This is a genomic window from Streptomyces sp. NPDC006261 (assembly GCF_040613515.1).
In the GTDB taxonomy this organism is placed as follows: Bacteria; Actinomycetota; Actinomycetes; order Streptomycetales; family Streptomycetaceae; genus Streptomyces.
Genome location: NZ_JBEXSI010000023.1, coordinates 1 through 53681 on the forward strand (window position 1 = coordinate 1; position 53681 = coordinate 53681).

Here is a 53681-nt window from a genome sequence, read left to right on the forward strand (position 1 = left end):
CCGATCTGCAGCGGCATGATCCAGTTCGCGAATCCGGCGAACAGCGGCGTCGCGAACATCAGCAGCATGATCGTGCCGTGCATCGTGAACGCCTGATTAAATTGTTCGTTCGAAATCAGCTGGGTTCCGGGGCGGGCGAGTTCGGCGCGCATCACCAGGGCAAGGAGTCCTCCGACGCAGAAGAAGGCGAAGGAGGTGACGAGATAGAGCGTCCCGATCGTCTTGTGGTCCGTGGTGGTCATCCACTTGATGACGACGTTGCCCGGCTCCTTGAGCCGTACCGGCAGTTCGTCCCCCTCTGCGGCATCGGTCTCCACCGGTTGCGAGATGCCCCTCGTCGTCACTGCGACGCTCCTTCGGTCAACGGCCCGTATGGACTAGGCGACCAGGATGGACCCGCGCCGATCGGTCCGGTGGGACATCCTTCCCCGTCCCGCGCGAGCGCCCGGCAAGGACACTCAAATGGCCCACACGGCGGTCCGGAATAGCTCGCCGGGCAGCGGAGTTGGTGAAGCGGCAGAACCACTTCTCCCCACTCAGCAAGTTATGGGAAGGTCGGATCCATGAAGATCGGCATTATCGGAGCGGGCAACATCGGCGGCAATCTCACCAGGCGGCTGACCGCACTCGGACATGAGGTGTCGGTCGCCAACTCCCGCGGCCCCGAGACCCTGACCGCCCTGGCCGAGGAGACGGGAGCCACCCCGGTGGCCGCGTCGGAGGCGGCACGGGGTGCCCGCATCGTCGTCGTGACCGTCCCGTTGAGGGCGGTCCCCGACCTGCCCGCGGGATTCCTGGGCGGGGCGGCGGAGGACGTCGTGGTCATCGACACCGGGAACTACTACCCGCAGCAGCGCGACGGGCGGATCGCCGCCATCGAGGACGGGCTGCCGGAGAGCCGGTGGACCGAGCAGCGGATCGGCCACCCGGTGATCAAGGCGTTCAACGGGACGTACGCGCAGGACCTTTTGAACCGAGGCCGTCCCCAGGGAAGCCCCGGCCGGCAGGCGCTGCCGGTGGCCGGGGACGACCCGGTGGCCAAGCAGGCCGTCCGCGACCTCATCGACGAGCTCGGCTTCGACACGGTCGACGCCGGTGGCCTGGACGAGTCGTGGCGTCAGCAGCCGGGGACGCCGGTGTACGGCAACCAGGGCGACGCCGACGCCATCGTGAAGGCACTGGCGGAGGCGTCGCCGGAACGCACGGCGGAGTGGCGCGCCTGATCCGCACGGTGGAGGAGGCCGGGCCGCCCGGGGCGTGGTCCCGGGCGGCCCGGTCGCCGTCTCCCCCTCCGGTCCCGCGGCCGCGGGGGCCCAACCGCTCAGACCACCCCCGTCACCGTCACCGTCACCCGCACCGAGACCGACGGCTCGGCGCGGACCGCGGCCAACGTCGCGGTGTGCACGGCCCGGGTGACGTCGAGGGCACGGTGGCCGCGGCGCAGGACGATGCGGATGTCGATGTGCCACGCACCGGTGGCCTCGTCCCGCCTCACCCGCACCCCCTGCGCCGGCGCACCGGGCCCCGCCGCGAGACGCGGGGCCCGGTCGGCGACCCGCGTCCGCAGCAGGTCCACGACGCCGGGACGCAGGAAGGCGACGCCGGGGACGTCCTGAGCGGCCCCGGCCGCTGCTTCGGCGAGCCGGTCCCGGTGTGTGTCGGCGGTCATCGCGCTGCTCCTCCCGTGCCGTGGCGATCGTCCTCGGCGTCATCGTCCTCGGCGTCGCCGTCCAGGATGTCCACGACCAGGACGTCGGCCGCGCCGAGGCGCATGCCGATGTCCTGGTCGGCGACCGCGGCGATCCGTGCGCGTACGGCGTCGGCCAGATCCGGCAGTGACCGGTCCAGGCTTGCCGCGACCTCGACGCGTACGTGGACCGGGCTCATCGGGTCGGCCGGGTCGAGCGGCGCGATACGGCAGCTCCCGGCCCGTACCCCGGGCAGCGCGTCGACCGCCGCCCGCAGCAGCCGCGCGGCCGCCGCCTCGACGATCCAGTGGTCCTCCTCCGGTTCCCCCAGGGGAAGCGGACGCCCGGGGCGCAGTTCGAGCCGGACGAGGTCCATCACGCGGTCCGTGACCGCGGCCGTGACCGCGGCCGGCAGTCCGGGCTCCTCGGCGCAGGTACGACGTACGGCTTCGCCCAGGCCGGTGAGTTCGGCCAGGGCCGCCGAGCAGTGCGGGCAGGCGAGGAGGTGGGGGTCGTCGGCTGTCCGGCCGGCGTCCCAGGCATCCCAGACGTCGCTCAGCGGGCGCCCGCAGGCGAGCCGCTCCTCCTCCTCGTACCGGCTCTCTTGCAGCCGACTCTCTTCCGGCCGGTCGGGGTTGGCCCTCATCGCCATGCGCTCATCGCCTCCGTCAGGTAGCGGCGGGCCCGGAAGACCCGGCCGCGGACCGCCTGCAGACTGATTCCGACCGTGTCCGCGATGATCTCGTACGACAGCCCCTGCATCTCGCGGAGCACCCAGCAGACACGTTGTTCGGGCGACAGGCCCTCCATCGCCGCGGCCAGTGCGTCGGCCGCGGCCCGCGACTCGACGGCGCGGGCGGGGGACGCCTGATACTCCGGGGCGGCCTGTTCGGGCACCGAGTCGAGGTCCGCCGCCGGTCTGCGGGACCGGAGCCGGTTGAAGCAGCCGTTGGTGACGATGCGGTGGAGCCACGTGTGGAAGGAGGCGTCCCGGCGGAACTCGGGAAGTTTGCGCCAGGCGCTGACGAAGGCGTCCTGAACGGCGTCCTCCGCGTCCGCCCGGTCCCCAAGGAACCGCGCCGCGAGTTGCAGCATGGCGGGGCTGTGCCGCCGCACGAGCGCCTCGAACGCCTCCTCGTCGCCCTCTCCGGCCCGTACGACCAGCAGCGCCTCGTCGGCCCGGACGCCGTCCGGCGCCCGTTCCGTCATCTGGTTCCCGTCGCCGGGCACGGACCAGCCCCTCCCTCAGTCGGTTGCACGACACCCTCTCGGTCTGCTCGCTTCTGTCGGTCGGACACCCGGGACGGCGGAACGTCACGCACCGGTGTACTCCGACCGCGACGCCTGATCGGGGACCGGGGATCCGGGATCCGGGATCGGAAAGTTTCCGGGAACTCGCGTGACGAATCGTCGGACAGTGTGTCCAACGAGATGTCAGACGAATACGAGCCGAGCGATACGCGAGGAGTTTCCATGACCACCACCGAGACAGCCGCAGCCGTTCCCGTCGCGGGCACGGGACCGGGGTCGGGCGGACAGAAGCGGAGCGGCGGAGTCGGCGGTACGACGACCGTGGGGCGCGGAGCCACCGGCCCGTCCGAGCCCGCCGCGACGCGGGGCCGTACCTCGATCGCGGACACCGTCGTCGTGAAGATCGCGGGCATGGCGGCCCGGGAGATCCCGGGCGTGTACGACATGGGCGGTGGTCTCTCCCGCACGCTCGGCGCGGTGCGTGACCGCGTGCCGGGCGGCCGGCCGAACGTCGGACGGGGCGTCAAGGTCGAGGTGGGCGAGCGCCAGACGGCCATCGACCTGGACCTCGTCGTCGAGTACGGCGTCGCGATCACCGATATGGCGCGCGACGTGCGCGAGAACGTCATCGCGGCGGTGGAGCGGACGACGGGCCTGGAGGTCGTCGAGGTCAACGTGACCGTGAACGACGTCCACCTGCCCGAGGACGATGACGAGGCCGCCGCGGCCGAGACCCGCGTGGCGTGACGGCGTGACGCGGAGGGTGGACGGACCCGGCCCGGTGGACGGTGTGCCGGGGCGGGGCGTGGCCGGGGCGTCCGCGGGCATGGCGCTGGGGTTCGCTGGCTGGTTCGGCGGGTTCGGGGCGTTCCTCGTGGTGGCCGCGCTCGGCGCGCTGGGCTGGTTCGCCGGTCACCTCGTGGACCGGGGGACCGGTCTGCGGGAGTTCCTCGACTCGCTGGTGGGGAGGCGGTCGTGACCGTTCCCGCCGGTGGGCGTGGTTCGACGACGGTGGCGTCGCGGGCGGTCCGGCGGATCGCCGAGCGGGCCGCCGCCGAGGCGCTGCCCGACGGCGGGTCGGTACTCCGGGGTTCGGCCGACGTGCGCGGGACCTCCGCGCGGATCTCGGTCGGCGTACGGCTGCCCTATCCGGTGCGGGCCGACGAGGCCGCGCAGCGGATCCGGGATCGGGCTGTGGCCCGGACGTCGGCCCTGACGGGTCTGTCCGTACCCCGCGCCGAGGTCCGCGTCGACGCGCTGTCCGCCGACGCTCCCGCGCCCGCCCCGGAGGCCGATGAGGTGCAGCCCGCACCGGACGCTGCCCAGGGTCGCCCCGGCCCCCGGATCAGGTCGGAGCGGCGTGTTCCCGCAGCGTTCCTGGCGGCCGTGGGAGCTGTGGTGTGCGGGATGGTGCTGGCCGATGTGGTCGCGGTCCGGTTCGGCGGCGGCCCGGATCCTGCGGGAGCGGGCCCTCGGCGTCCCCGGGGTCGCCCGAGCGCAGGTGACCGTGCGTCGTCGGCGGGCGAAGGTCCGCGCCGTTGTGGGGTACGGCGACCCGGACGAGGTACGCGCCGAGGTGGTCCGGGCGCTGGGCGTGGGCCTGCTGGAGCTGGGCCTGACCCGCCCGCCCGCTCCGCGGGTCCTGGTCCGGGTACGGCGCGAGGCGGGCCTGCTGCCACCGGAACCGGAAACGCTGGTGGACCCGGCAGCGGTGGAGCGGCCGGACGCGGCGGAGCAGCCGAACGCGGGGGGACGGCCGGACTCGGCGGGACGGCCGGACTCGGCGGGACGGCCGGACGCGGCGGGACGGCCGGACGCGGCCGTGGACGGCGCTCCGGGCGGTCCTTGGTACGGCGGAGAGGCATGAGCGGCGTGTGGGGACGCGGCGTGAGGGAAAGCGGCGTGAGGATGTGGCGAGCGTGGCGGTGATCAAGCGTGGCGCGGTGAACCGGGTGCTGCTCGGGACGGTCGGCCTGGCCCTGCTGGGCGGCGGGGCTCTCCTGGCCGTCGGGGACGGTTCGGGGCTGGGCCAGGCGGGGCACGAGGTGCCGGACTGGTGGGCCGGACGCGCGGCCTACGGGGTGCTGCTGGACCGCGACGGACTGGCCCGGGCCCGGGAGACCGGCTGGTGGACCCCTGTCGTGATCGCGGCGCTCGTCCTCGTACTGGCGCTGTTCGTCCGGTGGTTCACCGGGCAGATGTCGGCGCCCCGGCCCCGGTGGGTGGGCCTGCGGAGCGACGGTCTGGCGCTGCGGCGGCGGGCATTGGAGCGGGCGATGACCGCGCAGGCGGCCGCGGTCGACGGGGTGGCGGACGCCCGGGTACGCGTGGCGGGCCGCCCGCTGCGGGCGGCGGTGACGTTGGTCGTCGAGCCGGAGGCCCGGCCCGCGGAAGTGGTGCGCCGGGTCGCCGCCGGGATGGTGGCGGACGCGCGTCGCTGCGCGGGCATACGCGGCCTGCCGACCGACGTACGGGTGAAGGTGGCGAACCGGCGGGAGCGGCGCACGCGCTGAACCGGGCGGTCCACGGGGGCGGCGGGGGCCTGGATCCCGGTCGCCGGACCGCTCCCGCACTCAACGGACGGGCTACTCGTGAGTAAGGTGTGAGCCCGGGATGCGGCACCACGGTCCGTCCGCTCCCGGGATCCGGCCGACGACGACCGTGGACGAGGAGTTGCGCCGTGCCCCGCACCATGTCCGTGGCGGACAGCATCGTCATCGATGCCCCTCCGGCATACGTGTACGAACAGCTCAGCGACCCGACCACGATGGGCCGTTGGAGCCCCGAGAACCGCGGGGCGACCGTGATGGGTGAGCGGCGCGGCGCGTACGTCGGCATGGTCTTCGAGGGCCGGAACAAGCGCGGTGCCCTGAGCTGGACGACCCGGTGCACCGTGACGGCGGCCGATCCGGCCGAGCGCTTCGCCTTCCGGGTCCACGCCATCGGCGTCCGGCGCCCTCGCCTTCCAGGGCCCATCGCGACCTGGGATTACCGCTTCGAAGCGGTGGGCGGCGGGACCCGGGTGACCGAGACCTGGACCGACGACCGGCGCTCATGGCCGGATTTCCTGGCCAACGGTTTCGACCGTGTCGCGACAGGGGGGAAGACCTTCGGGCAGTTCCAGCGCGGCAACATCCGGAGCACCCTCGAGCGCCTCAAGGCCGCCGTGGAGGAGGACCTCCGAGAAGCCGCCTGAGCCGCGCCGCCGGACTCCGTACGGCCGGGCCGAGGGGAGTGTCACTGCTTCCGTGCACACTGGGGCACGTACGCGTGGTCCAAGCGCAGGGGGACGTATGGGTGGCGAGGAGGATGCCGGCTTCGAGCCCGCGACCGGGGACGGGCCGCCGCTCACCGAGGCCGCCGAGGTGCGCGCCGCCTCGGTGCGGACCGCCTTCGAGGGGCTGCTGCAGATCCGCCGTCTGACCGGTGACGGACGGGCCGGTCCTCCGGAAGCCGCGCCGGCGCCGTGGGAGCTTCACCGGCCGGTACGGGCCGTCGCGTTGGCCCTGGAGAGCTCCGGGGCCACTCCGTCCGCAGTCGACGCGTCGGGGCACCGGCTGTCGGCCGGGTACCGGGTGCGTACGGGTGAGCCGGCCGGGTCGGTGCGGGTCGACTGGGCCGGGCCGCCGGGCAGCGGCGCCGCGCACCACGAGGGGGAGGCGCTGGCCGAGTGCGCCGAGGTGCTGCGGCGGCTCGGCTGGACCGTACTGCTCTACCGGGGTCCTCGCAGGCGGCGGTATCTGGAGGTGGAGCCGCCGGCGGATGTTGCCGGGGTGCGGTAGCGGCTCGGAGGGGTGTTGTCAGACCCATGGGGGATGCTTGACGGTCCGACACCTTCGACCAGGAGACGCCGAGATGGACAAAGACGAGCTCGCCGCGGCGCAGGCGTATGTCCGCCTGCTGGAGGCCACCCGGGCCGCGCTCTCGGACCCGGAGGACGCGCCCCTGTACCTGCCGCTGCTCACATCACCGATGCGGGAGGCCGACCGTGCCCTGCGCGGCGCGGGGCTGACGGGGAACGAGGACCGGCTGTTCGCTCTGGTGCGGGAGTTGCAGCCGAGCCTGTCCGGCAGCGACAGGTAGGCAGGGAGACAGGGAGGCCGGCAGAGGGAGCACCGGCCGGGGCTCGGTCTCAGGTCGTACCGTCGGCGGTGACGCCGGGGGCGAGGCCGAGCTCCTGCTCATCCGGTCCGAGGGGGGCGAAGAAGCGGGCGACCGTGCTGTCGTCCACCTCGGCGAGGGTGGCCGGTTTCCACTGCGGGTTGCCGTCCTTGTCGATGATCCGGGCGCGTACGCCCTCCACGAAATCCGGTTCCTCACTGATCCGGCCGGAGACGCGGAACTCCTGGTCGAGGACGGCTTCCAGGCTGCCGAGCCGGCCGGCCCTGCGTACGGCGGCGAGCGTGACCTTGAGCGCCAGGGGCGACCTTCCCGCGAGTTCCGCCGCCACATCGGCCGCCGCGGGGGCGGAGTCCGCCTGGAGCCGTCGGACGATCTCCTCGACGGTGTCCGCGGCGTAGCAGGCGTCGATCCAGTCGCGCTGCGCGGCGAGCTCGCCGGCGGGCGGCTCCTCGGCGAACCCCTGCACCGTCCGCACCACGTCGTCCGCGCTCGCCGCCCCGGCCAGGGCCTCGGTGAGCTCAGGCAGTCGCCGCGTGGGCACGTAGTGGTCGGCGAGGCCGCACAGCAGGGCGTCGGCCGCCCCGACTGAACGGCCGGTGAGCGCCAGGTGGGTGCCCAGCTCGCCCGGGGCGGCGGCCAGCAGGCGGGTGCCTCCGACGTCGGGCACGAACCCGATGCCGGTCTCGGGCATCGCCGAACGTGAGCGTTCCGTGACGATCCGGAGTGAGCCGTGGGCCGACACCCCGACTCCCCCGCCCATCACGATGCCGTCCATCAGAGCGACGTACGGCTTGGGAAACCGGGCGATGCGGGCGTTCAGGCGGTACTCGTCACGCCAGAAGTCCAGCGACGCACGGCCTCCGGCCCGGGTGTCGTCGTGGAGCGCCCGGATGTCACCGCCCGCGCACAGGCCGCGGTCGCCCGCTCCTGCCAGGACGACCGAGGTGACCGCCTCGTCCCGCTCGGCACCGGCGAGCGCCTCGACGAGAAGCCGCACCATGGTGTGGGTGAGGGCGTTGATGGCGCGGGGCCGGTTCAGGGTGATGTGCAGGGAGCGCCCTCGGGTCTCCAGCAGAACGGGCCGGTCGTCGATCATGTGTGCACTCCGCTCACTGGGCACGGTGGAGTCCTGTGGGCCGTCCGTCGCCACCGGACGGTTCGTTCCCGCCATTCTGCGACTCCCCCGCACGCCCGCCGGACACGGGGGCCGCCAAGGGTCCCGACGCGTGGTCCGGGAGGGGACTTCGGTGGTGCGCCGCTGTGGCACTCCGGTGGAAGCGGCTCGACAATTGAGGCTCACAGGGCGCGTCGCCGCGCGCCCCGCCGGACGACCTCCGGAGCATGCATGACCGACCACGAACGGCGGCAGGACACCGAAGCCGCTCCGCTCCGCCGGATCGACCGCAGCACCAACGGTGAGATCGGGCCGACGGAACGCCTCGCCATGAACCGGACGGGCAGCTTCGACTGGGACCTCGATGCGCGGACCCTGGACATCGACGACGCGGGGCTCGCGGTCTTCGGCGTGGACCCGGCGACGTACGACTCGCGTCCCGGCGCACTGGTGGAGCGGCTGGAGCCGGCGGAGCGAGCTCGGCTGGACGTGACGATCGACGAGGCCATCACGGGCGGCAGCAACTCCTGCAACGTCCACTTCCGGGTTCCGCTGGACGACGGGACGACCCAGTGGACCCATGTCCAGGCCCGCATCCTGCGGTCGAAGGACGGGAAGGCCCACCGGATCGTGGGGGTCGTCCGCGACGCGACGGCGGAAGTCACCCATTCGGCCTTCGTCCTCGATCTGGAAAAGCGCAGGCAGCGTCAGACCAACATCGTCGAGCGCACGACCAGCGCCATGTCACGCGCGGTGACCGTGGACGATGTGACGGCCGCGCTCACCGGTCCGGGCGGGCTGGCGAGGCTGGGGGCGGACGGGCTGGCCCTGGGGCTGGTGGAGAGCTCCGCCCTGAACATCGTGGCGCTGAGCGGCGAGTCCCTGGAGGCGCTCGACGGGCTCGGCTCGGGGGACCTGGAGCGCAACCTTCCGCTGGCCGACGCCATCCGCAGCGGGCGGCCCCGGTTCATCACGTCGCTGTCGGCACTGGCCCGGCGGTACCCGGTGCTGGAGCCGCATCTGGGCAAGCTCCGATTCCGGGCCGCCGCCTATCTGCCCCTGGTCGCCCAGGCCAGGTCGCTCGGCGGCCTCGCCCTGTTCTACCGGGAGCGCACGGTCTTCAACGCCGACGAGCGGATCCTGTGCCTGGGTCTTGCGGCCATCGTGGCGCAGTCCCTCCAGCGGGCCATGCTCTTCGACGAGGAGCGGGAGTTCGCCACCCAGCTCCAGTCCGCGATGCTCCCGCCCCGCATACAGGACATCGAGGGCGGCGAGATCGCGGTGCGCTACCACGCTGCGTGGAGCGGGCGGCAGGTCGGCGGCGACTGGTACGACGTGATCGCTCTGCCCAAGAACCGTTACGGCCTCGTCGTCGGGGATGTGCAGGGGCACGACACCCACGCGGCAGCGATCATGGGCCAGTTGCGCATCGCCCTGCGTGCCTACGCTGCCGAGGGCCACCCGCCGGCGACCGTGCTGGCCCGGGCGTCGCGGTTTCTCGCCGAACTGGACACGGACCGCTTCGCGACCTGCACCTACGCCCAGGTCGACCTGGCCACAGGGGCGGCACGGGTGGTCCGGGCCGGACACCTCGGACCGCTGATCCGGCATTCCGACGGGCGGGTGGGCAGTCCGCAGGTGCGCGGCGGTCTGCCGCTGGGCATCTCCACGGAGTTCCACGACGAGGAGTACCCGGAGACCCGGCTCGATCTGGTACCCGGAGAGACGTTCGTGCTGTACACGGACGGCCTGGTGGAGGAGCCGGGCGCCGACCTGGACACCGGGGTGGAAGCGCTGCGGAACGAGGTGAGCGCGGGACCCGCCGGGGCCGAGGCGCTGGCCGACCATCTCTCGGACCGGCTCTGGGAACGGTGGGGGTCGGGGGACGACGTGGCGCTCCTGGTCCTGCGGCGCAGCCCCGATGTGGGGTCCTCGCACGCGCCCCGGCTGCACCAGTACATCCATCAAGCTGACCCGGAGGGGCTGTCGGACGCCCGTGCGATCGTGCGCCAGGCACTCGCCGACTGGGACATGGCCGAGTTCGCCGACGACGCGGAACTGGTCACCGGTGAGCTGCTGGTGAACGTCCTGCTGCACACAGAGGGCGGGGCGGTCCTGACCGTGGAGGTACTGCCCGAGCCGGTGCGGCGTATCCGGCTCTCGGTGCAGGACCGGTCGAGTGCCTGGCCCCGGCGGCGTACCCCGGGCGAGACCTCGACGTCGGGCCGGGGGCTGCTCCTGCTCGACGCTGTCGCCACCCGCTGGGGGATCGAGCCCCGCGGCGAGGGCAAGGCCGTCTGGTGCGAGATCGGTCCCGCTCCCCCGCCGGCCACCGCTTCCCCCCGGGGCGCGGCGGAGCAGGCCCCGCCCTCCGGGCAGCGATGACCGGGCAGCGACGAGGGGGGCGCCGCACCACCTTCTGCGATGCGGCACGCCCCTCGGTCGGCGGCGCCGACACCTCAGGCGACCCGGCGCCGCTCACCGCCTCATGGGGGGGAGCGACGCCGGACGCACGGGCGTCAGGCCTGGGTGGGACGCCGCTTACGGACGGCCCACAGGATCCCGCCACCGGCGAGCAGCACCGCGAGCGCGGCGCCACCGATGAATGGCGTGGCGGACGACGAACCGGTCTCGGCCAGGGGCGGCGAGCTCTCGCTCGGAGCCGGCACCGCGGGCGCGGACTCCGAAGGCTCACCGCTGGGGGTCTCGCTCGGCTCGGGCGTCTGAGTGCCCGGGGTCTCCGACGGCGTCGGCTCGGTCGGCGGCGGCTCGGTCGGAGTCGGCTCGGTCGGAGTCGGCTCGGTCGGAGTCGGCTCGGTCGGCGGCGGCGTGGGGGGCTCCCCCTCGCACACCTTGGCCATCTTCTCGCCTTCGTACGAGTACGTGCCGCCCTTGCTGCCGTCCTTGACGACCAGCCGCACGGTCAGCTGCTCGGAGTGCTCGGGAAGCGTGAGCTTCTTGTTGAACTCCCTGCCGAACGTCTCGGTCGGCAGCAGGTCCTTGCCGTCCACCGTGACGGTCACCGTGTTGGGGACGTTCGCCGTGTAGTACTTGAGGTCAACAGTCACCTCGGAGCAGGTCACATCCCAGGTGGGGGTGTGAGCCGCGGCCGGACCGGCGGAGATCATGCTTCCGGTCAGACCGACGACCGCAGCGGCCACGAGTTTTCCAGCGGCGCGCCACGATCTCCTGGGTATGGTCATGGGTACTTCCTCCAGCTGCATCTCATCGCCCGGATGGCGATGGGGCGCACAGTACTGCCATGACCCCGTCAGGGCGCACCCGCCCCACACACCTCCTCCCGACCCAACTCCCCTGGATATCTCTGCCTCCTGACACAAGGTGGACATCTGCTTCAAGCCACCGTTCGTCGGTAACGAACCGGCCGGTGGCCGAAGCCGCGGCCCGGGATCTCAGAGGGCCTTGTGCATGATGTGCAGGCCCACATAGCCCTCGGTCGGATGGTTGAATCCCTCGGGAAGGGTGCCGATCACCTCGAAGCCGATGGACTCGTACAGCTTGACCGCGCGGGTGTTCGTCTCGACCACCGCGTTGAACTGCATCGCCCGGAAACCCGACGTGCGGGCCCACTCGACCGAGTACTCGCACAAGGCGCGCCCCACCCCCTTGCCGGAGCGGGCGGGGTCGACCATGTACGTCGCGCTGGCCACGTGGGAGCCGTTGCCCATGTGGTTCCGGTTCATCTTCGCGGTGCCGAGGACCTCTCCTGCCTCGTCGACGGCGACGACCACGCGGTTCGGCGCGGCGACGAACCACCATCCCCGTGCGTCCTCCTTCGCGAGGTCCAGCGGGTAGGTGAGGGTCTCGCCCGCGGCGATGATCCTGTGGAAGAACGGCCAGATGGCGGGCCAGTCCTCGGTGGTTGCTTCCCTGATCAACATACGGACATGATGCAGGATTCGAACGCCCGCCCGTGAACCGCGCTACCCGTCACTCCGCCGGCGCCACCCCAGCCGGGCCAGCAGCCGTTTTCCGCCATGCTCCCCTACGTCGGAGAGTGCGTCCCCGGCGCAGGACGACGGGGGCGGCGCCGTCTCCGCGACCGGCAGGGCCTGTGGTGCAGGGACGCGAGAGGTGGAGCCCGGGGTGGGGGTCATCCGCGCTCCGGGGTCGTCACCCGGCCGTGGGGCCGGCCGTGCCTCGCGGGCCAGGTCCAGACCGAGCGTCAGGTTCACCCGCCGCCACAGGATCTCGTCGGGGTCGTCCGCCAGCATCAGCTCCCCCATGGTCTCCCTGGCCGCCACGGATCCCGGCCGCCCGAAGACGGGCTCCGGCCTGACCCGGGCGAGATAGGCGCGCTCATAAGGATCCTCCACCACCTCCGCCAGGTGCGCGGAGTCCAGTGCGGACGCCTCGACCGCCGCCCGCGCCCAGGGGTCGGCGGTGCGCTTCAGCAGTCGGTCGATGCGCTGATTCCGCCAGTTCCGCGCACGCCAGTCGCCGCCCGCCTCCAGCAGCGTGCGCATCCCGAGGGGCGTGCGGCCGGCGAGCAGCTCGGGTTCCCGCACCGCGAACGAGGCCAGCTCGTCCGCGAGATAGAGCCACACCACCGCTCGGTACCGGTTCAGATAGAACGTGACGGGCGAGACGCAGCCCGCACGGGCCAGCCGGGTGAGGCGCGCGGGGACGATACCGAGCAGAGCGGCACCCTCCGCGGTGCCGACGGTGCGTACGCGCTCGGCCAACCCGTCGGGAAAGCCCGGGTCTTCGCGCAGCCGCGCGAGCTCCCGCTCGTGCACCCGCGGCCGCCCGCCGCCGGGCCCGGCAGTGACGGCAATCAGTCCCAGGTGCACAGCCAGCTCGAATTCACTGCGCCTGAGCCCCAGTTCCTGCGCCGCACGGCCGGCGGCCACCGTGGCCGCCGATGTGCCGGACGAGGTGTGCGCGCCATCATTGCGGCCTTCGTCGGCATCCCGGACTTCGCCGGTGTCCTCGGTCCGCGCGCGGACCGCTTCCTTGACCGTCATGGCCGTCCTCCCCGTGAGCGTCGAATACTCTCCGTGATCACGGTAGCCCGGCGGAGTCACTCTCGGTCCGGCCTGTGGATAACTCTGCTCGGCCGGAGAAAAGGACGAGGTCAGAAGCTGTCAGAAGCCTCAGAAGGGGTGCGCGTCCTCCGGGCCGCTCTGGCGGACGGATACGCCGAGGTGCTCGCCGACCCGGTTGACGAGCAGAGTCATCTCGTAAGCCACCTGCCCCACGTCGGCTTCGGCGGCGGTCAGCACGCACAGACAGCTGCCGTCGCCCGCGGCGGTCACGAAGAGCAACGCCTCGTCGAACTCGACCATGGTCTGGCGGGCCCGCCCCGCCCGGAAGTGCCGTCCCGAACCGCGCGCCAGGCTGTGCAGTCCGGAGGAAACTGCGGCCAGGTGTTCCGCGTCCTCGCGGGCCAGTCCGGTGCTGGCCCCGGTGACCAGGCCGTCGTTCGACAGAACCAGCGCGTGGCGTATGTACTGCACCCTGCTGGTGAGATCGTCAAGGAGCCAGTCAAGTCCCCGGTCAAGCGCCATCTGCTCGTCCTCCCCGTGCCTTCGTTCCCCGTGCCCCGCTACGCGCGTAAGCCTTGCGCACCGCCCCCGTACGGGCAAGCGCCCCCCTCCTCCCGGGGCGCCGCTTCGCGCCACGCGAGCAGCGGGCCCAGGATGGGTCCATGGCACATCACATGACCGATGGAGAATGGCGGGCCTTCCTGTCCGAGGGCACCCGCACCGCAAAGGTCTCGACCGTGCGGGCCGACGGCAGTCCACACGTCGCGCCCGTCTGGTTCCTGCTCGACGGCGATTCGCTGGTCTTCAACACCGGCAAGAAGAGTGTGAAAGGCCGTAATCTGGAGCGCGACGGACGGGTCTCCCTGTGTGTGGACGACGACCGGCGGCCGTACGCGTTCGCCGTGGTGCAGGGGCATGCGGAGCTGAGCGAGGAACCCGAGGAACTGTTGCGGTGGGCGACGCGGATCGCCGGGCGCTACGTCGGACCGGAGGCCGCCGAGGAGTTCGGCCGACGCAACGGTGTGGCCGGTGAGCTGGTGGTGCGCGTACGGATCGACAAGGTGACCGCCCTGGCCGGCATGGCCGACTGAACGGCCGCTCGCCGTCGGTGGGCGGTCAGCCCACGGAGTCGAGGAGCCGGGCGGTGTGCACACGCCCGGCGTACTCGACCGTACGGATCAGGACGTCTTTCCCGGAGTCCCGGTCGCGCGCGTCGCACAGCACCACGGGCGTGCCCCGGTCCAGGTCGAGAGCGTGCGACACGTCGTGCGCCGCGTAGGCGCGCGCCCCGGGGAAGCAGTTGACGGCGACGACGAACGGTATGCGCCGACGCTCGAAGTAGTCGACGGCCGCGAAGCAGTCCTCAAGGCGCCGGGTGTCGGCGAGGACGACCGCCGCCAGCGCGCCTTCGGACAACTCGTCCCAAAGAAACCGGAAACGGTTCTGCCCCGGTGTGCCGAACAGGTACAGAGACAGACCGGCGTAGATGGTAATACGGCCGAAATCCATCGCTACGGTCGAGGCGGTCTTCCGCACCACCTCTCCGCGCCCGGCGCAACTGCGCGGTTCCTCGGTCCGCAGCGGCCGGATGTCGCTGACCGCGCCGACCAAGGTCGTCTTCCCGGCTCCCGAGCCGCCCGCAACCAGGATCTTCAGGGCCATCGCGGTGTCGTCGTCCTGGTGGGTGGTCGGAGCGCTGTGCGTGCTGTGCGCGTTTTCGACGTGCTCGGAGGACATCGACCACTTCTCCCGCGAGTGAGCCGCACACCTCTGGCGAAGCTCGGTTCAGCCGTTCGGACATCGCTACCGGGACAGCATGGCGCCCAGCCGCGTGGGGCGAGCTGGTTGATCGTTCTTGATCGATGTGGATCCGGCCCGCCCACTCCTGCCGCATCTCACCCCTGTTACCTCCCGCTTCTGGCGTCTTGTCAACTCATGCGCGTTCACCACGGCTCCGAGAGCGTTCGACGTGGCCCCTACACTGGTTCTTTTCGGTCGCGGCGACGGATGCGGTGACCGGTCCGGGCGGGTGGCCCAGGGACGGGAGAGCAAGAGTGTCGACAGGTACCGGCGGCGGTTTCCAGGATCCGCCCGCCGAGGTGCTCGCCGAGGCCGCGGCCGCGTTCGGGCTCCTGGCGACACCGGCGAGGCTGCACATCGTATGGGCTCTCGCCCAGGGCGAGAGCGATGTGACGGGCCTCGCCGAGCGGGTGGGCGGCACCCTCCCCTCGGTCAGCCAGCACCTGACCAAGCTCAAGCTGGCCGGTCTCGTGCGTTCGCGCCGCGAGGGCCGTCGGCAGGTCTACCTGGTCGACGACCCCGACGTGGTGACGGTCGTCCGGCTCATGGTCGGCCAGCTCGCCGAGCGCGCCGGCCACCCGGCCCAGGAGCCCGTCCGCCTGCGTGAGCTCGGTGCCTGAGGGCAGCGCAGCCGCGGGATCCGGCCGGACCGCCCCCGGCACGCCGGCCTCGGTGACACCGTTCCCGGCCATCGACGCGTCCGGGAAGGGGGCCCCGCCGGCGATCGTCGGCACGGATCCCGCCACCGCCGACGCGCCTCCCGGCGCCGGACCGGGCTCCCCGCAGATGAAGACCTCCCTGCAGATACTGCGCTCGCTGGACACCGGACCGCGTGGCCTGGTGGAGGCACGGGCCGAGGAGCGGCTCGCGCACTTCGGTGAGAACGTGCTGCCCGCCTGGCGGCCGGTTCCCTGGCCCCAGCGCTTCATCCGCAGCCTCAGGGACCCCTTCACCTCGGTTCTCCTCTGCCTGGGACTGGTCTCCGCCGTCGTCTCCGCCTGGGGCACCGCCTGCGTGATCCTGGCCCTGGTCGCGGTCAGCTGCCTCCTGCGCTCGACCGAGGAGCACCGTGCCGACCGCTCGACGGCGGCGCTCAGGGAGCTGGTGGCGACCACGGCGACCGCCGTACGCCGGACCTCGTCGGACGCAGCGTCCCGGGAGCGGGAGATTCCGGTGGCCGACCTCGTGCCCGGCGATGTGATCCGGCTGGGTCCGGGTGATCTCGTACCGGCGGATGTGCAGGTACTGCGCGCCGGCGGGCTCACAGTGCACCAGTCGGCCCTGACCGGCGAGTCGGCGCCGGTGGCGAAACATCCCCTGGACGCATCGGACCCCGTGCTCGCCAGGGCCGGGCCCTTCGCGCAGCCGCAGCTGTGCTTCCAGGGCAGCAGCGTGACGTCCGGCAGCGGTACGGCGGTGATCGTGGCCACCGGAGGGGCGACCCGGTTCGCCGCCGCGCACGACGGCCGGGCCAGGCAGCGGGGTGTCAGCGCCTTCGACCGGTCGGTGCAGGGCATCTCCTGGACGCTGATCCGGTTCATGCTGCTGACCCCGCCGCTGGTGCTGATGGCCAATGCGGCGCTGCGGGGCCGGGGCCTGGAGACGCTGCCCTTCGCTGTCGCCGTGGCGGTGGGGCTCACGCCCGAGATGCTGCCCGTCATCGTCACGACGGCGCTCGCACGTGGTGCGGCCCGGCTCGCCCGAACCAGCGGGGTCATCGTCAAGCGGCTGCCCGCCCTGCACGACCTGGGCGCCGTCGATGTGCTGTGCCTGGACAAGACGGGAACGCTGACCGAGGACCGGCCCGTAGTCGAAGCGGCGGTCGACGGCTCGGACCTGCCCGATCCCGGCGTACTGCGGTGGGCGGCGCTCAGCGCTCTGTGGACGCTCAAGCTGGCGGAGCTGCCGGCGCCGGACGCCCTCGACGAGGCGGTGCTGGACGCCGCGGAGGAGGCCGAGGAGTGGGGGTCGGCCGCCGCGTACGAGGGGGTGGCCGCGCTGCCCTTCGATCCGGTGCGGCGGGTCGCGACCGCGGTGCTCCGGCGGCCGGGCCGGCCCGGCGTCCACACGCTGGTGACCAAGGGGGCCGTCGAGGCGGTTCTCGAACGGTGCGCGCTGGACGAGGGCGAGCGGAAGCGACTCCTCGCCCTCGCCGCCCGCAAGGCGGAGTCGGGGCTGCGCCTGCTGGCCGTGGCCCGCGCCGATCGGCCCGCCCGGCCGGGCACGTACACCCCGGCGGACGAACGCGGCCTGACCTTCGTCGGCCTGGTCGCCCTGCGGGACGTTCCCGCGCCGAGCGCCGCCGACGCCCTCGACGTGCTGGCCCGGCGGGGAGTGACCGTCAAGGTGCTGACCGGCGACCACCCGGGCACGGCGGCCCGCGCGTGCGAGGACCTGGGACTGCGCACGGAAGCGGCGGGCGGATACGGCGCCGTGGTGACGGCCGAGCTGGTGGACACCCTGTCGGACGCGGAGCTGGCGCGGGTCGCGGACCGGGCGACCGTCTTCGCGCGCTGCACCCCTGAGCACAAGGCCCGGATCGTCTCGGCGCTGCGGGCCGCCGGGCACACCACCGGGTTCCTCGGCGACGGCGTCAACGATCTGCCCGCCCTGCACGCGGCCGATGTCGGCATCTGTCCGCGCAACGCGGTCGATGTGGCGCGCGAGGCGGCCGACGTCGTGCTGGCGGAGAAGGACCTCACCGCGATCGACCGGGCGGTGCTGGCGGGGCGGCACAGCAACGGGAACATCGCCACCTATCTGCGCATCACCCTCTCCTCCAACCTGGGCAACGTCATCGCGATGCTGACGGCCGGGCTGATGCTGCCCTTCCTCCCCATGCTCCCGGCGCAGGTGCTGGTGCAGAACCTCTGCTTCGACGCGGCGCAGCTCGCCTTCGCGTTCGACCGCCCGGCGGCGTCCGCCCTGCACCGGCCCACGGTCCTGCGCTCGCGTGACTTCCTGCGCTTCATCACCGGCTTCGGACTGCTCAACGCCGCCGCCGACCTCGCCACCTTCGGCGTGCTGGCCCTCGCTCTCCACAATCCGGCCGGAACCGGCGGCGAGGCGGCCTTCCATGCCGGGTGGTTCACCGAGAACCTGCTGACCCAGGCTCTCGTGATGGTCCTGCTCCGGACCGGTCGCAGCGCCGCCGAACGGCGGGCCGGAGGACCTCTGCGGGCAGCGGCGGCCGGGCTCGCGGTGGTCGGCGTCCTGCTCCCCCTGACCCCGCTGGGACCGTTGCTCGGGATGAGCGCCCTGCCGCCTCTCTACTACCTGCTGCTCGGCTCGGTGCTGGGCCTGTACGCGGTGGGGCTCACGGCGGCACGGAGGCGCTACGAGCGGCGCCGTACGGCCGGCGCGGAATCGAAGCGGGCGTAGGCAAGGCCGGCGCGGAGCGCGGAGGGGGTGGCCGCCCGGCCCGCGAGCCACAGTTGTACAGTTGCGCAATGCGGCAACTGTTGCCGCATGGACGGAGAGAAGGGCGGGACCAGAATGTTGCGCAACGGCCTGGAACCCTGGCACCTGTTGATCCTGGCCGTCGTGGTGATCGTGCTCTTCGGCTCGAAGAAGCTGCCCGACACGGCCCGCTCCCTGGGGAAGTCGATGCGCATCCTCAAGAGCGAGGCGAAGGCCATGAAGGACGAGGAAGCCCGCTGATCCCGCCCCGGGGCCCGGCGACCCGGACCGGGCACTCGGCGACCGCTCATTTCACGGCCGCCGTTCATTTCAGGACTTGCGCAGTCCGGGAACGTTGAAGGCCGCGTGGGGCGTTCGTACCAGTAGCGGCCACATGTAGTGACAGCGACACAGCACGGACCGCAGGATCAAGAGATCGACCGATCAGACGTGCGGACCGACGGAACACTGGAGGACATTCATGGGTGTGAGCCTGGCGAAGGGCGGCAACGTCTCCCTGTCGAAGGAGGCCCCCGGCCTGACGGCCGTGACGGTCGGCCTCGGCTGGGACGTACGGACCACGACCGGGGCCGATCACGATCTGGATGCCAGTGCGCTGCTGTGCTCCGCCGCGGGCAAGGTCCTTACCGACGCCCACTTCGTCTTCTACAACAACCTCAACAGCCCCGACGGTTCCGTCCGCCACACCGGTGACAACCTGACGGGCGAGGGCGAGGGCGACGACGAGTCGGTCGAGGTGGACCTGGCCGCGGTCCCCGCCGAGATAGCTAAGATCGTGTTTCCGGTCTCCATCCATGACGCCCAGAGCCGGGGTCAGAGTTTCGGCCAGGTGCGCAACGCGTTCATCCGCGTGGTGAACCGGGCGAACGGAGTCGAGCTGGCCCGCTACGACCTGAGCGAGGACGCCTCCACCGAGACCGCGATGGTCTTCGGTGAGCTGTACCGGCACGGCGCGGAGTGGAAGTTCCGCGCCGTCGGCCAGGGGTACGCCTCGGGGCTCGCCGGCATCGCGTCCGACTACGGCGTCAACGTCTGAGCAGCGCGTACTGTCGACCGCGGACGGACACGGAATCACGGCCCGGGCACCCGGCGCCCAGCCCGCAGGCACGGAGCACCGCCAGCCCGGGCCGTCGCAGCGTGACGTTCCGTCCGGGCGCCGACTGCGCGATCATGTCCGCATGGCCGATGACCACACCCATGTCCTGGACTTCTTCACCCCGCGAGCAGCCGGCTGGGACAGCCGGTTTCCCGACGACGGCCCGGCCTACGCCGCCGCGGCCGGTCTGCTGGGCCTGCGGCCGGGGGACGCCGTGCTCGACGCGGGCTGCGGTACGGGGCGGGCGCTCCCGGCCCTGCGCGCGGTGGTCGGTCCGCACGGCACCGTGCTGGGCGCCGACCTGACGCCCGCCATGCTGGAGGCGGCCGTGCGGGCGGGGCGAGCGGAGAGCGGCACGCTGATCCGGGCCGATGTCACACGGCTGCCCCTGCGTGACGGCCGGTTGGACGCGGTGTTCGGGGCCGGGCTGATCTCGCATCTGGCCCGGCCCGAGGCCGATACGGCGGAGCTCGCCCGGGTGGTCCGGCCCGGCGGGCTGCTGGCCCTGTTCCACCCGATCGGCCGTGCCGCCCTGGCCGCGCGGCACGGGCGCACCGTCACCGACGACGACCTGCGGGCCGAGCCCAGGCTGCGGGCTCTGCTGGCCGTCTCCGGATGGCGGCTGGACTCCTACACCGACGAGGACCACCGCTTCCTCGCCCTCGCCGTACGCCAGACCTGACCGACCGAACCCGGGCACGCGGCGGTACGGCCCAGCGCCCCGCAGCCTCACACGGTGCGGCCCGCGACGGCGGCCGCCAGCACATCAGGGCGGTCGAACATGACGTTGTGCCCGGCACCGGGCGCCTGGATGACGCGTACTCCCGAGGCCACCTGCCCGGCGGCGCCGGGCAGTGCGCCGCTCAGCGTCCCCTGGAGGAAGTCACCGACGAGTAACGGCGGTTCGTCCTGCCGGTTCCTCCGGCATCTTCCGGAGCCCTCGGCGCAGACGGAGGTGCTGCGGCGGCGACTGGTGTTCCTGGAGGAACCCATGAGCTCCTTCTACGAGGGCGACCGGCCGCCGCGCGCCGAGGAACTGGAGGACCCCTTCCGCGGAGGCGTCCTCACCATCGCGCAGGCGACCGGCGAAGCGGAACTCGGATGGCTGCGGACCACCCTGGAGTCACTCGACGGGCACGTCCGACGGTCGCCGATGGCTGGGAACCGGGCAGCCACGGACGCCCGGTGTGGGGAACGTACCGAGCCCGGCGACCTCGTAGCCGTCCGGGTAGCCCTTGATCTCGGGATTCTGGCGCGCGTAGTGCGGTGTGCGCCGGGGCGGCAGGAGGCGGACGGCACGGGCCCGCAGACGCAGGGCGCCCCGGGTCAGCCCACGGGCCACGGCTCCCGGGCGCTCGTAACGGAACGCCCGCAGCAATGAGTCGTCGAGGAGCGCGAGGCTGGCGCCCCGGACCAGCGGTGCGAGCGGCGCCGGGTACCAGGAGCCCATGAGCGCCAGGGTCGCGTCGGAGACCCGGCGGGCTCCTGCGTCCCACCCGAAGTGCTCGTGCTCGTAGGTATCGAGGGTGCGCTCGAAGTCCTCGTAGCTCTGCGGGAGGTCCTTGATCCCCATGCGGGCGCCCAGGGTGCGGTAGTAGGCGGCGAAGGCCCGCAGTTCGTGGTCGGAGAGCCGGCGCCAGCCGTAGTCGTCCAGCCAGCGCTTCGGAGTGACGACGAAGGTGCACAGGACGTACCGCATGTCGTCGTTGCTGATGTCGTAGCTGCGGTGCATCTGGTTGATACGGCGGACGGCCGTGCGGCCTTCCTCGGTGTCGAATCCGTGCTCCACCACGGTGTCGAGGAGCAGGGCGGTGTCGTCATACCGCTTCTGCGAACGCTCCGTCAACTCGGCCGTTTCAGCGAGGAGTCGGCCGATGCTGGGCACGGCATAGGTGCGGTAGAGGGCCAGTTCGAGGGCGCGGGTGATGTCCCAGGGGAACTCGTAGGTGACGGTGAGGCGGTAGATCTCCAGGAAATCCCGCTCCGGATCGAGTCGGAGGATCTCCTTCAGCCGGTCGTACCGCTGAACCATGGTGTTCCCCTCGTTCGTCCGGAGCTCCGATGCTACGCGGATCGTCCCGTACGCCCCGGCGTTTCCCGGCCACGACAACCCGGTCGAGCGATCGGCGGGTCGAGGCCCCGGCAGTGCCTGTCGGGGCCTCGACGGCGGGGTTACCGACTAGTTAAGGTGCGCCGACGGATGACGCGAGGCGGACCCGGGCGACGGGTGGCCGAGCGAGAGACCGGGGACGAGGAGGACACTGTGGCCGGTGCGGACGCCGACGACGACGCGCTACTGGTGCTGACCGCGGCGCTGCTCACTCCCGCCCGGTTCCCGAGCGTGCTGGGCGACGACTACGTGGCGGCGTGCGGCTCGCTCGCCCTCGAACCGTACGAGGAGGGCTACGGTCTCGTCCTCGGGCAGGACGGCGACGGGGCCCGGTGGACCGTGGTCGTCGAGGACGTCTCCCTGGTGGCCGTGGCCATCGCCGCGTGGGACTGCGGCATGGAATACGACCTCTCCCCCGACGACCGCTCCGTGGTGTGCGCGCTGCCCGGCTGGCCGCTGGCCGTGGCTGCCGCCGCTCCCGGTGTGCCCGCCCCGCACGACCCGGAGACGGGCGGGGTGGGCCCCGCGCCGCTGACTCCACCGGACACGGCATCCTGGGGTCCCGCGCAGCGGCGGCTCGGAGCCGACGAGGTCGCGGAGCGGTGGGCGCTGTGGCGGGAGCGGATCGACGACTCGCAGTTCGTCCGGCCCTGCGGCGAGTCGGCCGGAGGAGCCGACAACGGTGAGCCGGGGGACGAGGACACCAGCGTCGGTGGGGACACGGAACCCGGTGCCGCTGCGACGGGTCAGCACCCCGGCGTGCGACGGGCCCTGTCGGAGGCCCTCGCCTACACGAAGACCCCGCCCCCTCCCGGCCGGATCCGCTCCGGCTTCGCCTCGGCCGACGCACGCACTCTGCGGGTCGACGGCCCGGGTTGGTCGATGGTCGCCAGGACCGACGACATAGCGCTGATCCTGCTGGACGAGGAGCCGGGCGAGGTGCTGCCGGTCGGCCGCGGGCCCGCGCTGCCCGGTCTGCTGAAGGCCTTGGACGCACTGGCTGCGCATCCGGCGTGACCGTGATGCGGAGCCGGGCTTCCGCTGCTGGTGGATCCGGGGCTCAGCAGCCCCGGCCACCGATCGAACCGGGGTTCAGCCGGCTCGGCTGCCGGTCGGTCCCGTGCTCAGCGGCCGATTTCCTTGCGGTTGATCCTGCGGAGCCTGCGTCGCTGGGACGGGTCCAGCAGCAGATAGCCCGCGACGGGGACACCGATCACCACCAGCAGTGCCCACCAGAAACCGATCAGGGGCCACAGGACAACCGCGGCCACCACCCCCGCGACAGCGACCTTCGCACCGTTCGACATGGTCCACGCCTCCTTCGCGGCCGGCGCCGCTCCTGTCCTGTCAACGCGTCCGTGCGTCCTTACGTTCCCCCACCGCCCCCGTGACCGCCTGCCCGGTCCCCCTGTGGCGCTCGTCATCGCAGCGGCTCACCGACCTCGTGCATATGGGTCAGCGCCTGCCGGTAGGACTCGACGAGCCCGGTTTCCGCGTACGGCATGCCGACGCTCCTGCAGTGCTCCTTGACCAGGGGCTGGGCCAGCCGCAGGTGGGGCCGGGGCATGCTGGGGAACAAGTGGTGCTCGATCTGGTAGTTCAGGCCGCCGAGGAACCAGTCGGTGAGGATCGCGCCGCGCACATTGCGTGAGGTCAGGACCTGACGCTGCAGGTGGCTCCAGCGGTCCCCGTCCGGGTCGGGCATCTCCATGCCCTTGTGGTTCGGGGCGAAGGCCATCCCCAGGTGGAGACCGAACAGCGCGTGCAGCAGCAGGGCGAAGACGACGGCCTTGCCCGGCGACAGGGTGGTGAGCAGCAGGGTCGTGTGGAGCGCGAGGTGCGCGGTCATCAGCAGGGCTGACACCGCACGCTCCCGGGCCGGCTGGCGGCGCAGGAACTGGAACCCGTAGATCTTCAGGGCTATGCCCTCGAGCAGCAGCATCGGGAAGAACAGCCGGGCCTGGTTGCGGGTCAGCCAACGGGCGAATCCCTCGCGCTGCGCCGCCTGCTTCTGGGTCCAGACCAGGGCGCCGACGCCGACATCGGGGTCCTTGTCGACGTGGTTGGGGTTGGCGTGGTGGCGTACGTGCTTGTCGTTCCACCACGCCTCGTTCATACCGAGGAGCAGGTTGGCGTGGACCAGGCCGATCAGCCTGCTCGTCCTGCGGTCACCGGATATCTGGGAATGGCCCGCGTCATGGGCGACGAAGGCCGTCCGGGTCCACAGGACCGCCAGCGGAAGGGTGAGGAACAGGCTCCACCAGGTGTCGCCCAGCAGAACGAAGACGGCGATCACCCCGCCCAGAGCCACCAGGTTGGCCGCGATGCTGATTGCGTACCGCCCGGTGCGTCGTTCGAGAAGACCCTGCCCCTTCACAGCACGCAGCAGAGGGGTGAAATCGCTGCCGGCAGCCGGGGGGCCGGATCGTTCCGAACTGCTGTCACCGGCGGGATCCGCAACGGTGGCTGTTGCCTGGGACATGAGGTCTCCGGTCTCTCAAACATAGGCGCTGACCTCGTTAAACGTACGGATCGAAGGCTCACGGCAGCCATGGCGCCACCACCCCGAGGTTCCTGGGGCAGACCCCCGCGCTGCGGGGTGGTGCCAGCTGCACCACCCGCACGGGAAAGGCGAATGAGTGCTGTGGATCACAGTCGAGAGCCGCACGTCGCGCCTTCGCGTGGAGTACCCTCGGCGACCCCGACCACTAGTCAAATTTGAGGAATCTGACATCGCTGTGCACCGGCACCCTGCGGCAACGCCTTCCGAGATTTCCGAGCTGTCCCGCTCCTCCGCGGTATTCATCCCCGCGGATCCGTCCCGTACCGGCCTGATCGCCTTCTGGAACCCGGACGGTAGCACCCCTCCCACCGCGCCCGGATTCTTGTCGGAGCTCACCGTCGCCGGGGCCGGCCGACGGCACCGTGCCGTACCTGCTCTGCACCTTCCCGTAGGGGAAGCCCTGCCGGTGCTGACACGGGCGCGGGCCGCCGGACAGGCCTCCCCGGCGACCGCCTTCTGGGGCGCCGCCGCGCTGCTCGGCCTGCAGTTCGTCGCCCGCGGCCTCCTGCTGCCCGGGCTGAGCCCCACCGACCAGGACGCCTGGCGCGTCGGGCCGTTGGGCACCGGAGACCTGGAGCGGATCCGGGAGCTCGCGGCGTCGATGCCTCCCACCGCCCACGCGAACCCGCTGGAGACCGGCGCCACGGCGGACGGGCCGCTGCTGCTGCCCGAACCGGAGCCGCTGCTGCGGGCGTTCCTGGACGCGGTGGCGGACGGGCTGCCGCGGACACCCGCCGCAGGACTCGCGGCGGCGGGCCCCGCATTCGCCTCCCGGGAACCGCAGCACCTGCCCCAGGGACGGGCGTGGGCGGCCGGCGTGGCGGCCGGCCACGACGCGGGGGTACGGCTCTCGTTGCGTATCGAGATCACGGGAGCGACCTCTCCGGCCACCGAGGGCCCTGTTGATGATGACGCGGCGCCTGCGTTCCGCGCCGTACTGCAGATCCACAGCGTCAGCGACCCCTCCCTGGTCGCCGACGCGGCCGAGGTCTGGGCGGGCGGTACCCGGAGCGCCGCCGCGTTCGGGCCACGGGCCCGGATGGACGCCCTCCTGGCCCTGCGCCGCGCCGCCCGTGCCTGGCCGCCCCTGGCGCCGCTGCTGTCCGCCGCCGTACCGGACTCGGTGGAGCCGGCCGACGAGGAGATCGCCGAGCTGCTGGGGCCCGCCTCGCGCGCCCTGGCCGCCACGGGTGTGCGGGTGCACTGGCCCAAGGAGCTGGCGAGGAAGCTGACCGCACGAGCCGTCATCGGCCCGGCGGACCAGGACGGCGACGGAGGAGAGGGGGATGGAGGCGCGGGTGACGGACGGCGGGGCCGGGCCGTCTCGGACACGCCCTCGTTCCTGTCCGCCGACGCCCTGCTCGCGTTCGACTGGCGGTTCGCCCTGGGTGACCAGCAGCTGAGCCGCGCGGAGCTGGACCGGCTCGCGGAGTCCAGCAGGCCGATCGTGCGGCTGCGCGACCAGTGGGTCCTCATCGACCCGGAGGAGGCGCGCCGGGCCCGGGAGTCCCAGGACCGCAAGCTCACCCCCATCGACGCGCTGGGCGCGGCACTGACCGGCTCCACCGAGGTGGACGGGCGCCGCGTGGAGGTGGCCGCGACAGGCTGGCTGGAGCGGTTGCGGGCACGGCTGGCCGCTCCGGAGTCGGCGGCTGCGCAGTCGATCGGGCAGCCCGAGGCGCTGACCGCGACCCTGCGCGACTATCAGCTGCGGGGTCTGAACTGGCTGAACACCATGACCTCGCTCGGCCTGGGCGCCTGCCTCGCCGACGACATGGGCCTGGGCAAGACGATCACGCTCATCGCCCTGCATCTGCATCGCCAGAGCGACCGGGACGCGGCCGGGCCGACGCTGGTGGTCTGTCCGACGTCGCTGATGGGCAACTGGCAGCGGGAGATCGAGAAGTTCGCGCCGGGCACCCCCGTGCGCCGATTCCACGGCGCGTCGCGCTCCCTGGAAGGGCTGGCGGACGGCGAGTTCGTCCTGACGACGTACGGCACGATGCGTCTGGACGCGCCCCGGCTGGCGGCCGCCTCCTGGGGCATGGTGGTCACGGACGAGGCGCAGCACGTGAAGAACCCGCACTCGGCGACGGCCAAGCAGCTGCGCACCATCGGCTCCCGGGCCCGCGTCGCCCTCACCGGTACCCCGGTGGAGAACAACCTCTCCGAACTCTGGGCGATCCTGGACTGGACGACGCCCGGGCTGCTGGGCCGGCTCGGAGCCTTCCGTACCCGGTACGCCGCCGCCGTCGAGGGCGGCACGGACCCGGGGGCCGCCGAGCGGCTCGCGGCCCTGGTGCGCCCGTTCCTGCTGCGCCGCCGCAAGTCCGACCCGGGGATCGCGCCGGAGCTGCCTCCGAAGACGGAGACCGATCGGGCGGTGTCGCTGACGGCCGAACAGGCCGGGCTGTACGAGGCGGTGGTCCGCGAGACCCTAGCCGAGATCTCCGGGGCGGACGGGTTCGAGCGGCGGGGGCTCGTGGTGAAGCTGCTGACGGCGCTGAAGCAGATCTGCAATCACCCGGCGCAGTACCTGAAGGAGGACCGGCCGCGGATCGCGGACCGGTCGGGGAAACTCGAGCTGCTGGACGAACTCCTGGACACGATCCTGGCCGAACAGGGTTCCGTACTCGTGTTCACGCAGTACGTACAGATGGCGCGGCTGCTGGAGGAGCACCTGGCCGGGCGGGGGGTGCGTACGCAGTTCCTGCACGGCGGTACGCCGGTGGCGCGGCGCGAGGAGATGGTGAGCCGCTTCCAGTCGGGCGAGGCTCCGGTATTCCTGCTGTCCCTCAAGGCGGCGGGAACCGGGCTCAACCTCACCCGGGCCGGTCATGTCGTGCACTTCGACCGCTGGTGGAATCCGGCGGTCGAAGCGCAGGCGACGGACCGGGCGTACCGGATCGGGCAGACGCAGCCCGTCCAGGTGCACCGGCTGATCGCCGAGGGCACGATCGAGGACCGGATCGCGGAGATGCTCGCCCGCAAGCAGGGGCTCGCGGACGCGGTGCTCGGTTCCGGGGAGGCGGCGCTGACCGAACTGACGGATGCGGAACTGGCCGATCTGGTCGAGCTGCGAGGGGGCGCACGATGAGCGACGACGACGGGTACGGGACGGACGCGGTGGATTCCGGCAGTGGGGCGGAGCGTACGTTCGCGCCGCTGCCTCCCCCGCCGGGCAGGGGTTTCGCCACGTCCTGGTGGGGCCGGGCATGGCTCAAGGCGCTGGAGGACACCGCCCTGGACGGTCAGCAGCTCACGAAGGGACGCCGACTGGCCAGGGAGGGCGGCGTGGGGGCGGTCTCCGTACGCCCCGGCCGGATCACGGCCGTCGTACGGGACCGGGACGGCACGGGCCACCGGAGCGATGTGCTGCTCCAGGAGCTGAGCGACGAGGCGTGGGACCGCTTCCTGGACATGGCGGTGGACCGGGCCGGGCACATCGCCGCGCTGCTCGACCGGGAGATGCCCCCGCATCTGGTGGAGGACGCGGCGGGTGCCGGGGTGGACCTGCTGCCCGGCATCGGCGACCTGGAGCCGGAGTGCACCTGCGGCACTTGGGACCACTGCCCGCACTCGGGTGCCCTCTGCTACCAGGTGGCGCGGCTGCTGGACGAGGACCCGTTCGTCCTTCTGCTGCTGCGGGGGCGCGGGGAGCGGCGGCTGCTGGACGAGCTCCAGGTCCGCAGCACCGCCCGTGCGATGCGCGGTGTGCCGGAGGGCGCGGTCCGGAAGGCGTACGGCGTCCCGGCCGACGAGGCGTTCGCCGCGGCCTCCATCCTCCCGCCGCTCCCCGTGCCGCCGCCGGTGCCCGAGGAGCCGGGACTGCCGCCGTCGCTGGACACGGAGGCGCTCCCGCCGTCCGGCCTCGACCCGGCGGCGCTGGAGGTCCTGGCCGCCGACAGCGCCGTACGGGCCCACCGGATGTTGCTGGAGGCGCTGGCTCCGGGGCACGAACGGCAGCCGGTTCCGGCGGAGCTGACGCCGGAGCAGGACGCGGTACGGCTGGCCGCCGATGCCCGCCCCGAGCCGTGGATCGCGAAGCGGCTGGCCGAGGGGACCGGCCGGCCGCACGCCGAGCTGAAGGCTGCGGTGAGCGCCTGGCGCTACGGAGGGGCCGCCGCCCTGGCGGTGCTCGACGAGGAGTGGGACCCGGACGCGGACGCCCTCGCCCGGGCTCGCGCGCGGCTCGCGGCAGCTTGGGAGCAGGGTGAGCGGCCGCAGTTGCGGGCGACGCGGGCCCGCTGGACGGTGGCGGGCGACGACGTCCAGCTCCGTTACGACCGCGACGGCCGGTGGTGGCCGTACCGCAAGGAGCGCGGCCGTTGGGTGCCTGCGGGGCCTGCGGACGACGACCCGGCGAGTGCGCTGGCGGGGGCGTCGGCCGGGGGCGTGGACGAAGGCTGAGGTCCGGCGACCGGTGTGGGGAACCGGAGCGCTCTTCCGTACGTCATCAGCGGGAGACGGCTTCGGCCTCCTCCGTCCCTCACGCGTCGCCTCTACAGCTTTCCCTTACGCGTCGCCCTTACAGCGACCCCGGCCCCCATAGGAGTGCGATGCACCGCAGAAGGCTCCTTCAGGGGGCCGCCGTCACCGCGGCGGCGGCGCTCGTTCCTGCGTCGGCACGGGCCGTGACGCCTTCGACCGCCGTCGCGGACCACCCTGCGGCTCTCTGGGCACCGGCCCACGCGGCGAACTACACGGTCCCGACGCACCCTTCCGAACGCCGGGTCGACCGCGTCATCATCCATGTGGCCCAGCAGTTGTTCACCCCCACAATCGGCATCTTCCGCGATCCGGCCAAGCAGGTCTCCGCGCACTACGTGGTGCGCTCCGGCGACGGTCATGTCGCGCAGTGCGTACGGGAGAGCGACATCGCCTGGCACGCGGGCAACTGGGACGTCAACACCCGCAGCATCGGCATCGAGCACGAGGGGTGGGTGGACCGGCCGGAGTTCTTCACCGACGTGATGTACCGGCGCTCGGCACTCCTTACCGCGGAGATCTGTGAGCGGCACGGCCTGCCCAAGGACCGGGCGCACGTCATCGGCCACCACGAAGTGCCGGGCAGCGATCACACCGACCCCGGTGCCCTCTGGGACTGGGAGCGCTACCTCCGTCTCGTCAATCTCCCCTGAGCCCAGGCCGGCTACCCGCCGCAGCCAGGTTGTCGGGGAGACCGGTGGCGACGACCCAGGCGGGGGCGATGAGGCGCCACGCAGGCCAAGTCCGAAAAGGGATCCGCGTCCGGAGCCGTTCCGTGTGCGCTCCGTCCAGCTTCCCTGACTCCCCCATGGGTCTCCGCCCGTCCGAGGAGCCAGGCCCTTCGTAAGACCACCAGCGCCCTCAACCGGAGGAGGACGACGGCGATCTGCGTCAACCAGCTCCGCGAGAGGATCGGTGTGATGTCCGGTTCGCCGGAGACCACGACCGGTGGCCGGGCGCTGAAGTTCTACGCCCCGGTGCGCCTGGGCATCCGGCGGATCGAGACGCTGAAGGACGGGACCGACGCGGTCGGGCCTCGGGGGGCAGTACCACCTGATTCGGCCGGTAGGTGTGAGCCCGCCGCTATCCCCCAGGGCTCGGACGGTCCGGACCCAATGCCTGGCGCCGTCGCCGTCCGGCGTCCCCGGGCTCCCCCGCGGCCGAAACTCGGGTGCGGGTGCCGCACGGCACCCCCTAGGCTGCGCGTCGCGTGGCAAGGGGCCGGGCCGGCCGTCGGTGGAGCGGAGATGCACGGGGTATGACCAGTCAACTGTTCGCGATCTGTTTCCGGGCGACCCGTCCGTCGGACCTGGCCCGCTTCTGGTCCGGGGTCCTGGGCTGGGAGATCACCGAGGGTCCGGGCGAGGACTTCGCGATCCTGCTCTCTGGCACCTCCGGATTCCGTATCCGTTTCCTGCCCGGGCAGGAGCCGAAGACCGGCCAGAACCGGGCGCACTTCGATCTGACGAGTGCCACCCCGGAGGATCAGCGGCGGACGGTCACCAGGGCGCTGGCGTACGGCGGGCGGCACATCCACGTGGGTCAGCTGCCGGAAGAGGGGCATGTGGTGCTCGCCGATCCGGACGGCAACGAGTTCTGTGTCATCGAGCCGGGCAACAAGTTCCTCGCCGACACCGGCTTCATCGGAGCGCTGGCCTGCGACGGTACGCAGGAGGTTGGGTACTTCTGGAGCGAGGCGCTGCGATGGCCGCTGGTCTGGGACCAGGACGAGGAAACCGCGATCCAATCGCCGGACGGCGGGACGAAGATCACCTGGGGTGGTCCACCGGTGGCGCCGAAGACGGGCACGAACAGGCTCTCATTCGAACTGGCGCTTCCCTCCGGGGCCGACTGGCAGGCGGAGGCAGGACGCCTCATCTCGCTCGGCGCGACACGCTCCGAGACGGGAAAGGGGGACGTCGAGGGGGGCCGCATGCTGATGTTCGACCCCGACGGCAACGAGTTCTTCGTACAGAGGCCCCGGTAGCAGCCTGGCACCCGGCCGGCACGCTTCCGACGTGACGCAGTCCCCACTGCCACCTGAGACGGCGGTGCGGGGCTCGGCCGGCTCGCGTCGGCCCCCGGCCGACCACACTTATGCACCGATCATTATCAGCCAACTGATATTGCGGATACAACCGTGAGGCCGCGCTGTCGTCCGGCACTCGTACCCGACGACAGCGCTCCCCGTGCCGGAGGGAGCCACCCCTCGTGGGGGCGGCTCACCACGGCCCGCTAGAGCCGACGGTCCGTCGCGGAGGCGAAGCCCAGCCAGGTGTGCCGGTTGCCCGCCCAGCACCATCCGACCTTGGGGGCGTTGCGCCGCTCGGCGCCGTCCCGTCCGGTGCCGTTGCTGATCCAGATCGCCGGGGTACGGGCGTCCAGGGCGCCGTTGGCCTTGCGGAGGCGGGAGCCGATGGTCATGAAGCAGTGGTTCCGCTCCAGTGCTGCAGGCTGCTGCAGCACCCAGTGGATGCCCTCGGAGAGCACCAGTGGGGTGCGCCCCTGTTCGGCGAGGGCGGGCAGCGCCTCGTTCGGACTCCAGTTGGCCATCTGGTCGCCGCGGTCGACGCCGGTGACCACATAGAGCGGCGCTTCAGGCAGGCCGAGCCCATCGATCGGGGTGAAGAGGTCGACATCGGGCATGTCGGTGACGACGAAGCCCGGCTTGTCCTCGCGCCGGAGCAGCGGTGCGAGGACGGACGCGGGGGCCCTGCCGGGGTGGACGGCGAGCAGGGTGCGCTCGCCGCCCTCGGCGGCCCCGGCGGCCCCGGCGAAGGAGCGCAGCTCGGTCGCGGTCAGTCCGGCGAGCCGATGGATCCCCAGCTCGATCAGCCGCTCGGCCTGCGCGGGCAGGTCCGGCAGCTCCGGACGGACGGTGGAGGTGACGGGCGCGGTCTCGGGCACGATGCTCCCAGCGGTGGCTGCGTGGGGGGACCCAGCTTGAACAAGGCCGCCGATCGCCCTATTCCCGCCACCTCCCTACAGCTCGTCCCCGAACGCGTCCGCCAGCTCCCGCCACTGGGCCCGGGGCAGTCCGGCGCCGCCCTCGTCGGCCGTGAGCACCTGGAGCGCCACGTGGTCGGCGCCCGCGTCGAGGTACTCGCGGGTCCGGGACTTCACGTGCTCGGCGTCGCCCAGAGCGAAGAGGGCGTCCAGGAGACGGACGCTGCCACCGTCCTCGAAGTCGCTCTCCGCGAAGCCCAGCCGCAGCAGGTTGGCGGTGTAGTTGGGGAGCCGGAGGTACATCTCCAGCATGTTCCGTGCGGTGGTGCGGGCCCGGTCGGGGTCGGTGTCGAGCACGACCGTCAGCTCAGGGGCGAGCAGGGCGTCGGGGCCGAGCGCCTCGCGGGCCTCCGCCGTGTGCTCGGTGGTGACCAGATACGGGTGTGCGCCCAGCGCCCGGTCCGCCGCGAGCCGCAGCATCTTGGGGCCGAGCGCCGCCAGGACCCGCTCACCGGGCTCCACGGACGGGGTCGCCGCGTCCAGCGCGTCGAGGTAGGCGACCATCGCGCTGTACGGCTTGGCGTACTGCGGCACCATCGGGCCGTGGCTGACGCCGAGGCCGAGGACGAAGCGCCCGCGTGCGGCCTCTTCGACGGCGGCGATCCGGGCGGCCACCTCGTCGGCGGTGTGGCTCCAGATGTTCAGGATGCCGGTGGCCACCGTCACCGTACGGGTGGCGGCGACAACGGCCGCGGCGTCGTCGGGTGAGGGGCTGCCGCCGATCCAGAGGGTGCCGTACCCCAGCGCTTCGAGCTCGGCGACCGCTTCCGCGATCGCCTCCCCTCCCGCGTCGTCCGTCCGCGACCCGTGCAGGGCACCGCTCCAGATGCCGACCCGTCCGAATGCCTCGTGCGTCAAGGAAGTCATGGGGTGATCAACCGTCATTCGGGCCCGGTATTCCCGGCGGGCGACCCGCTCACCCGAACGGCGCCTCGCAATGGTGCGCACGGGGAGCTGTCGCGCACGACATCAGGAGGAAGCGGAAGCGGATCCGGCCTCGGCCTGCGGACGCTCCGCACCGATCACCTCGTGGTACTCGCGTGCGCCGTCGCCGTCGTCCACGGGCGGTCTCCCCGACGGCGGCCCGCTTCTTCCCCTGGGCGTAGTTCCGCGGGTCGATGCCGTAGGCGGCGCTCACCGACTCGATCGGCACTCCGAAGGGCTCCGACAGATCGGCTGCGCGGCCTGGAGATCGGCCCACAGGGTGTGGCCGCCGGCCTCGGGCACCTCGTCGCTGGTGGCGACTCGACGGTGAGGAACAAACCGGCTGCCCCTCCCCCACCGTGCGGCGGGAGAGGGGCGGAGGGAGCAGTCGACGGCTGAGGTCAGGGGGCGGTTCCCCAGGCGAGGGTGGAGCCGACGTAGACGCCGATCCTGGGGGCGTCGGCGTAACCGGTGTTGGTGGCGCGGCTGTAGTCGTCGGCCTCCTGGAAGGACGACCAGTCGCTCTTGTTGACGCGCAGCTGGATCTCGCCGGTCGAGGCGCCCGCCGCCAGGGTGCCGCTGCCGAAGCCGGCCTCCAGGTAGTGGCTCGCGCCGGGAGCCGGCGCGCTCGCCGCTCGTACGCCGTGGGTCACGTTGCCGCAGCCCAGCACCGCCCAGTCGCAGGAGGTGGAGAAGGTGCTCGCGCCGGCCTCGGGGGTGAACCAGTAGCGGGCCGTCACCGTGGACAGGTCCACCGCGGTCGTCCCGGTGTTGACCACCTGAAGGGACATCCGGATCTGATTGTCGGTCGGGGACGCGTCGGTGTTGCGGTACTGGACCTTGAGGGCACCCGTTCCGGTGCCACCGCCCGCCTCGGTGGTGACAGGCAGGGCTGCCGACGCCGCCGATACGTTGCCCGCCGCGTCCTTGGCCCGGACCGTGTAGCTGTAGGCGGTCGACGCGCTGAGGCCCGTGTCGGTGAAGGCCGTCGAGGCGGTGGAGCCCACGAGCGCGCCGCCGCGCAGGACGTCGTACCCGGTGACCGCCCTGTTGTCCGTGGACGCCGTCCAGGCCAGGGTGACGCTGCTGCTGGACTTGGCCGTGGTCCGCAGAGCCGTGGGCGCGGTCGGCGCCTGGGTGTCTTCCTCGCCGCCGTTGCCGCCGCCTAGCGGCGGGTTGGCGTTGCGGAGGAGCTCCTGGAACTGGCTGGAGAACCAGTGCCCGGCGACCGGGGAGTCGGGCAGGGCGCCCGTGAGGTTGAAGCCGTTGCGGCCGTTGCCGGTGTAGGTGGGGTCGCACATCCGGTCGAAGCCCTTGCCCTCGTCGTTGTCGACGGGCTTGCTGCTGCCGTCGGACTCGCCCGGGGGCTTGGCCCAGACGTAGGCGTCGATCCCCGGCTCGGGGGCGGTGGTCGGGCGCTCGCCGACGCCCGCGCCGCTCTGGTTGCACCAGTTGCCCGCGTGGATGCGGCGGTCGGTACGGCCGCCGTCGACGTAGGCGTCGACGCCGGTCAGGGGGCCGGGGCCGGTGGGCCGGGAGGGGCCGCCCCAGCCGTTGCGGGCGGTGTCGATGAGCATGCCGATGCCGGGGGCGAAGCCTTGGCGTACCAACTCGGTGCGCAGGGCCTGGGCGAACGAGAGCTCGTCCACGTAGTAGTTCCAGTCGACCCAGGAGGACTGGCGCACCGTGGTCCCGTTCACGGAGTCCGTCACCTTGAAGTGGGGTTCCTTGAGGGCCGAGTAGTTCGCCGTGTTCACGATGAAGCCGTGGACGTCGGCGACGGAGGCGCCTTCGACCGTGGCGGCCTTCTTGAACTGCTCGGCCGCGGGGACGAAGTTGGAGTCCCAGCCGAGCCAGCCGTGGTGGGCCGCGTCGACGTAGTTGTAGACGTTGGGGAGGGCACCGAGCGTGTGGAGGGCGTACCCGATGCCCTTCTCGTAGTTCCCGTTCGCCTTCATCGTGGCGCACTCGGGCGTCGACCCGGCGGTGCCGCCCGCGTTGGTGACCAGGTTGGGCAGCGAGTCGGGTTCGATGAGGGTGACGATGCGCAGGCTCGCGTAGGCGGGGTCGCCGAGGATGGAGGCGATCGGGTCGATGTAGTCGTTCTTGTAGCGGCCGAGCTCGGTGGGGCCGAGTTCGCCGTTGGAGGCGAGTGCGGCGCAGTCCCGGCCGGGGAGGTTGTAGATGACGACCTGGAAGAGGTCGGCTCCCTGGCTCACCGCCGTGTCGAGGTGTGCGCGCAGGCCTCGCGCGCCGGGGGTGCCGCCGATCGCGGCGATGCGGTCCATCCAGACGAACGACGGCTCGTCCGCGATGGCGCCGCCGCCCGGTTCGGCGGCCGCCTTGGCGGACCAGTCGGGGTTCACATAGGCGGTGGCTCCGGCATAGGGGTTGTCGACGCGGGCGGCGGCCGACGCCTGGCCGGGTAAGGCGATCGCGAGGGACGCGCCCATGATCAGGGCGGACAGTGCGGCGACCGCTCGTCTGCGCGATGCGTGCGGGGTGGTGCCTCTGCTTCTCATTGCGGCTCCGTGCTCCTCTCGTACGTCCGCCACGGCCTGACGTGGCGGACGGGCTCAGGGCGTACATGGTGCTCAGGAGGTAAGGCGTGCGAGGTGGTGCGGAATGAACTGTGGGAGCGCTCCCAAGGTGGCGTGGCCGCCGGTACATGTCAAGCGGTCCGACTCAATCACCTTGCACTGAGGGGACTTTGGCGAAATGGAAGCGCTCCCATCGGGCGATCGAAGCACTCTCCGTCAGGACGCGCCCCCGGGCGGTGGGCCGGCCGGGCCGGCCCACCGTCGGCCTCGCTCACTGCAGCCGTCGGATGTCACCCCGGACCCGGTAGAAGCCGCCGGCCGCCGCGTGCAGGGCGTCCACGACGTACCGCGCGCCGGGCTGCCGTATCGCGCGGGGGAACTGGACGTTCCAGGAGGTGTCGTAGCCCCCGGAGACCACATGGACGCGGACGCGGCCGCCGGTGTCCTGGACGCACTCCACGACGACCGACCCGGAGGGGGCGTGGGCCACGGTGGTGACCGCGGCCGCGGCCGTGGCGGGCGCGTAGGTCGGCAGCGCCGCGGCGAGCTTCACGTCACGGGGAGCGGGCACCGTGCCCTGCTGGGCTGCGGAGATGGCCGCCTCGCTCGCGTCCACGCAGACCAGCGAACCGTCGGTCGTCACCAGGTAGAGCCGCCCGTCGCGGTACTGCATGGACAGCGCCGACCCGCCGCCCGTACCGAGCTTCCACAGGCGCGTACCGTCCTGGTCGAAGCAGTACACGGAGGACGAGGCGTCGCCCGCGAAGACGAACCGCCCGCCGGGCGAGGTGGCGCACGAGTAGACCGCGCTGTCGCAGGCGTACGTCGCCTCGATCGCGCCGGTCGCCTTCGCCAGCCGCTGGACCACCCGGTGCGCCGTCCCCGCGTAGACGGCGTCGTCCTCCTGCCAGCCGAACAGGACGCCGCCGCGGGTGGGCGTGTGCCACAACTCGCCGCCGCCGTCCGGGGCATGGGCGGTGACGCCTCGGTGGTGGCCGTGGTAGACCGCCCGGTCGTCGGCGCGGACCATCCAGGCGTGCTCGCCCTGGCTGCGGCGCGCCCACTGGTGCTCGTCCTCGTGGTCGATGACGGTCAGCCGGCCGGCGCGGTCCGAGACGTTCAGCAGGCCCTCGTGGATGTCCAGCCAGAAGATGTCGACGTCCGCCGCGATGTCGTACGCCGCGAACGGCAGCTTGGAGGAGAGGTCGTAGACCCGGCCGTCGTCGCAGCCCGCGTAGATCCAGAAGTCGTCGGCCACCAGGCACTTCACGCCGTCGGGGAGGCTGAAGCGGGCGAGGACGCCGCCCTCGTGGTCCAGGGTGTAGACATCGCCCGCCTGGTTGCCGACCCAGCACCGCTCGTCGTCGACGTGGATGCCGAACGCGGAGGAGCCGGTGCGGAAGCGCCACAGCACGGGGGCCACCGCGCGCGCGGTGGAGGGAGCCGATGTCACCTGGCGGCGGGTCACGGCCCGTGGCGCGCGTTGCCCGGGGACGGCCGGGGCGTAGCCCTTGCGGACCTTCTCCCCCACCTTCTTCGCGGCGGCGGCCTGCGCCTTGGCGGCCGTCGCGAACGTCGATGTCTGGACCTGCCCGGCGGCACCGATCCGCCCGTAGCGCACCGTCACCACGAGGTCGTCGACGGTCACCTCGTAGAACTTGTGCGCACCGGCGCCTTCCTGTGACAGCTCCAGATACGTCGTCGTCGGCACGGTGGACGCGGCAGACATGGCGGATCCCTCCCCAGGGCGGACCCGCGGCCGTTCCGGCGGGTCTCACTGCTCACACCGTAGGAGGGGGCACTGACAACGCGCCGTCGCCCCCCGTTCCCGTACGGGAACGGGGGGCGACGATCGTGCGGATGCGCGTGCTCCTCGCCCGGCGGGCTACCAGTAGTGGCGCCTTCCGCCCACCGCGCGGCCCATCGCTCCCAGGACCCAGAGCGCCAGACCGATGGCCACGAGAATGATCCCGATGGTCCAGAGGATGGAGATGCCGGCGATCAGACCGATCACCAGAAGAATGACACCGAGGACAATCATGGAGCCCTCCAAACAATGCCGACTACCTCCGAGTATGCGCCTCATAAAGGTTTTCCGTCGGTTCTCGTCGGTCGGCTTCGCGTGGGTCCACAGGATGCGGGTACCAGAGCGCCCAAGCCGTACCCGAGGGAAAGGAAGGTGGTCTGCATGTCCTCCTCCATCGTCGAGACCGTCGACATCGAGGCCCCCGTCGCCGTCACGTGGGCGCTGTGGAGCGATGTCACCCAATGGCCGAGGTTCCTGAGCCACGTGCAGCGGGTCGACCCGCTGGACGAGCGGCGTTTCGCCTGGCAGCTGTCACTGCCCGGGGCGGAGAAGGGGTTCGTCGCGGAGCTGACGGAGGTCGTGACCGAGGACCGCATCGCCTGGAGGACGACCGAAGGGGTCCACCACGCCGGGGTGGTCACGTTCCACCGGCTCGACGACCGCTCCAGCCGGGTCGCGCTGCAGATCGAATACGACCCCCAGGGATTCGTGGAACGTCTCGGCGCTCTCACCAATCTCGATTCCGTGCTCGCCAACTACGATCTCGGAGAATTCCAGAAACTGGCCGAGCTGACAGCGGCCGACGGAATTCCCGGAAGCCGCTGACCACGCCGCCCCGCCGACTGTCAGCGCGCACCGCGCCCCCGGGCGCCGGACCCTGTGCCGCGCCCCGCAGAGACTCCCAGGTGCAATCCGGCGCCCAGCGGGTACGAGACCCTCCGACCCGAGTTCATGCAGGCGCTCCCCTCCTGTCTGCACAAATCGCTGAGGCCCCACCGGTTCATCTGCCGGTGGGGCCTCGGCTCTGCTCACGGCGGGATCAACTCGGCGTCTTCCAGCGGCGGCGGCCTTTCGCCGCCGCGACCAGGGCGGGAACCGTGCCGAGCTTGACGCGCGGGCGGCCCTGCTCGCGGCCGCGGGCCGTCTCCACCCGGTCGATGGCGGCCAGGCCCCGGGCGTCGACGACGTCACGGCCACGGCTGCGGACGAGGCGGCGGAACGCCGTGGAAGGGCGGGCCGGGGAGGGCAGGGCTCCCGTCACCGCGTCGGCCAGCAGAGTTCCGACGGTCTCGGCCGCGCAGGTCCGGTTGGCACCGATGCCGCCCGAAGGGCCGCGCTTGATCCAGCCGACGACGTACGTCCCGGCCATGCCGCTCACCCGGCCCCCCTCGTGCGGTACGGTCCCGGACGCCTCGTCGAAGGGCAGGCCCGGCACGGCCACGCCCCGGTAACCGACCGCCCGCAGCAGGAGGCCCGCCGCGATGTCCCGCTCACCCGGCCCCGACGTCACACGCACGGCCGTGACGCGGTCCTCGCCTAGCGCCTCCACCGGGGCGGAGTGGAAGCGGAAGACGATGCGCCGTCCCGGTTCCGGCGGCCGCGACCAGTCCACCTTCCGGCGCTCAACGTCCCGCAGCAGCGCCGCCTTCCCTCCCGGGGCCGCCCCGTCGATCGAGGCCCCGGCCCTGGGGTCGTGGTCGTCGACGACCAGGCCGACACCCGGAAGGTGCTTCAGGGCGAGAAGTTCGGAGGCGGTGCACGCCGCGTCCTCGGGGCCGCGCCGCCCCAGCAGGACCACCTCGCGGACCTCCGATCCCCGCAGCGCCGCGAGCGCGTGGTCGGCGATGTCGGTGGCGGCCAGCGCGTCCGGGTCCGCGACGAGGATGCGCGCCACGTCGAGGGCGACGTTGCCGTTGCCGACGACGACCGCGCGTTCCGCCCTCAGGCGCACGGACTCGGGGGCCACCTCCGGGTGGGAGTTGTACCACGACACGAAAGAGGTGGCCGAGGTGCTGCCGGGCAGGTCCTCCCCCGGGATACCGAGCCTGCGGTCGGTGGAGGCTCCGACCGCGTAGATCACCGCGTCGTGGTGGGCGGCGAGCTCCTGGGCCGTGATGTCCTTGCCGACCTCGACGCCGAGGTGCATCCGGACCCGGGGGTGGGAGTGGAACCGGGCGAAGGTCTCGCCGACCTTCTTCGTCGCCGGGTGGTCGGGCGCCACGCCGTAACGGACGAGCCCGCCCGCCACCGGCAGCCGGTCGACCAGGGTCACCTCGGCGTCGGTGTGCAGGAGCAGGTCCTCGGCGGCGTACATGCCGGCCGGACCGGTGCCGACGACCGCCACCCGGATCGGGGCGAAGTCGGCGGGCAGACTGCGCTCGAAGGCGGGCTCGCCCCAGACGTGGAAGTTCGGCCCTGCGGGGGCGGGTTCGGGCTCCCGGTCGGCGAAGTAGGCCGCGTTGATGGCGGCGTACTCCTTCTGCGCCCCGAAGAGGCTGTCCACCGGGAAGATCGCGTCGACCGGGCAGGCGTCGGCACAGGCCCCGCAGTCGATGCAGGTCTCCGGGTCGACGTAGAGCATCTCCGTGCTGCCGAACTCCCGCTCCTCGGGGGTCGGATGGATGCAGTTGACGGGGCAGACGGCGACGCAGGTGGCGTCGGAGCAGCAGGTCTGGGTGATGGCGTAGGTCATCTCGTCGTCTCAGGTCGTGGTCGGGGATCGACGGCGTGGATCATCCGCGGTCTCCGGCGCGGGCCGTCCGCTCGGGTCACCGGCGGGGCGCCGGGCCCGGATCAGATCAGCGAGGCGCGCTTGTAGAAGAACAGCGCCGGCTTCGTCAGCAGCCGGGCGGAGGCCAGGAACTCCATCAGTCCCGAACAGCTGGAGCGCATCAGCGACTTGTGGTGCTCGTTGACCTTCGCCTCGGCACGGGCCCGCCGGGAGTCCAGGCCGGCGTTGGCGTAGACGTCGCGGTTCACCATGCTGGTGACGATGTAGTACGAGGCGATCGCCACCACGATCGCGTTGAGCTGCCGCCGTACCGCGCCGGCGCCCCGCAGCCGTTTGCGGGTCTCGTCACGGGCGAACTTCATGTGCCGCGACTCTTCCACGACATGGATGTTGTTGATGGTGCGGACGAAGGGCGCGACCCGCTCGTCCCGCATCCAGTCACGCTGCATCACATCGAGGACCTCCTCGGCCACGAGTATCGCCGCGTAGGCCGCCTCGCCGAAGGCCAGGGTCTTGAAGGCGCGTCCCAACTCCACCACGGGGCGGCTCGGCCGGTAGGCCGGTGCGCCCAGCTTCGCCGCACCTCGGGCGAACATGATCGAGTGGCGGCACTCGTCGGCGACCTCGGTGAGCGCCCACTGGAACCGGGGGTCGGTCGGGTCCTTGGCATACATGTCGCGGAGCACCATCTGCTGGAGGATCATCTCGAACCAGATGCCCGTGCTGGCGACGGACGCCGCCTCCTGGCGGGTGAGCGCCTTGCGCTGGGCGTCGGTCAGCTCGTTCCAGTACGCGGTGCCGTAGAGCGTGGACCACTCGGGGCTCGCGCCGTGGTGGTCCGGGTCGAGCGGGGTCTCCCAGTCCACCTGGGTGGCCGGGTCGTACGACAGTTTGGCGGCCGAGTCGAGCAGTCGTCGGGCGACGTCCTGCTCGGCGAGCCGGTCCTGGTCCTCCGGCCGAACGGTGCTGCTTGACATGGTGCGGCTCCTTGACTCGAGAGATCGGCCCGGCGCCGTCCGCCCCGTCCCCCATCGGTTCCCGCCCGACGAGGTAGATGGCGGCCGAGCACCGCCCCGCTTGTTAGACGTGGCGTCTAGCAAGCTTATTAGACGCAAGGTATAGCAAGAGAGGAGCGCGGGCCTAGACCCGTGCGGGGAATCTGTACGAGCTCTCCACGACCCGCCCCCGCGAGACGGGATCGCGCAACAGCGAACCGGCCCGTCTGGTGGTGCTCCATCAGGAAGGGGCACCGAACCCGCACGGCACGTGGAGCACGCCGATGTCCGGCACCCGGCCCCGCAGCGGGAGCGTGTCGCCCAGGCTCCGGGTAGCGTCGGTAGGGGCTCAGGGAGGCGTGACGATGCAGGACCGCGGGGAGCAGACCGTTCAGCGGATCATTGAGGCAGCCGGCATGGTCATCGACCGGGACGGCTACGCAGGCGCGACGACACCGGAGATCCAGCGCCTCGCCAAGGTCTCGCGCGGCGGCTTCTACCACCACTTCGAGTCCAAGGAACAGCTGGGCGACGCGATCCTGGCCCACCAGCACACCTACTTCCAGCAGGTCGCCGAGCAGACAGCATCGGGCCCCGTTCCCGAGTTCTGGCTCCAGGCCCTGATCGACATCAGCCACCATTACACCGCCGGCCTCCTGGAGGACCCCGTCCTGCGAGCCGCCGTACGCCTCAGTATCGAGCCGGGCCCCTACCAGACCGCCGAGAGCTACGCAGGCCCGCTGGGAGCCGTCACCGCCGTCCTGCAATCCGCCCGCGACGCCGACGAACTCCAGGACCACGTCGAGCCCGTAGAGGCCGCCCGGACCATCGTGGGCTGCTACAGCGGCGTACAGATGCTCTCCCTCGCCCTGGCCGAGCGGGACGGCCTGCACCAGCAGGTCAGCGCCATGTGGGCCCTCACCATGCCCGGCCTCGCCCGCCCGGCCGTCCTCACCCGGCTGCGTCTGGGCGCACCACGCCCCGCAGGCACAGCCCGGCCGCGGTGAAACCAAGGCCCGCGGTGAGGCGGGGAGTTACGCTGCCGGCCCGACCGGACCGCGTCAGGCGGGAACAGGGGCGTCGGGGCCGCCGCCCGGGGCCGGTCCCGGCTCCGGTTCCCGGTGCTGCTGCTCCGGCCCCTCCTGCGGATCACTGAGCTGCTCGCGCAGGTAGTTCCAGACCACGGCGATCAGCGCGGCCACCGGAACCGCGAGCAGGCTCCCCACGACGCCGGCCAGACTGCCGCCGAGCGTCACCGCCAGCAGGACCACGGCGGCGTGCAGGCCGAGCCCGCGGCTCTGGATCATGGGCTGGAAGACGTTGCCCTCCAGCTGCTGCACCGCGACGATGATCGCCAGCACGAGCAGCGCGTCCGTCAGGCCGTTGGAGACCAGCGCGATGAGGACCGCGACGAGGCCGGCGAAGACCGCGCCGACGATCGGTACGAACGCGGAGACGAAGGTCAGCACCGCCAGCGGGAGCACCAGGGGAACGTCCAGGATCCACAGACCGATGCCGATGAAGACGGCGTCCAGCAAGCCCACGAAGGCCTGGCACCGCACGAACGAACCGAGCGTGTCCCAGCAGCGCTCGGCCACGACCGGGACGTCGGTGGCGAGCCGGCCGGGCAGCTGGCGGGCGAGCCACGGGAGGAATCGCGGGCCGTCCTTGAGGAAGAAGAACATCAGGAAGAGAGCCAGCACGGCGGTGATCAGACCGCTGAAGACCGTGCTCACCCCGGTGACCGCCGTGGTGAGCACGCTGCCCACACTGTTCTCGATGCGGTCGACAGCAGCGTCGAAGGCACCCGTGATCTGGTCGTCGCTGATGTTCAGCGGCGGTCCGGCGGCCCACTCGCGCAGCCTGCCGATGCCTTCTACGACACCGTCGGCGAGCTGGCCGGACTGGGAGGCCACCGGGATCGCGATCAGCGCCACGATGCCGGTGCCGACCAGGAGGAACAGCACGGTCACCAGCGCCGCGGCCGGCGCGGGACGCCACCCGTGTCGGCGCAGGAAGCGGGCGAACGGCCAGGTCAGGGTGGTGAGAAGCAGACCCACCATGAGGGGCCACACCACCGGCCACGTCCGGCCCACAAGCCACAGGGCGACGGCGGCCAGCAACAGGACCAGGAGCAGTTCGACCGAGACGCGTGCCGATCTGCGGAGCGCGGCCGCAGTCTTTTCGGAGCTCAACGGGGCAGACATGAGAGCTACCTTATGAGCGCTCCGGCCTCTCTCCCGCATCGACGGACAGCCGGCGTTCCGGGCACGCCCCGTGGGGCCTGCCCGGAACAGGCCCGAGGGGCAGCACCGTGCGGTGCTGCCCCTCGGGCCCCCGGGCCGGCCTCAGCTCTGCGGGCGCTTGCCGTGGTTGGCGCCGTTCTTGCGGCGGGCCTTCTTCTTACGACGTCGCTTCGAGGACATCGAACCCTCCTCTTCCTCTGCTCGGTTGGGCACACATGATCCGCCGGACCGTCGGATCCGGTGGTGAGGAAGACCACTCCCCGCCCCTACCGTCACAAACTCCGGCCGCGGCCGCAAACCGCCGTCCCGCCGTTCGAGGTCACTTGAACAGACTCTCGCCGAAGTCCTCGGCGCAGCGGTCCTCTTCGGCCTGGCTGTTCGCGTTGCGCACGCAGTCCTGGAAGTCCTGGAACGACCCGGAGTTCACGACGGAGATGCCGATGACGAGGACGATGGCCGAGCCGATCAGCCCCAGTGCGCCGAGGACCGCACCGGCGATCGCCATGCCCTTGCGCGGGGCCCTCCCCTGGCGGGCACGCAGCGCCCCGAGGATGCCGAACACCAGCGCGAGCAGGCCGAGAAGGAGCCCGCCGACGACCGTCCAGAAGAAGAGGCAGGCGAGCAGGCCCAGGACGAGAGCGGTGACCGCGAAACCGTTGCTCCTGGCGGGTTCGGGAGCGCCGTACTGCGCGCCGTACGGCGCCTGGTCCGCGTTCGGCTGCTGAGGGTAACTGGGCATGGACATCGGATACGAACTCCTTACCAAAAGTTGTCCTGTCCATATGCCCCAGAAGACCCTCCGTATGCAAATCCGATCTATCCTCGCCAGTTGCGGGTCAGGTCTTCGAACACCGCCGGAACTCCGCCGCCAGGTGGTGCTGCAGCGGCTGTCCGACCGCCGCGAGGTCGTGGACGAAGGTGAGGGTGTCCTCGTCGGTCAGGGTGTAGCGGCGGCGGGTGGCGTCGACCTGTTTGGCGGTGGGGGCGAGCGCCACTTCGTGGGTGAGGAGGTCGACGGTGCTCTCGCCTGCCTGGCCGACCGCGATCTCCGCGACGCCGGTGGGCTGGGTGATCAGCGCTTCCACCCGCCCTTCAGGCTGCAGCCGCCACCAGCCGCTCTCCCGGGCCGAGGGCCGAAGGGGACCCCCGTCCGCGTCGACCAGCCAGGCGCGCGACGCGTAGTGGAGGAAGGGGCGTCCGTCATGGCTGAAGGTGATCTCCTGCTCGTAGGCGAACGCGTCGTCGAGCGTCGGGTAGCCGCCGCGTCCGCTTCCCGTCCAGGTGCCCAGCAGACCGAGTACCGGCGCGAGGAGCGGGTGCGGTGCCGGTGCTTCGTCGGGGCGGAAGGCGTCGGGGTACGGGTGGCGCGGGGCGGGGTCGGACATGGTGCACGCTCCTGGGTCGCTGCCGTTGCTGATACCGGTGGCAGCCTAGGCGTACCGGTACCCGAGGGCCTGCGCCCTGTCCCTCGCCGAACACCGTCCGCTGCTCCGTGCGCTCCTTGCGGACAGCGACGGCGTACCGGGCGCCCGGTGGCGACCCGGTTCGCGCGCAGGACTCATGCCGGATCGACCGCCATGCTCTCCGTCAGGCTCCTGGGCCGCAGGTCGGTCCAGTTCTGCTCCACGTAGTCGAGGCAGGCCTGGCGGGTGTCCTCAGGGTGGGCCACGGTCCAGCCGGCGGGCACCTCCACGAAGGAGGGCCACAGGGAGTGCTGCCCCTCGTCGTTGACGAGCACCAGGTAGGTGCCGTTCTCGTCCTCGAACGGGTTGGTCACCGATCCTCCTTGAACTCGGGCCTCGGACCCAGGCCTTCAATGTAGGTAAGGCTGCCTTTACTTCGACGACAGCGACCTTACCCACAACTCCCCTGTGTGTCAGGGAGATTGTCGGCCGGGATGGAGCGCCTCGATCCGGGCCGGCCACTCAAGCGGTGCCGGTCCGCCCTGGCCGCCGCCAAGGGGCAGCCGCCGACGCCCTTGGGTCCAGCCGCGCTTGGGTTCGTTGCACTTGACGACCGGGCCCTGGCAGCCGGGGATGCAGTTCTTGGATATCGCGAGCGCTAGCGGGCCGGTAAGTGCGCAGTGACCCTTCCGCCCTCTCCGTATGCGTACGCGAACACGCCGACGGCCCCCGCCGCGGTACGCGAGCGGGGGCCGTCGGGCGCGTGTCAGGACTCGGTGAGCACCGCGTCGATCTCGCGAAGGAAGTCCTCCAGGTCGTCGGGGTTCCGCGAGGTGATCAGCGGCCAGCCGCCCTCGTCGTCGCGGACCACCGACTTGTCGACCCAGGAGCCGCCGGCGTTGGTGATGTCGGTCTTGAGGGACGCGTACGAGGTGAGTGTCTTGCCCTGGACGTAGCCGCCCTCGATGAGCGCCCACGGACCGTGACAGATGGCGGCGACGGGCCGTCCGGACGCCGCGAACGAGCTGACGATGCGGGTGGTGGCGTCCTGGAGGCGCAGGGTGTCGGCGTTGAGCGTGCCGCCCGGGACGAGCAGGAGGTCGTATGCGGCGGGGTCGACGTCCGCCAGGGTGAGGTCGGGCCGCACGGTGTCGCCTGGGTCGCGGTCGCCCACGAGGGTGCGGATCTCCTCGTCGGAGACCGCAGCGACACCCACCTGGGCCCCCTTGTCGCGCAGGTGCTTCACGGGGACGACGAGTTCGTCCTGCTCGACCCCGTAGTTGGTGACGATCGCCAGGATCCGGCGGTTGCCGAGATCGGTGGTGGCCATGTGCTGCTCCTTTCCTCGCAGGTCATGCGGTCGTGTCGCCGGTCGTTCTTCTCATCCCCCCGTGATCCGGACGCATTCCGCGACGGTGGCGCGGAGGCTTCCGGTCCGCTGCAGGATCTCGCGCTGGACCCTGGCCCCGTTGCCGCGCCCTTCCAGGGCGGTCAGCGCATTCCGGGCGGCCTTCAGGTCGCCGCTGTCCTCCAGGGCGTCCCGCACATGCGCCAGGAGCGCCTGGAGCACGTCGGCCGCGGGCTCGGGCCGCAGGGTGCGGGGGTGGATCAGCCGGTCCTCAAGACCCGAACGGGCCGACTGCCAGGACGCCACCCGCAGCAGCGCCACGTCGGTGTCCGGAGCGGGTTTCCCGGCCCGCCACTCCCGCGCGGCCGTCTCCACCAGTGCCCGCACCAGCGTGGCCAGCAGCACCGTGTCCGCCGGGTCGAGGCAGACGTCGGCGATCCTGACTTCCACTGTGGGGTAGGTGTGCGAGAGGCGCGCGTCGAAGTAGACCATCCCCTCGTCCTTGAGCACACCGGTACCGACGAGGGTCTTCACCCGCTCGTGGTAGCGCTCGGCGGAACCGTGGAGCTCCACGGGCCCGGCCGAGGGCCACCTGCCCCACACCCGGCTGCGGTAGCTGGCGTACTGGGTGTCCTGCGCCTGCCAGAAGGGAGAATTGGCGCTCAGGGCCAGCAGGACCGGCAGCCAGCCGCGGATCCGGTCGAGCACGGCGACGCCCTCCTCGTCCGACTCGACCGAGACGTGGACGTGGCATCCGCAGGTCAGCTGCTCCTGTGCGGTCAGCCCGTAGCGCTCCGCCATCCATTTGTACCGCTCCCCCGTCCCGATCATGGGGCTCACCGGCAGCGGCGAGGTCGCCAGAGCCGCGACCGACGCCCCCACCTCGGCGGCGTGGCGGATCGCCTCGGCGCGCCACCGGTGCACCGCGTCGGCGATCTCGTCCATCTCGCGGCAGGGATGCGTCGCGAACTCCAGCTGCTGGCGGTGCAGCTCCGGCTCGAAGGCCGACTTGCCCCCCGCGTCCTTCTCGGCAAGAGCCAGCACGGGCGTGGACAGAGCGCGAGCCTCACCGCTCTCCGGGTCGACCAACAGCAGTTCTTCTTCCACGCCCACGGTCCGCACCACAGCGCCCACCCCTTCGGTGTTCATCCGGCGGTCAGGCCGGGAGGACGGAGTCGTCCTCGGGACGGGCCCCCGGGAGCCGGTGCCGGGCGGCGACCAGCGCGCTGTCGGCATCGCCCGTGCCCGTCGAGACGCACAAGGTGTAGGCCACATCGTCCAGGCGCTGCCGCGCCTCGGCGCTGCCGCTCTCCGCGTGCAGCAGGCGCAGGGCCTCGTACTGCTCGACCAGATTGCGCAGCACGGTGGGGTGGGCCATCAACATGCGGGGGGATCCTTCCGTGCGGTTCCTCGTGTGAACGTCGTGTGCCCGGGTCGTGCGCTCGGGCGAAACCCGAGTACCCCCACCTGCGCGGGCCACACTCCCCGGTGGGAAGTCTCCCCGGCGCCGGTCTCCGGCGAATCGTTCGTGCCGCAACGGGTACCCAGCAGGACGAACGATTCGTCCCCGGGCTCTCTCCGGGGCAGTACGGAAGGAAGCTCTCATGACCGACCGCAGGCCGGAAGGAACCGCCTACACCGGGGCTTCCGGCAGCCCGCCTCCCGTACCGGCGGACATGCCGGACCAGCAGACCCAGGAGGGCGAGGACGCCCTCGGCATACCGATTCCGGAGAGGGTCGCCCGCGAGAGCGGCGACCGGCCCGACACGGACGAGGCGGGTTCCGGCCGCGACGAGCCGCGCAACGCCGGCGCGCACCCCGAGGAGCACCCGACGCCGGACGAGTCCACGGGGTAGGCGCTCACTGCGGACGGGAGGGGACGTACGAAGGTCCCGTCCCCGGGTCCTTGCACGGGCCGGGGCACGGGACCCTCGTGCACATCAGCTCAGTGGTGTCCGCGCGCCGTGCTCGACGCACCCCCGAAGAGGCGGGCGAGGGCCCGGAAGGGCAGCGTGACCACGGTGGCTATGGCTCCTCCGACGGACCGCAGCACATCGGCGATGGCCTTGAGCATGGGATGTCCTTCCTGCTCGGCCCGGAAGCTCCGGGATCTACGGCTCGGACATCCCGGGTGCCCGGCATGCGCCCCGCGAACCGGATGGGACCGATCCGCTCGGAACCAGCGCCGGACGCCCTCGGGCCCCCGGGACGCGATGCGTCCCGGGGGCCCGAGGAGTCGTTCAACCCGGATCAGGCGGTGGTGATGTTCTCCGCCTGCGGGCCCTTCTGGCCCTGGGTGATGTCGAAGGTCACCGCCTGGCCTTCCTGGAGCTCACGGAAGCCGGTGGAGTTGATGTTGGAGTAGTGCGCGAAGACGTCGGGGCCACCGCCGTCCTGCGCGATGAAGCCGAAGCCCTTTTCCGAGTTGAACCACTTGACGGTTCCGCTGGCCATGCCTGTACCTCTCAGCAGTAAACGGATCCGCACCGCGCGGACCCGGAGGTGATCGCCCTGGTTCTCAGGCACTGCACAGCAAAACGCCCGCGCCAGGCGCGGGCAGGTACTGCGAACCACGACATCTGTCGGCGACGCTACACGGCGGGATCACTCCTCACCAGAGAGCAACGCCATTTTGGTGTGGATCTTCCTCCGGGCAGGTGGCTCGAACCCCACCGACTGCGCCCCGTTCAGGGGCCGTCGGCACTCCGGACACGCTCGGCGCCCACAGCACCAGCGGCATCCGGAGGGGCGGCCTGCCCAGGGCGGCGGCCCGCTGCGGCCGGGGCCGGCCGCGCCGGTCCACGGCCATCTGCACATTGGCCGGAAACACTCCGACGAAGAAGCCCGCGGCCGCCCGGCCGACGGCACTCCGCGTCCGGGGAGACACGGGGTCTTCTTCGGCGAGGCGACGAGGCAGCGGGCGGGCCGGGCCTGGGGGTCTTGAGGACCTCGACGGTCTTGAGTGCCGGAACCCGACCCGTGATTCCCGGTGCCCCGCGCTCCCTACTGGATGAACCGGGGCAGCCACCGCGCCTGGTAGTCCGGGTGCCCTGCGTACTCCGCTGCCAGCTGCCGTACGGCGAAGCCCAGGCCCACCGCCCGGCCGGAGCCGAAGTCCTGGGCCGGGCGGTCGGTGTCCAGCCCGGCGACCTCGACGTACTCGCCGAGCAGCACCCGGTGCGTCTCGATGCGCTCCAGGGTGCGGGCGGGGTCCTGCAGGGCGATGTGGTGGTCGAAGCCGCTGTCCCGCACCGTGAACGCGACGCCGCCTCGGCGGTCGTGGACCTCGCCGGGCACATCCGCGGGGCACCGCCATCGGTCCCCGCCGGCAGCCAGGGCGACCTGTTCCTCATCGGCGAGACGCGCCCGGACGAAGGCCACCATGTCTGTGTTGCCGGCCATTGGATGCTGCTCCCTCGTGTTCATGGATCACTGCGGTGATACGGGGAGCATTGTGGTGGACCGGGGCGGCGCGATCCACCGCGGGGCGGTGCGGGCCGCGATACACGGGTGTGCGAGCGACAAAGCGGACGAGGAGGTCAGTGCGCCGTCTCCCCGGCCCCGTTCGCGGCGAGGTCGGCGAGGACCTGGTGCAGGGGTTCGGTCAGCCGGCGGCGGTACTCCTGTACGGCCCAGCCGTTGCCGTCCGGGTCGGTGAAGTACATGAACGTGGCTCCGTCCTCGGGGGCGTACCGCTGGGGCTCGGAGACCTCGACCCCGCGGGCGACGAGCTCCGCGTGGGCCGCCTCGATGTCGGTGACGCAGAGCTGGAGGCCGTGGTACGTGCCCGGTCGCGGGTCCCCCGTCGGGTTCGGCACACCGTCGGTCAGGGCGATCGAGCAGCCCGAACCGGGCGGGGTGAGCTGGACGACGCGCGCACCCGGCATCACCTCGCCGTCGATGTCGACGTGGAAGCCGACCTTGTCCCGGTAGAAGTCGCGGGCCCGGTCCAGGTCGGTCACGGGGAGCACGATCACTTCAAGGGTCCAGTCCATGGCTGTGGGGTCCTTTCGCCGTGTCGGGTGGTGTTCGGGAGGTGTCGGACGTTTCGTCGGTCTCGGCGGGGAGCGTCTCGCCGGGGGCCGTCGCCCCTGGGGCCGCGCCGCCCTGGAGCCGGGCCAGGTCGGAGGCGCGGACCTGGATGACCAGCAGGGCGACCAGGGCGGCGAAGACCGCGAAGCAGGCCGCCACGACGAAGGCGCTGGAGACGCCCGCGGTGAGGACCTCGTCCCCCCAGGGGGGTGGCAGTTCCCCGGTCCTGGCGAACTGCATCCGCTGGGCCGGGGTGGCCTGTTCCATGAAGCGCGGAACCTGGTCGGTGGCCTCGTTGCGGCTGGCCGTGCCGAACATCGTCACCAGGATGGAGAGTCCGAGGGAGCCGCCGACCTGCTGGGTCGCGTTGAGGACACCGGACGCGGCACCCGCCTCCTTCGGCGCGACGCCCGAGACCGCCATGAGGGTCAGGGAGACGAACTGCATGCCCATGCCCAGGCCGAAGACGAGCATCGGGCCGAGGATGGAGCCGAGGTACGTGCTGTGGACGTCGGTCAGCGTGAGCCAGCCGAGCCCGATGGCGGCCAGCAGCGCGCCCGCCACCATGAAGGGCTTGGGCCCCCACCTGGGCAGCAGTTGGGAGGCCAGGCCGGCGCCGACCGCGATGATGACGCTGACCGGCAGGAAGGCGAGTCCGGCCCGTAGCGGGCTGAAGTCGAGCACGTTCTGGACGAAGAGGGTCAGGAAGAAGAACATGCCGAACATGGCCGCGGCCAGGCTCAGCATCATCGCGTACGTTCCGGCGCGATTGCGGTCGCGGAACATCCACAGCGGGGTGATCGGCTGCCGGGAGCGACTTTCGATGAAGATGAACAGCGCCAGCAGCACGACCGCCGCCGCGAAGGAGCCGAGGGTGAGCGGATCGCTCCAGCCGTCCTCGGCGGCGCGGATGAAACCGTAGACGAGCAGCACCATACCGACGGTCGAGGTCAGGGCGCCGACGACGTCGAAGCGGCCCGGGTGGCGTTCGGACTCACGGATGTAGCGGGGCGTGGCGAAGGCGATGAGCAGGCCGATGGGGACGTTCACGAACAGGACCCAGCGCCAGTCCAGCCACTCGACGAGGACTCCGCCCGCCAGCAGCCCGATCGCGCTGCCGCCCGCCGAGACCGCGGCGAACACCCCGAACGCGCGGTTGCGTTCGGGGCCCTCGCGGAAGGTCGTGGTGATCAGCGACAGCGCGGTCGGCGAGGCGATGGCACCGCCGACGCCCTGGAGCGAGCGGGCGGCCAGCAGCTGCCAGGACTCCTGGGAGAGTCCGCCGAGCAGCGAGGCGAGCACGAAGAGCAGCACACCGAAGATGAAGACACGGCGGCGGCCGAGGATGTCACCGAGCCTTCCGCCGAGCAGCAGCAGCCCGCCGAACGTCAACGTGTAGGCGTTGACCACCCAGGACAGGTTCTCCGTGGAGAAGCCCAGGGACTTCTGCATGTGCGGGAGGGCCATGTTGACGATGGTGATGTCGAGAACCACCATCAGCTGGCACGAGGCGATGACGAGGAGCGCCAGTCCACTGCCCGGGCCCCGCTGATCAGGCCGGGCGGTCTTGCCGGGTGTCGCGTGGGAGCCCGTCATGAGTGGGTTCGTCTCTCGTTCCGAGGGCGCTGCGCCCCGCAGGGGCGGTCGGTCTCTCCGTCGGCCGGATGAACGCGGGCGTTCACCCGACCGACGTTATGACGGAACCCCGGGCCTCGCCATTCGATCACCCAGAAGTGGATCGGACGGGTCCGTCTACTGGAGCGCGCGGACCGCCGTACGGAAGAGGGCGGGTGCGCGGTGGGCCGCCGCGACGATCATCCGGCGCGATACGGGATGGGCCGCGGCGCCCAGCAGGGCCTGGGTGAGCAGCCGGTAGCGGCGCGTCGCCCTCGTCCACCGCGCCGGGTAGTCCTCGGGCCGTCCGGCGGCCAGGCAGCCGACCGCCGCCGTCGCGGTGGCCACGGCGAGCGCGATGCCCTCCCCGGTCAGCGCGTCGGTGTACCCCGCCGCGTCGCCGACCAGCAGGACGCGCCCGGCCCGTGGCTCCGACGCCCGCTGCCGCAGCGGGCCCGCCCCGCGTACGGGGGTGGCGTGGGGGCCGAGCCGGGCGGCGAGGGCCGGGAAGCCGGCCAGGTGCTGTTCGTAGGGGCGGCGGTCTCGGCTGAGTACGGCGACGCCTACCAGGTGCTCGCCGACGGGGGTCACGTACGCCTCTGCGTACGGTGACCAGTGCACCTCGACCAGATCCGTCCAGGGGGCGGTGCGGTAGTGGCGGCGCAACCCGTAGCGGCCGGGGCCGGGGGCGGGGCGGTCGAGCCCGAGGGTGCGCCGCAGCGGCGAGTGGAGCCCGTCGGCGGCGATGAGCCAGCGCGCGGTGAGCCCGGCGGCGGTGACGGTCCGCCCGTCCTGGCGGACCTCCCGGATCCTGCCCTCCACGATGCGTACGCCGAGGGCTTCGGCCCGCTCGTGCAGGGCCGAGTGCAGGGCGGTGCGCCGTACGCCGAGCCCGTACGCGCCCCGGAACTCCGCCTCCGCGCTGCGCCGCCCGTCGGTGTACCGGATGCCGCGCAGGGGGTGCCCGGCCGGGTGTACGCCGAGGCGGTGGAGGGCCGCGAGGCCGCCGGGCATGATGCCCTCGCCGCAGGCCTTGTCGACGGGGGCGGGGCGGGGTTCGACCACCACCGCCTCCAGGCCCGACCGGGCGGCCAGGATCGCGGCGGCCAGTCCCGCCGGCCCGCCTCCCGCCACCAGAATGTCGATCACACCCGTACGTCCGCCACCGGAAGGCGGGCCAGCGCCTCGTCCTCGCACCGGATCCGGACGACCATGAGGACGGCGTTGAGCAGGGTGAAGACCACCGCGGTCACCCACGCGCCGTGGACCAGCGGCAGGGCGACGCCTTCGGCGGCGACGGCGACGTAGTTCGGGTGGCGCAGCCACCGGTAGGGGCCGCCGGTCACCAGGGGCAGTCCGGGGACGACGATGACACGGGTGTTCCACCGGGGTCCGAGCGCGGTGATGCACCACCAGCGCAGCACCTGCGCCGCGACGACGACGGCGGCCATGGTCCAGCCGAGGGCGGGCAGGAAGGGGCGGTCGGCGAGGTGAGCCTCGGCCAGGCACCCGGCCAGCAGGCCGGTGTGCAGGACGACCATCACCGGGTAGTGGCCGCTGCCCGCCTCGGTGCCGCCACGGGCGAGGCTCCAGCGGGTGTTGCGGCGGGCGACGACGAGTTCGGCGAGGCGCTCACCGGCGACGGCGAGCACCAGGGCGGTGTACCAGATCATGCGGCGCTCCAGTTCACGGGCGGGTCGGCGCAGGCAGGCCGGCCCGGGCGGACCGGCTCGGGCGGGCCGGCTCGGGCGGGCCGGGGGTGTCCAATACGTCATCGGGCGGCTCCCTCCTACCAGCGCAGCAGCACCAGTTCGCAGCAGAAGCCCGGGCCCATGGCCAGCAGGAGACCCGGGGTGCCCGGTTCGGGGCGGCGGTGCTCGATGGTGTCCCGCAGGACGTGCAGGACCGAGGACGAGGACAGGTTGCCGACATCGGCCAGCGAGCGCCAGGTGACGTCCAGTGCCCCGTCGGGCAGGTCGAGGACCTCGGTGACGGTCTCCAGGACCTTGGGGCCGCCCGGGTGGCAGACCCAGTGGGCGATGTCCTTCGGCTTGAGACCGTGTTCGTCGAGGAACTCCCGTACGTCGTCGGCGAGGTACTGGCGTACGACGTCGGGCACGGCCGGATCGAGCACCACGCTGAATCCGGTGGAGCCGATGTCCCAGCCCATCACGTGCTCGGTCTCCGGGTACATCCGGCTGCGGGTGGCGACGATCTCGGGTCCGGCGACGGCCCGCCGTCCGCCGAGGGCGACCACCGCGGCGGCTCCGTCGCCGAACAGGGCGGTGGCCACCAGGTTGGCGGGGGTCACGTCCTGGCGCTGGAAGGTGAGCGAGCACAGCTCGACCGAGAGCAGCACGGCGACGTCGTCGGG

At 72.0% G+C, this 53681-nt stretch carries 57 protein-coding genes and 5 pseudogenes (1 of these 62 running past the window's edge); 25 read left to right on the forward strand and 37 right to left on the reverse strand.

Annotated features, from left to right (window positions below):
• On the reverse strand, positions 1 to 344 hold a 344-nt coding region (locus tag ABZ154_RS16985; RefSeq protein ID WP_356833306.1), incomplete at its 3' end, for a cbb3-type cytochrome c oxidase subunit I.
• Between the two features lie 201 nt (positions 345 to 545).
• Between ABZ154_RS16985 and ABZ154_RS16990 the strand changes: the two are divergent.
• Positions 546 to 1223 (forward strand): annotated as a pseudogene (locus ABZ154_RS16990) (NAD(P)-binding domain-containing protein); the annotation flags it as partial.
• Positions 1224 to 1321: 98 nt separating this feature from the next.
• Here the strand turns inward: ABZ154_RS16990 and ABZ154_RS16995 are convergent.
• The 3 genes from ABZ154_RS16995 to ABZ154_RS17005 are packed head-to-tail and all read right to left on the reverse strand — an operon-like array spanning position 1322 to position 2918.
• On the reverse strand, positions 1322 to 1669 hold the full coding sequence (locus tag ABZ154_RS16995; RefSeq protein WP_356833308.1) for an Asp23/Gls24 family envelope stress response protein: 348 nt from the start codon (positions 1667 to 1669) through the stop codon (positions 1322 to 1324).
• Positions 1666 to 2340 carry a hypothetical protein gene (locus tag ABZ154_RS17000; protein WP_356833310.1) on the reverse strand — a complete coding sequence of 225 codons (675 nt, stop codon included), beginning with the start codon at positions 2338 to 2340 and terminating at the stop codon, positions 1666 to 1668. The genes ABZ154_RS16995 and ABZ154_RS17000 overlap by 4 nt, the downstream gene beginning before the upstream one ends.
• Positions 2331 to 2918 (reverse strand): sigma-70 family RNA polymerase sigma factor, encoded by a 588-nt coding sequence (locus ABZ154_RS17005; RefSeq protein ID WP_356833312.1) that lies wholly within the window; start codon positions 2916 to 2918, stop codon positions 2331 to 2333. The genes ABZ154_RS17000 and ABZ154_RS17005 overlap by 10 nt, the downstream gene beginning before the upstream one ends.
• Positions 2919 to 3161: 243 nt before the next feature.
• Between ABZ154_RS17005 and ABZ154_RS17010 the strand changes: the two genes are divergently transcribed.
• From ABZ154_RS17010 to ABZ154_RS17040, 7 genes are all read left to right on the forward strand, one after another.
• Entirely contained in the window at positions 3162 to 3686 is a 525-nt protein-coding gene (locus ABZ154_RS17010; RefSeq protein ID WP_356833314.1) for an Asp23/Gls24 family envelope stress response protein, read from the forward strand.
• Positions 3687 to 3690: 4 nt separating this feature from the next.
• A complete protein-coding gene (locus ABZ154_RS17015) occupies positions 3691 to 3918 on the forward strand; it encodes a hypothetical protein (protein WP_356833316.1) in 228 nt (75 codons plus the stop codon).
• A 441-nt stretch (positions 3919 to 4359) separates the two neighbouring features.
• Positions 4360 to 4806, forward strand: a complete 447-nt coding sequence (locus tag ABZ154_RS17020) for a DUF6286 domain-containing protein (protein ID WP_356833318.1) — start codon at positions 4360 to 4362, stop codon at positions 4804 to 4806.
• A 52-nt stretch (positions 4807 to 4858) separates the two neighbouring features.
• Complete coding sequence (locus ABZ154_RS17025) at positions 4859 to 5452, forward strand: hypothetical protein (RefSeq protein ID WP_356833320.1); 594 nt, start codon at positions 4859 to 4861, stop codon at positions 5450 to 5452.
• A gap of 167 nt (positions 5453 to 5619) precedes the next feature.
• Entirely contained in the window at positions 5620 to 6135 is a 516-nt protein-coding gene (locus tag ABZ154_RS17030) for an SRPBCC family protein (RefSeq protein ID WP_356833322.1), read from the forward strand.
• A 97-nt stretch (positions 6136 to 6232) separates the two neighbouring features.
• Complete coding sequence (locus ABZ154_RS17035) at positions 6233 to 6721, forward strand: hypothetical protein (protein ID WP_356833324.1); 489 nt, start codon at positions 6233 to 6235, stop codon at positions 6719 to 6721.
• A 73-nt stretch (positions 6722 to 6794) separates the two neighbouring features.
• Entirely contained in the window at positions 6795 to 7022 is a 228-nt protein-coding gene (locus ABZ154_RS17040; protein ID WP_015606445.1) for a hypothetical protein, read from the forward strand.
• A 49-nt stretch (positions 7023 to 7071) separates the two neighbouring features.
• Here the strand turns inward: ABZ154_RS17040 and ABZ154_RS17045 are convergent, their stop codons facing one another.
• Positions 7072 to 8157 (reverse strand): enoyl-CoA hydratase/isomerase family protein, encoded by a 1086-nt coding sequence (locus ABZ154_RS17045; protein ID WP_356833326.1) that lies wholly within the window; start codon positions 8155 to 8157, stop codon positions 7072 to 7074.
• Positions 8158 to 8406: 249 nt separating this feature from the next.
• On the opposite strand from ABZ154_RS17045, the gene ABZ154_RS17050 reads away from it, so the two are divergent.
• Complete coding sequence (locus ABZ154_RS17050; RefSeq protein WP_356833328.1) at positions 8407 to 10560, forward strand: SpoIIE family protein phosphatase; 2154 nt, start codon at positions 8407 to 8409, stop codon at positions 10558 to 10560.
• Between the two features lie 134 nt (positions 10561 to 10694).
• Here ABZ154_RS17050 and ABZ154_RS17055 read toward each other — a convergent pair whose 3' ends face one another.
• The 4 genes from ABZ154_RS17055 to ABZ154_RS17070 all read right to left on the reverse strand — a co-directional run bounded on the left by ABZ154_RS17055 (position 10695) and on the right by ABZ154_RS17070 (position 13706).
• Positions 10695 to 11378, reverse strand: coding sequence for an LAETG motif-containing sortase-dependent surface protein (locus ABZ154_RS17055; protein ID WP_356833330.1), 684 nt, complete (start codon positions 11376 to 11378; stop codon positions 10695 to 10697).
• Positions 11379 to 11588: 210 nt separating this feature from the next.
• Entirely contained in the window at positions 11589 to 12077 is a 489-nt protein-coding gene (locus ABZ154_RS17060) for a GNAT family N-acetyltransferase (RefSeq protein ID WP_356833332.1), read from the reverse strand.
• 42 nt (positions 12078 to 12119) lie between these two features.
• Positions 12120 to 13163, reverse strand: a complete 1044-nt coding sequence (locus tag ABZ154_RS17065; protein WP_356833334.1) for a DUF6397 family protein — start codon at positions 13161 to 13163, stop codon at positions 12120 to 12122.
• A 129-nt stretch (positions 13164 to 13292) separates the two neighbouring features.
• A complete protein-coding gene (locus ABZ154_RS17070) occupies positions 13293 to 13706 on the reverse strand; it encodes a roadblock/LC7 domain-containing protein (RefSeq protein ID WP_356833336.1) in 414 nt (137 codons plus the stop codon).
• Between the two features lie 140 nt (positions 13707 to 13846).
• Between ABZ154_RS17070 and ABZ154_RS17075 the strand changes: the two genes are divergently transcribed.
• Complete coding sequence (locus ABZ154_RS17075; protein ID WP_356833338.1) at positions 13847 to 14275, forward strand: PPOX class F420-dependent oxidoreductase; 429 nt, start codon at positions 13847 to 13849, stop codon at positions 14273 to 14275.
• 25 nt (positions 14276 to 14300) lie between these two features.
• Here the strand turns inward: ABZ154_RS17075 and ABZ154_RS17080 are convergent, their stop codons facing one another.
• Positions 14301 to 14846: an ATP/GTP-binding protein gene (locus tag ABZ154_RS17080; protein WP_356833497.1), complete on the reverse strand. Its 546-nt coding sequence runs from the start codon at positions 14844 to 14846 to the stop codon at positions 14301 to 14303.
• A gap of 392 nt (positions 14847 to 15238) precedes the next feature.
• On the opposite strand from ABZ154_RS17080, the gene ABZ154_RS17085 reads away from it, so the two are divergent.
• The 5 genes from ABZ154_RS17085 (at position 15239) to ABZ154_RS17105 (ending at position 20182) form a co-directional block, all read left to right on the forward strand.
• Entirely contained in the window at positions 15239 to 15604 is a 366-nt protein-coding gene (locus ABZ154_RS17085) for a metalloregulator ArsR/SmtB family transcription factor (protein ID WP_018512826.1), read from the forward strand.
• A complete protein-coding gene (gene mgtA, locus ABZ154_RS17090; RefSeq protein ID WP_356833340.1) occupies positions 15588 to 18365 on the forward strand; it encodes a magnesium-translocating P-type ATPase in 2778 nt (925 codons plus the stop codon). The genes ABZ154_RS17085 and mgtA overlap by 17 nt, the downstream gene beginning before the upstream one ends.
• A 114-nt stretch (positions 18366 to 18479) precedes the next feature.
• Positions 18480 to 18644, forward strand: a complete 165-nt coding sequence (gene tatA, locus ABZ154_RS17095; protein WP_356833499.1) for a Sec-independent protein translocase subunit TatA — start codon at positions 18480 to 18482, stop codon at positions 18642 to 18644.
• A gap of 220 nt (positions 18645 to 18864) precedes the next feature.
• A complete protein-coding gene (locus ABZ154_RS17100; protein WP_356833342.1) occupies positions 18865 to 19440 on the forward strand; it encodes a TerD family protein in 576 nt (191 codons plus the stop codon).
• Positions 19441 to 19582: 142 nt separating this feature from the next.
• Complete coding sequence (locus tag ABZ154_RS17105; RefSeq protein ID WP_356833344.1) at positions 19583 to 20182, forward strand: class I SAM-dependent methyltransferase; 600 nt, start codon at positions 19583 to 19585, stop codon at positions 20180 to 20182.
• 47 nt (positions 20183 to 20229) lie between these two features.
• On the opposite strand, the pseudogene ABZ154_RS17110 reads toward ABZ154_RS17105, so the two are convergent.
• A pseudogene (locus ABZ154_RS17110) lies at positions 20230 to 20382 on the reverse strand (alpha/beta hydrolase); the annotation flags it as partial.
• A 34-nt stretch (positions 20383 to 20416) separates the two neighbouring features.
• On the opposite strand from ABZ154_RS17110, the pseudogene ABZ154_RS17115 reads away from it, so the two are divergent.
• Positions 20417 to 20641, forward strand: a pseudogene (locus tag ABZ154_RS17115) (PadR family transcriptional regulator); the annotation flags it as partial.
• On the opposite strand, the gene ABZ154_RS17120 reads toward ABZ154_RS17115, so the two are convergent.
• Positions 20624 to 21532, reverse strand: coding sequence for an oxygenase MpaB family protein (locus ABZ154_RS17120; protein WP_356833346.1), 909 nt, complete (start codon positions 21530 to 21532; stop codon positions 20624 to 20626). The pseudogene ABZ154_RS17115 and the gene ABZ154_RS17120 sit on opposite strands and share 18 nt — an antisense overlap.
• A gap of 231 nt (positions 21533 to 21763) precedes the next feature.
• Here ABZ154_RS17120 and ABZ154_RS17125 point away from each other — a divergent pair, with 231 nt between their 5' ends.
• Complete coding sequence (locus ABZ154_RS17125) at positions 21764 to 22627, forward strand: hypothetical protein (RefSeq protein WP_356833501.1); 864 nt, start codon at positions 21764 to 21766, stop codon at positions 22625 to 22627.
• 107 nt (positions 22628 to 22734) lie between these two features.
• On the opposite strand, the gene ABZ154_RS17130 is transcribed toward ABZ154_RS17125, so the two are convergent.
• Together ABZ154_RS17130 and ABZ154_RS17135 are read right to left on the reverse strand one after the other, a co-directional pair.
• Positions 22735 to 22917 (reverse strand): hypothetical protein, encoded by a 183-nt coding sequence (locus ABZ154_RS17130; protein ID WP_073882474.1) that lies wholly within the window; start codon positions 22915 to 22917, stop codon positions 22735 to 22737.
• 113 nt (positions 22918 to 23030) lie between these two features.
• Positions 23031 to 24092 (reverse strand): acyl-CoA desaturase, encoded by a 1062-nt coding sequence (locus ABZ154_RS17135; protein ID WP_356833348.1) that lies wholly within the window; start codon positions 24090 to 24092, stop codon positions 23031 to 23033.
• A 256-nt stretch (positions 24093 to 24348) separates the two neighbouring features.
• On the opposite strand from ABZ154_RS17135, the gene ABZ154_RS17140 reads away from it, so the two are divergent.
• From ABZ154_RS17140 to ABZ154_RS17160, 5 genes and pseudogenes are all read left to right on the forward strand, one after another.
• Positions 24349 to 27270 (forward strand): DEAD/DEAH box helicase, encoded by a 2922-nt coding sequence (locus tag ABZ154_RS17140; RefSeq protein WP_356833350.1) that lies wholly within the window; start codon positions 24349 to 24351, stop codon positions 27268 to 27270.
• On the forward strand, positions 27267 to 28583 hold the full coding sequence (locus ABZ154_RS17145) for an SWF or SNF family helicase (RefSeq protein WP_356833353.1): 1317 nt from the start codon (positions 27267 to 27269) through the stop codon (positions 28581 to 28583). The genes ABZ154_RS17140 and ABZ154_RS17145 overlap by 4 nt, the downstream gene beginning before the upstream one ends.
• 149 nt (positions 28584 to 28732) lie before the next feature.
• Positions 28733 to 29314 carry an N-acetylmuramoyl-L-alanine amidase gene (locus ABZ154_RS17150; protein WP_356833355.1) on the forward strand — a complete coding sequence of 194 codons (582 nt, stop codon included), beginning with the start codon at positions 28733 to 28735 and terminating at the stop codon, positions 29312 to 29314.
• 144 nt (positions 29315 to 29458) lie between these two features.
• Positions 29459 to 29695: pseudogene (locus ABZ154_RS17155) on the forward strand (DNA recombination/repair protein RecA); the annotation flags it as partial.
• A gap of 224 nt (positions 29696 to 29919) precedes the next feature.
• Positions 29920 to 30648 (forward strand): VOC family protein, encoded by a 729-nt coding sequence (locus tag ABZ154_RS17160; protein WP_356833357.1) that lies wholly within the window; start codon positions 29920 to 29922, stop codon positions 30646 to 30648.
• Positions 30649 to 30896: 248 nt separating this feature from the next.
• Here ABZ154_RS17160 and ABZ154_RS17165 read toward each other — a convergent pair whose 3' ends face one another.
• From ABZ154_RS17165 to ABZ154_RS17185, 5 genes are all read right to left on the reverse strand, one after another.
• Positions 30897 to 31568, reverse strand: coding sequence for a DUF5701 family protein (locus tag ABZ154_RS17165; RefSeq protein ID WP_356833359.1), 672 nt, complete (start codon positions 31566 to 31568; stop codon positions 30897 to 30899).
• A gap of 75 nt (positions 31569 to 31643) precedes the next feature.
• Positions 31644 to 32534, reverse strand: coding sequence for an LLM class F420-dependent oxidoreductase (locus ABZ154_RS17170; protein WP_356833361.1), 891 nt, complete (start codon positions 32532 to 32534; stop codon positions 31644 to 31646).
• A 458-nt stretch (positions 32535 to 32992) separates the two neighbouring features.
• The gene (locus tag ABZ154_RS17175) at positions 32993 to 35113 is read right to left on the reverse strand and encodes a glycoside hydrolase family 6 protein (protein ID WP_356833364.1); all 2121 of its coding nucleotides are present in this window, start codon (positions 35111 to 35113) and stop codon (positions 32993 to 32995) included.
• 289 nt (positions 35114 to 35402) lie between these two features.
• Positions 35403 to 36860: a WGR domain-containing protein gene (locus tag ABZ154_RS17180; RefSeq protein WP_356833366.1), complete on the reverse strand. Its 1458-nt coding sequence runs from the start codon at positions 36858 to 36860 to the stop codon at positions 35403 to 35405.
• 156 nt (positions 36861 to 37016) lie between these two features.
• Positions 37017 to 37172 carry a DUF6131 family protein gene (locus ABZ154_RS17185; RefSeq protein WP_356833368.1) on the reverse strand — a complete coding sequence of 52 codons (156 nt, stop codon included), beginning with the start codon at positions 37170 to 37172 and terminating at the stop codon, positions 37017 to 37019.
• 147 nt (positions 37173 to 37319) lie between these two features.
• Here ABZ154_RS17185 and ABZ154_RS17190 point away from each other — a divergent pair, with 147 nt between their 5' ends.
• Positions 37320 to 37763: an SRPBCC family protein gene (locus ABZ154_RS17190; RefSeq protein ID WP_356833370.1), complete on the forward strand. Its 444-nt coding sequence runs from the start codon at positions 37320 to 37322 to the stop codon at positions 37761 to 37763.
• A gap of 214 nt (positions 37764 to 37977) precedes the next feature.
• Here ABZ154_RS17190 and ABZ154_RS17195 read toward each other — a convergent pair whose 3' ends face one another.
• Both ABZ154_RS17195 and ABZ154_RS17200 read right to left on the reverse strand, forming a co-directional pair.
• Complete coding sequence (locus ABZ154_RS17195) at positions 37978 to 39630, reverse strand: FAD-dependent oxidoreductase (protein WP_356833372.1); 1653 nt, start codon at positions 39628 to 39630, stop codon at positions 37978 to 37980.
• A gap of 101 nt (positions 39631 to 39731) precedes the next feature.
• Positions 39732 to 40646 carry a diiron oxygenase gene (locus ABZ154_RS17200; protein ID WP_356833374.1) on the reverse strand — a complete coding sequence of 305 codons (915 nt, stop codon included), beginning with the start codon at positions 40644 to 40646 and terminating at the stop codon, positions 39732 to 39734.
• 383 nt (positions 40647 to 41029) lie between these two features.
• Here ABZ154_RS17200 and ABZ154_RS17205 point away from each other — a divergent pair, with 383 nt between their 5' ends.
• Complete coding sequence (locus ABZ154_RS17205; RefSeq protein WP_356833503.1) at positions 41030 to 41671, forward strand: ScbR family autoregulator-binding transcription factor; 642 nt, start codon at positions 41030 to 41032, stop codon at positions 41669 to 41671.
• A 54-nt stretch (positions 41672 to 41725) separates the two neighbouring features.
• Here the strand turns inward: ABZ154_RS17205 and ABZ154_RS17210 are convergent, their stop codons facing one another.
• From ABZ154_RS17210 to ABZ154_RS17240, 7 genes are all read right to left on the reverse strand, one after another.
• On the reverse strand, positions 41726 to 42871 hold the full coding sequence (locus tag ABZ154_RS17210; protein WP_356833376.1) for an AI-2E family transporter: 1146 nt from the start codon (positions 42869 to 42871) through the stop codon (positions 41726 to 41728).
• A gap of 358 nt (positions 42872 to 43229) precedes the next feature.
• Complete coding sequence (locus tag ABZ154_RS17215; protein ID WP_356833378.1) at positions 43230 to 43655, reverse strand: DUF4190 domain-containing protein; 426 nt, start codon at positions 43653 to 43655, stop codon at positions 43230 to 43232.
• A 91-nt stretch (positions 43656 to 43746) separates the two neighbouring features.
• On the reverse strand, positions 43747 to 44295 hold the full coding sequence (locus tag ABZ154_RS17220; protein ID WP_356833380.1) for an FABP family protein: 549 nt from the start codon (positions 44293 to 44295) through the stop codon (positions 43747 to 43749).
• A gap of 173 nt (positions 44296 to 44468) precedes the next feature.
• A complete protein-coding gene (locus ABZ154_RS17225) occupies positions 44469 to 44687 on the reverse strand; it encodes an MbtH family protein (protein WP_356833382.1) in 219 nt (72 codons plus the stop codon).
• A 392-nt stretch (positions 44688 to 45079) separates the two neighbouring features.
• Positions 45080 to 45643: a type 1 glutamine amidotransferase domain-containing protein gene (locus ABZ154_RS17230; RefSeq protein ID WP_356833384.1), complete on the reverse strand. Its 564-nt coding sequence runs from the start codon at positions 45641 to 45643 to the stop codon at positions 45080 to 45082.
• 51 nt (positions 45644 to 45694) lie between these two features.
• On the reverse strand, positions 45695 to 46810 hold the full coding sequence (locus ABZ154_RS17235) for a glutamate--cysteine ligase (protein WP_356833386.1): 1116 nt from the start codon (positions 46808 to 46810) through the stop codon (positions 45695 to 45697).
• Between the two features lie 7 nt (positions 46811 to 46817).
• Positions 46818 to 47045: a DUF5133 domain-containing protein gene (locus ABZ154_RS17240; protein WP_356833388.1), complete on the reverse strand. Its 228-nt coding sequence runs from the start codon at positions 47043 to 47045 to the stop codon at positions 46818 to 46820.
• A 220-nt stretch (positions 47046 to 47265) separates the two neighbouring features.
• Here ABZ154_RS17240 and ABZ154_RS17245 point away from each other — a divergent pair, with 220 nt between their 5' ends.
• Positions 47266 to 47517, forward strand: coding sequence for a hypothetical protein (locus ABZ154_RS17245; RefSeq protein WP_356833390.1), 252 nt, complete (start codon positions 47266 to 47268; stop codon positions 47515 to 47517).
• Between the two features lie 89 nt (positions 47518 to 47606).
• On the opposite strand, the gene ABZ154_RS17250 is transcribed toward ABZ154_RS17245, so the two are convergent.
• The 9 genes and pseudogenes from ABZ154_RS17250 to ABZ154_RS17290 all read right to left on the reverse strand — a co-directional run.
• Complete coding sequence (locus ABZ154_RS17250) at positions 47607 to 47735, reverse strand: LPFR motif small protein (protein WP_018512899.1); 129 nt, start codon at positions 47733 to 47735, stop codon at positions 47607 to 47609.
• Between the two features lie 176 nt (positions 47736 to 47911).
• Entirely contained in the window at positions 47912 to 48115 is a 204-nt protein-coding gene (locus ABZ154_RS17255) for a cold-shock protein (protein WP_003964323.1), read from the reverse strand.
• A 157-nt stretch (positions 48116 to 48272) separates the two neighbouring features.
• Positions 48273 to 48542, reverse strand: a pseudogene (locus ABZ154_RS17260) (hypothetical protein); the annotation flags it as partial.
• 122 nt (positions 48543 to 48664) lie between these two features.
• Positions 48665 to 49063 carry a DUF6221 family protein gene (locus ABZ154_RS17265; RefSeq protein WP_356833394.1) on the reverse strand — a complete coding sequence of 133 codons (399 nt, stop codon included), beginning with the start codon at positions 49061 to 49063 and terminating at the stop codon, positions 48665 to 48667.
• Positions 49064 to 49200: 137 nt separating this feature from the next.
• Positions 49201 to 49656, reverse strand: coding sequence for a VOC family protein (locus tag ABZ154_RS17270; RefSeq protein WP_356833396.1), 456 nt, complete (start codon positions 49654 to 49656; stop codon positions 49201 to 49203).
• A complete protein-coding gene (locus ABZ154_RS17275; RefSeq protein WP_356833398.1) occupies positions 49640 to 51289 on the reverse strand; it encodes an MFS transporter in 1650 nt (549 codons plus the stop codon). The genes ABZ154_RS17270 and ABZ154_RS17275 overlap by 17 nt, the downstream gene beginning before the upstream one ends.
• Before the next feature lie 156 nt (positions 51290 to 51445).
• Positions 51446 to 52456: an FAD-dependent monooxygenase gene (locus ABZ154_RS17280; RefSeq protein ID WP_356833400.1), complete on the reverse strand. Its 1011-nt coding sequence runs from the start codon at positions 52454 to 52456 to the stop codon at positions 51446 to 51448.
• Positions 52453 to 52980, reverse strand: a complete 528-nt coding sequence (locus ABZ154_RS17285) for an isoprenylcysteine carboxyl methyltransferase family protein (protein ID WP_356833401.1) — start codon at positions 52978 to 52980, stop codon at positions 52453 to 52455. Before ABZ154_RS17285 ends, ABZ154_RS17280 begins: the two co-directional genes overlap by 4 nt.
• A 116-nt stretch (positions 52981 to 53096) precedes the next feature.
• Positions 53097 to 53681: the 3' portion of a 3-oxoacyl-[acyl-carrier-protein] synthase III C-terminal domain-containing protein gene (locus tag ABZ154_RS17290; protein ID WP_356833403.1), read on the reverse strand. It continues 468 nt past the right edge of the window; only the last 585 of its 1053 coding nucleotides appear in the window; its start codon lies beyond the right edge, outside the window; its stop codon occupies positions 53097 to 53099.

Coding starts and splice junctions, on each gene's coding strand:
- ABZ154_RS17120 (WP_356833346.1), bottom strand. CDS start 21,532: ATGGTTCAGCGGTACGACCGGCTGAAGGAGATCCTCCGACTCGATCCG.
- ABZ154_RS17065 (WP_356833334.1), bottom strand. CDS start 13,163: ATGACGGTCAAGGAAGCGGTCCGCGCGCGGACCGAGGACACCGGCGAA.
- ABZ154_RS17275 (WP_356833398.1), bottom strand. CDS start 51,289: ATGACGGGCTCCCACGCGACACCCGGCAAGACCGCCCGGCCTGATCAG.
- ABZ154_RS17135 (WP_356833348.1), bottom strand. CDS start 24,092: ATGTCCCAGGCAACAGCCACCGTTGCGGATCCCGCCGGTGACAGCAGT.
- ABZ154_RS17045 (WP_356833326.1), bottom strand. CDS start 8,157: ATGATCGACGACCGGCCCGTTCTGCTGGAGACCCGAGGGCGCTCCCTG.
- ABZ154_RS17230 (WP_356833384.1), bottom strand. CDS start 45,643: ATGGCCACCACCGATCTCGGCAACCGCCGGATCCTGGCGATCGTCACC.
- ABZ154_RS17145 (WP_356833353.1), top strand. CDS start 27,267: ATGAGCGACGACGACGGGTACGGGACGGACGCGGTGGATTCCGGCAGT.
- ABZ154_RS17075 (WP_356833338.1), top strand. CDS start 13,847: ATGGCACATCACATGACCGATGGAGAATGGCGGGCCTTCCTGTCCGAG.
- ABZ154_RS17070 (WP_356833336.1), bottom strand. CDS start 13,706: ATGGCGCTTGACCGGGGACTTGACTGGCTCCTTGACGATCTCACCAGC.
- ABZ154_RS17170 (WP_356833361.1), bottom strand. CDS start 32,534: ATGACTTCCTTGACGCACGAGGCATTCGGACGGGTCGGCATCTGGAGC.
- ABZ154_RS17175 (WP_356833364.1), bottom strand. CDS start 35,113: ATGAGAAGCAGAGGCACCACCCCGCACGCATCGCGCAGACGAGCGGTC.
- ABZ154_RS17200 (WP_356833374.1), bottom strand. CDS start 40,646: ATGTCAAGCAGCACCGTTCGGCCGGAGGACCAGGACCGGCTCGCCGAG.
- tatA (WP_356833499.1), top strand. CDS start 18,480: ATGTTGCGCAACGGCCTGGAACCCTGGCACCTGTTGATCCTGGCCGTC.
- ABZ154_RS17250 (WP_018512899.1), bottom strand. CDS start 47,735: ATGCTCAAGGCCATCGCCGATGTGCTGCGGTCCGTCGGAGGAGCCATA.
- ABZ154_RS17150 (WP_356833355.1), top strand. CDS start 28,733: ATGCACCGCAGAAGGCTCCTTCAGGGGGCCGCCGTCACCGCGGCGGCG.
- ABZ154_RS17255 (WP_003964323.1), bottom strand. CDS start 48,115: ATGGCCAGCGGAACCGTCAAGTGGTTCAACTCGGAAAAGGGCTTCGGC.
- ABZ154_RS17195 (WP_356833372.1), bottom strand. CDS start 39,630: ATGACCTACGCCATCACCCAGACCTGCTGCTCCGACGCCACCTGCGTC.
- ABZ154_RS17205 (WP_356833503.1), top strand. CDS start 41,030: ATGCAGGACCGCGGGGAGCAGACCGTTCAGCGGATCATTGAGGCAGCC.
- ABZ154_RS17285 (WP_356833401.1), bottom strand. CDS start 52,980: ATGATCTGGTACACCGCCCTGGTGCTCGCCGTCGCCGGTGAGCGCCTC.
- ABZ154_RS17210 (WP_356833376.1), bottom strand. CDS start 42,871: ATGTCTGCCCCGTTGAGCTCCGAAAAGACTGCGGCCGCGCTCCGCAGA.
- ABZ154_RS17240 (WP_356833388.1), bottom strand. CDS start 47,045: ATGTTGATGGCCCACCCCACCGTGCTGCGCAATCTGGTCGAGCAGTAC.
- ABZ154_RS17010 (WP_356833314.1), top strand. CDS start 3,162: ATGACCACCACCGAGACAGCCGCAGCCGTTCCCGTCGCGGGCACGGGA.
- ABZ154_RS17180 (WP_356833366.1), bottom strand. CDS start 36,860: ATGTCTGCCGCGTCCACCGTGCCGACGACGACGTATCTGGAGCTGTCA.
- ABZ154_RS17265 (WP_356833394.1), bottom strand. CDS start 49,063: ATGGCCGGCAACACAGACATGGTGGCCTTCGTCCGGGCGCGTCTCGCC.
- ABZ154_RS17235 (WP_356833386.1), bottom strand. CDS start 46,810: ATGAACACCGAAGGGGTGGGCGCTGTGGTGCGGACCGTGGGCGTGGAA.
- ABZ154_RS17060 (WP_356833332.1), bottom strand. CDS start 12,077: ATGTTGATCAGGGAAGCAACCACCGAGGACTGGCCCGCCATCTGGCCG.
- ABZ154_RS17055 (WP_356833330.1), bottom strand. CDS start 11,378: ATGACCATACCCAGGAGATCGTGGCGCGCCGCTGGAAAACTCGTGGCC.
- ABZ154_RS17040 (WP_015606445.1), top strand. CDS start 6,795: ATGGACAAAGACGAGCTCGCCGCGGCGCAGGCGTATGTCCGCCTGCTG.
- ABZ154_RS17050 (WP_356833328.1), top strand. CDS start 8,407: ATGACCGACCACGAACGGCGGCAGGACACCGAAGCCGCTCCGCTCCGC.
- ABZ154_RS17190 (WP_356833370.1), top strand. CDS start 37,320: ATGTCCTCCTCCATCGTCGAGACCGTCGACATCGAGGCCCCCGTCGCC.
- ABZ154_RS17245 (WP_356833390.1), top strand. CDS start 47,266: ATGACCGACCGCAGGCCGGAAGGAACCGCCTACACCGGGGCTTCCGGC.
- ABZ154_RS17020 (WP_356833318.1), top strand. CDS start 4,360: ATGTGGTCGCGGTCCGGTTCGGCGGCGGCCCGGATCCTGCGGGAGCGG.
- ABZ154_RS17105 (WP_356833344.1), top strand. CDS start 19,583: ATGGCCGATGACCACACCCATGTCCTGGACTTCTTCACCCCGCGAGCA.
- ABZ154_RS16995 (WP_356833308.1), bottom strand. CDS start 1,669: ATGACCGCCGACACACACCGGGACCGGCTCGCCGAAGCAGCGGCCGGG.
- ABZ154_RS17215 (WP_356833378.1), bottom strand. CDS start 43,655: ATGTCCATGCCCAGTTACCCTCAGCAGCCGAACGCGGACCAGGCGCCG.
- ABZ154_RS17100 (WP_356833342.1), top strand. CDS start 18,865: ATGGGTGTGAGCCTGGCGAAGGGCGGCAACGTCTCCCTGTCGAAGGAG.
- ABZ154_RS17080 (WP_356833497.1), bottom strand. CDS start 14,846: ATGGCCCTGAAGATCCTGGTTGCGGGCGGCTCGGGAGCCGGGAAGACG.
- ABZ154_RS17130 (WP_073882474.1), bottom strand. CDS start 22,917: ATGTCGAACGGTGCGAAGGTCGCTGTCGCGGGGGTGGTGGCCGCGGTT.
- ABZ154_RS17270 (WP_356833396.1), bottom strand. CDS start 49,656: ATGGACTGGACCCTTGAAGTGATCGTGCTCCCCGTGACCGACCTGGAC.
- ABZ154_RS17220 (WP_356833380.1), bottom strand. CDS start 44,295: ATGTCCGACCCCGCCCCGCGCCACCCGTACCCCGACGCCTTCCGCCCC.
- ABZ154_RS17035 (WP_356833324.1), top strand. CDS start 6,233: ATGGGTGGCGAGGAGGATGCCGGCTTCGAGCCCGCGACCGGGGACGGG.
- ABZ154_RS17000 (WP_356833310.1), bottom strand. CDS start 2,340: ATGGCGATGAGGGCCAACCCCGACCGGCCGGAAGAGAGTCGGCTGCAA.
- ABZ154_RS17185 (WP_356833368.1), bottom strand. CDS start 37,172: ATGATTGTCCTCGGTGTCATTCTTCTGGTGATCGGTCTGATCGCCGGC.
- ABZ154_RS17160 (WP_356833357.1), top strand. CDS start 29,920: ATGACCAGTCAACTGTTCGCGATCTGTTTCCGGGCGACCCGTCCGTCG.